This is a genomic window from Burkholderia sp. AW49-1, from assembly GCF_053427845.1.
Genome location: NZ_JBSAXF010000007.1, coordinates 1 through 56,285 on the forward strand (window position 1 = coordinate 1; position 56,285 = coordinate 56,285).

Below are 56,285 nucleotides of genomic sequence, written 5' to 3' on the forward strand. Positions count from 1 at the left end.
CTGAACTACTTCGTTGCGACGGCTAGGGCTCAACTTCGTGTGCGCCGGGGTTCTACAACCCATACTCGAGCGCACCGCTTCCCTTCCTCTCCCGCGCCGCGTTGCCGTTAGCGCGAAAGAGGCGTGATTCTAAGCAGCTCCCGGTGATCGCGCAAGCGGTTTCTCGAAAAAAATATAAGGCCCCGCACGCTACCGCGTGCGGGGCCTTATATAGAGGCAGCCGAAGCGTCAGACCATACGCGCCTGGCGCGCCACTATCTCCATATAGTGATCGAGACCAGGCGTCACCTTGCCCTCTTCCTTCGCGGTATCGTCCCAGCGGCGCAGGCGCAATGCGTCCTCCGCGAACGGGCGCCGCAGGAACGCCGCCGTTTCCTCTTCACTGAAGATGCCTCCCTGCAGCGCGAGGCTGCGCACCGAATCCGGCGACAGGCTCCCGAAGTAGCCGGCGTCCGTGCGGCACAGGCAACGCTTGGCGTCGACGTGCAACCGGATCGGCTCCAGCACCGCCTCGTTGAACAGCGGCCGCAGAAACGGCAGCACGTAATACTGATGCAGGTCGTCGATCCCCCGCGCGCTCGGCGTCTCGCCCTGCCGATTCAGCAGATGCCCCAGGTCGTGCAGGAACGCGGCCGCAACCAATGCGTCGTCGGCGCCCGCTTCCTCCGCCAGCAACCCGCTCTGCAACGCATGCTCCAGCTGCGTGACCGGTTCGCCGCTATACGCGACGTGGCCATGCTCGCGATACAGCCCGTGAATCTCTTCCACCGTCAGTGCCATCCGCTCACTCCCAAGGCAGCGAAAACGTCTTCAGGTTCGTGAAGCTCTTCATCGCTTCCTGAACGCCTTCCTTATAGCCGAGCCCCGAATCCTTGATCCCGCCGAACGGCGACAGCTCGATCCGGTATCCGGGCACTTCCCAGACATTCACCGTCCCGACGTTCAGCTCGTTCACGAACCGCACGACCGCGGCCGTACTGTCCGTACAGACACCCGACGACAGCCCGAATGCCGTGCCGTTGCTGATCCGGATCGCATCGTCGATCGTGTCGAACGCGATGACGGGCGAGACGGGGCCGAAGGTCTCCTCGCGCACGATCGTCATCGACGGATCGACATTGTCGAGCACGGTCGGCGAATAGAGCGCCCCGCGACGCACATTGCCGGTCAGCAGGCGCGCCCCCTGCGCGACCGCCTCACCGACCCGCGCTTCGAACAGCCGCGCCGCCGCGTCGTCGATCACCGTGCCCATTTCATTCGCGGCATCGAACGGATCGCCATATTTCCATGCACGTGTCTTCTCGACGAGCAACTCGGTGAACGCCGGCGCGATCGAGCGCTGTACCAGGATCCGCTTGACGGCCGTGCAGCGCTGCCCCGAATTCCGGTACGAGCCGAGCACGGCCAGCGATGCGGCACGTTCCAGATCGGCGTCGTCGAGCACGATCAGCGGATCGTTGCCGCCGAGTTCCAGCACGATGCGCCGGTAGCCGGCCCGCGCGGCGATCGCCTTGCCGATCGACACACCGCCCGTAAAGGTGATCAGCGATGTGTGCGGATGCTTGACGAGTTCGTCCGAGATTTCGCGCGGGTCGCCGGTCAGCACCTGCAGCATCGGCTCGGGCAAGCCGGCCTCGTAGAGCAGGTCCGCCAGATAGAACGCCGACAACGGCACCTTCTCCGACGGCTTTACGATCACGCGGTTATTGGTCGCGATCGCCGGCGCGATCTTGTGTGCGACCTGATTCATCGGATGATTGAACGGCGTGATCGCGACGATCACGCCGTCGAGCGGCTGCCGCTGCGAAAACACGCGGCGCGCCTTGCCATGGGGCGTCAGGTCGCAGGAGAAGCTCTGCGCGTCGTCGCGCAGCGCCTCGACCGCCGCGAACTTCAGCACGTCGGCAACGCGGCCGATCTCATAGCACGAATCCCGTTTCGACAATCCCGATTCGAGCGTGATCAGGTCGGATGCCTCCTCGGTACGCTCGCGCAGCAGCGCCGCCGCGCGTTCGAGAATCTGCGAACGCTCGTAACGCGTGAGCGCCGGCCGGTACGCCATCGCGTAGTCGAACGCGGCGCGCACGTCGTCGACGCTCGCCAGCGGCACCGTGCCGACACGCATGCCGGTATACGGATCGGTGACGTCGAGAACACGGTCGCGCGTCGCACGCGTGCCGCACCAGCGCAGCGCCTCGGCGCGAAAGGCGGGGTGATCCTGTCGGGGATGAGCCATCATGACGCGCCCCGGTTCAGCACGAAATCGAAGACGTCGAAATTGCGCGGACGACGTACAGGATCGTCCCGCTCGATCCGACGGTTGAACAGCAACGGCACCTCCTGCTCGGACACGCCGCCGTGCGAACGCAGCGGCACGGTCAGGCCGGACAGGTCGTGTTCGCGCTCGCGCGTGCCGAGCGTCATGTCGCGCCGTGCGATCACGACGAGGTCGCCGATCCGGTCGGCCGGCAGCTCGAAGCGCGCGGCCGCTTCCGCGTTGTCGAGCACGAGCTCGACGCCGTCGATCCCGCCGACGCGCCACATCGCTTCGGTCCGGTCGACGCCGGGTGCCAGGTAGACGGTCGCGAACGAGCCAAGCGCGCCGTGGTGCACGACGTACGGATCGGTAATCGGCAGAATCACACGCGCCATCTGCACGCCGAACCAGACGTCGAACGCGTCCTGCAGATAGATCACGTTCGGGCGGCCCGTTGCCGGATCGTGCTTCGCGTTCATCCCGTGGTCGGCCGTGAGCCCGATCGCCCAGCCGAGCGCGTCGAGCTGCGCGAGATAGCCGTCCATCATTGCGTAGAACGCGTTCGCGCCGGCACTGCCCGGCTCGCACTTGTGCTGCACGTAATCGGTGGTCGACAGGTACATCAGGTCGACCTGGCGCGTCTGCGCAAGCCGCACGCCGGCCGCGAACACGAATTCGGAAAGCGCCGCGCTGTACACGTCGGGCGACGGCAGGCCAACCCAGTCGAGCACGTCGACGATTCCGTTTTCGGCGAGATTCGCCTGCGCGGCCTTCTCGGCGGAAAAACAGATGCCCTTCATCTGCCAGCCGAGCAGCCGGCGCAGCTTGTCCTTCGCCGTGACGACGGCCACCCGCGCGCCGGCGTCGGACGCCGCCGCGAGCAGCGTGCCGGCGCGCAGGTAGGCCGGGTCGTTCATCATCACTTCGGCACCGCGTCCGCCGTCGGCGGCCGGATCCCAGAAGTAGTTGCCGCAGATCCCGTGGACCGCCGGCGGCACGCCGCAGACGATCGACAGATTGTTCGGGTTGGTGAAGGTCGGCACGACGCAGTCGGCGCGCCAGGCCGTGCCTTCCGCGATCATCCGGCCGATGAACGGCGCGACGCCCGCCGCCACCGCGCGCTCGAGATAATCGTACTCGCAGCCGTCGACGCAGACGACGACGGTCGGTTCGACCGGCAGCCGGTAGCGCCGGCCGTTGACGTCGACGGAACGTCCCGCGAGATGCGCCGATACCTTGCCGGCGGCCGGTTGCTCGCCGGGCTGCCGCAATGCGAACGCGGCGTTCATGATGCCGCCCGCTTGCCGCGCGGCACCCGCGCGGCGATCAGCAGCAGCGCCGCGAGCGACGCGCCGAGCATCAGCAGCGACAGCGCCGATGCCGGAAGGTAGTAGCCGCGCTCGACTTGACCGATCACGACGATCGGCACGGTCGCGAAACCCGGCGGGTAGACGGTCAGCGTCGCGCCGAGTTCGCCGAGCGACAGCGCAAAGCCAAGCGCGAGGCTCGCGCGCAGCGCCGGCACGAGCTGCGGCAGCAGCACGCGGCGCAGCACCATCGCGGGCGGCGCACCGAGGCTCGCCGCGGCTTCACGCAGCACGGTCAGCTCCGGGCGCAGCGCGGCGGCCGCGCAGCGATAGCAGAACGGCAGAATCAGCGCGAGTTGCACGAGCACGACGATCGCGGCGGAACTCGACAGGTCCAGCGGCTTCTGGTGATACGCGATCAGCACCGCAAGCCCGAGCACGACGCTCGGCACGCCGTTCGGCACCATCACGAGCGCATCGACCAGCGCGCCGAGGCCTCGCCGGTCGCGCCCTTCGAGCGCGAGTGCGAGCCACAGCCCGAGGATCGTGCCGATCGCCGACACGCCGAAGCCGATCTCGAGGCTCGTCAGCAGCGCGTCGTATTCCGGCGAACCCAGCCGCTCGAACCAGCGCAGGCTGTAGCCGGCCGGCAGGATCGTGCCCGACCACTGCGTCGACACGCTCGACAGTGCAACGACGATGACCGGCAGCACGAACAGCCAGAAGCTGGCGAATGCGGCCAGCGCGAGCGCCGCGCGCGACGCATGCTTGAGCAGCGTGTCGCCCCAGCCGATCCGATGGCGCGGTACGGCTTGCCCGATACGAAATTCAGCGGACATCGTTCCCTCCCGTCGCACGCCGGTTTACCCGGCGATAAACCGCATAAAGCGCCAGCGACAGCGTGAGCATCACGACCGCGCCGGCCGATGCGGTCGGCAGGTCGAGGTCGACGGTCGCGCTGCTGTGGATCGCGACCGGCAGCGTCACGAGCCGCGCGCTGCCGAGCACGAGCAGGATGCCGAACTCGTTCAGCGTCAGCAGGAAGCACAGCACGGTGCCGGCGGCGATGCCCGGCCACGCGATCGGCAGCACGACACGGCGCGCGAGCATCCAGCCGGACGCGCCGAGGCTGCGTGCCGCCTCGATCAGGCGCAGGTCGAGCGTCGCGAACGACGCGAGCGTCGGCCGCACGACGAACGGCGTATAGAACACGGTCTGAGCGAGAATCACGCCGCCGATGCCGAACAGGAAATCGAGCGGCGGGGTCTCGAGATGGAACAGGTGCTGCAGCGCGATGCTGATCGAGCCTTGGGAGCCGTACAGGAAGATTAGCGTGAACGCGACGAGGAACGACGGGAACGCGACGTACAGTTCCAGGAAGCGCGTGACGAGCGATGCGCCCCGAAACGGCTTGAAGAACAGCAGCGCGGCCAGCAGCACGCCGAGCACCGACGCGGTGCCGGCGCTCGCGAACAGCACGCCGACGGTCGTCAGCAGCACGTTGCGCGTATCGGGGTTGCCGAAGAACGTCCGGTACGCGGCAAAGCTCAGCCCGTGATCGCCGGACACGCTCAGCAGCACGAGCCGCACCAGCGGATAGACGACGAGCGGGCCGAGCACGACGATCGCGAGCGCGGCGAGGTGCAGATCGCCCATGCGCTTGCGGCGCCGCGCGGCGGCGGCATGCGCGGCGGCCGACGCGAGCACGTGCGGCGGCAGGCCGGCTTCAGGGCGCGATAAGGACGACATCGTCTGCCTCGCAATGCAGGGAAACGCGCGCCCCGCGCTCGGGAGCCGCGCCGCGGCCGCGTTGCATCGTGACGCGCACGGGTTCGTCGGGCGCCGCGTCGATCACGACCGCGATCGACAGGTCGGCGCCTTGCCATTCGACCGACGACACCGTGCCGTGCAGGCCGCCCGCCGCGAGCGGCATCACGGTCAGGCGCTCGGGCCGCACGCATGCGACCTTGCCGCGCACGTCGTGACGCGGGTCGCCGAGCGGGAAGATCACGTGCGGTGGCAGCAGGTTGGCCGGGCCGAGATAGCGCGCGACGTAGCCGTCCTGCGGCGCGTCGTACAACTGCTGCGGCGTGCCGAGCTGCGCGATGCGGCCGTCGCGCATCAGCAGCGCGCGGTCGGACAGCACGAGCGCGTCGTCGCGGTCGTGCGTCACGCAGACGACGGTCAGGTTCGGCAGGCGCTCGTGCAGCGCCTTCAGTTCGCTGCGCACCGACGCGCGCAGGTTGGCGTCGAGCGCCGACAGCGGCTCGTCGAGCAGCAGCACGTCCGGCTCGATCACGAGCGCGCGGGCCAGCGCGACGCGCTGCTGCATCCCGCCCGACAGTTGCGCGGGCAGGTGGTGGCCGGCCTCGCCGAGCTGCACGAGCTTCAGCGCGTCCGCAACGCGGCGCGTCACTTCCGACGAGGCCATCCCACGGGCGCGCAGCCCGAATGCGACGTTCTCGAACACCGACAGGTGCGGGAACAGCGCGTAATTCTGGAACAACAGACCGAGATTGCGCTTGTGCGGCGGCGCATGGGTCAGGTCGCGTCCGGCCACGGTCAGCGTGCCGGTCAGGCCGTCGGCCTTCACGAACCCGGCGATGAAGCGCAGCAGCGTGGTCTTGCCGCAGCCGCTCTTGCCGAGCACGGTCAGAAATTCACCAGCGCCGATCGACAGCGACAGATCTTCCAGCACCGTGCGTGCGCCGTAGCGCACGCTCAGGTGTTCGATCTGCACGCCGCCCGGCGCGCCGGACCGCAGCGTGGCGCACGGTTCGGCGGCGCCGAATGCGCCGGGATGGGTCAGGGTGGTTTCCACCGGGTTCATCCTCTTGCTCACTAATACAGGCGGCGTGTGCCGATCACTTCGGCTTGACGACGTCGAGCTGCTTGCCCGAGCTGCCGATCACGTCCTTCTTCCAGCGCTCGATCCACACCGGCTTCTTCGCCATCACCTGCGCCCAGTCGACCGGGATCAGCTTCACGCCCGCGATCGCCTTCTTGACCGCTTCGCCGTTCCTGCCGGCCAGCGGCACGTCCGTGCGGCCCGGGATGCCGTACATGTCCGGCACCTTCGACTGCACTTCCGTCGACATCAGGTAGTCGATCAGCTTCCTGCCGGCATCCTGGTTCGGGCCGCTCTTGATCAGGCCGATGCCGTACGGCAGCTGGAAGGTGGTCGGCTGGTCGCCGTCCTTCGCGGCCAGGAAGATCGGCTTGACGGCCAGCGCGCCGTGCTCGGCGTCGTCGAGATCCATCTGCAGGTCGCCGTTCGCGACGCTGATCTCGTTACGCGACAGCAGCACGTTCAGGTAGCCGGTGCCCTTCGTGTGGAATTTCACGCTCTGCGACAGCTTCGCGAGGTAGTCGAATGCCTTGTCCTCGCCCATCAGCGACGTCGTCAGGATCAGCACGGCCATCCCGTCGCCGGCCGTGGCCGGGTTCGAGTACGCGACCTTGCCCGCGTAGGCCGGCGACAGCAGGTCCGCGAACGTCTTCGGCTGGTTCTTCACGACGTCCGGGTTGATCGCGAACGAGAAGTAGTTGTTCACGAACGTCGCCCACGTGCCGTCTTCCGCCTTCGCGATCGCCGGCACGTTCTTGTAGTTGACGCTCTGGTACGGCTGCAGCAGGCCCATCTGGCCGGCTTGCTGGATGAACGGCGGCAGCGTGACGATCACGTCCGCCTTCGGCGAGTTCTTTTCGATGTTCGCGCGATTGACGACCTCGCCGCTGCCCGCCGTCACGATGTTCACCTTGACGCCTTCCTTCTTCTCGAACGCCGGCAGCACATCGCGATAGAGATTCTCGAGACCGTCCGCCGTATACAGCACGACCGCGTTCGCCGCATGCGCGGGCATCGCCGCGCCTTGCAACAGACCAGCGGCGCAGGCGGCCAGCGCGAGCTTGCGGAACGCGCCGGCAGCGGCGCGCGAGGAATTCTGCAGTGTCATCTCACTTCTCCGTAGGCGGAACACCAAACGGCCGGGCACGATCCGGCTCCTTTCAGTCGGACAGACCGACGACCGGCCTGCCTCGCTGCCGCGCTGCAGGTGGTCTCGCGCGGCAACCGAAGGATCACAGCGTTCGATGACAACGCCGTGACGCGCGCCACAATTTCCACAAAATGACACATTTTGCCAATATCATGCAAGTCGCCCAGAAATGCCAACCCGGCGTTTCGTCCGATCTTTGCTGGAGAAAAAGCCATGCCCGCCCCGATTCTGCTCACGCCCGGCCCGCTGACCACGTCCGCCACAACACGCCACGCAATGCAACATGACTGGGGTTCGTGGGACGTCGCTTTCAATCAATTGACGGCCAGCGTCTGCGCGGATCTCGTCACGATCGCGCGCGGCGGCAACGAATACACGTGCGTGCCGATGCAAGGCAGCGGCACGTTTTCGGTCGAGGCCGCGTTGGGCACGCTGGTGCCGCGCGACGGCGTCGTGCTGGTGCCGGACAACGGCGCGTATTGCGCGCGCATCCTGAAGATCCTCGGCCGGCTCGGCATCGAGGCGATCGCGCTGCCGTTCGGCGAGGACGCCGCGGTCGTCCCGGCGGCGATCGAAGCCGCGTTCGCGCGCGAACCGCGCATCACGCACGTCGCGCTGGTGCATCTGGAAACGAGCGCCGGCATCCTGAATCCGCTCGAGGCGATCGCGGCCGCGTGCCGGCGGCACGGCAAGCGGCTGATCGTCGACGCGATGAGTTCGTTCGGCGCATTGCCGATCGCGCTGGCGGACAGCGGGATCGACGCGCTGATCTCGGCGAGCGGCAAGTGCCTGGAAGGCGTGCCGGGGATGGGGTTCGCGATCGTACGGCGCGACGCGCTCGACGCGAGCGAAGGCAACTCGCCGTCGCTCGCGCTCGATCTCCATGATCAGTACGCGTACCTGCGCAAGACGGGCCAATGGCGCTTCACGCCGCCGACCCACGTGATCGCCGCGCTACGCGCCGCGCTCGACCAGTACCTGGCCGAAGGCGGCCAGCCCGCGCGCGGCGCGCGCTATGCGGAGAACTGCAGGACCTTGATCGAATCGATGCGCGCGCTCGGCTTCACGCCGTTCCTCGACGCCAGCGTGCAGGCGCCGGTGATCGTCACGTTCCATGCGCCCGACCATCCGGCCTACGATTTCCGCCGCTTCTACGACGCGGTGCGCGACGCGGGCTTCATCCTGTATCCGGGCAAACTGACGCAACGCGAGACGTTCCGCGTTGGCTGCATCGGCGCGATCGATGCCGGCGACATCCGGCGTGCGGTCGCGGCGATCGCGCTCGCGGTCGAATCGCTCGGGATTGCCGTGCAGGGCGCGTGAGCGTCAAGGCATGCAAGCGGGGAACGCAGAAACAAAAAGGCCCGGCGACCCACAGGTCGCCGGGCGAACGCACCGAGAGTGCGTGGAGCCGGTACTTACAGTTCGATCCGCTTGATGTCGCCGACGACGAAGATGTACGACAGCGCACCGATCAGCGCGATCACGCCGATGAACACGAGCGCGCCGACGAACGATCCGGTCGATGCGACGATGAAGCCGACGACGAGCGGCGTGATGATGCCCGCGAGGTTCGCCGCGAAATTGAAGATGCCGCCCGTCACGCCGAGCAGGCCGTCCGGCGCGATGTCGGACACGAGCGTCCAGCCGAGCGCGGCCATCCCCTGCGCGAAGAATGCGACCGACATGATCGCGATCACGGCTTCGTTGCTTTGCACGTAGTTCGCGAGAATGATCGTCGACGCGAGCAGCAGGCCGGCGATGATCGGCAGCTTGCGCGCGAGGTTCGCTGACTTGCCGCGGCGCAGCAGCCAGTCGGAGAAGATCCCGCCGAACATCACGCCGACCGACGCGGCGATGAACGGCATGATCGCGAAGAAGCCGATCTTCAGCCAGCCCATATGGCGCTCGGTCGCGAGATAGGTCGGGAACCAGGTGAGGAAGAACACGAGCGTCGAGTTGCCGGCGAACTGGCCGAGGCAGATACCCGCGAGCTGGCGCTTCTTCAGCAGCCGGCCGGCCATCGACCAGCTGAACTTGGCCTGTGCAGGCTTGCCGCTCTTGTCGCCGTCCTTGCGCGCGCCGTGCACGAGACCGCCGCCCGCTTCGATGTACGCGAGTTCCTCCGAATTAGCGGCCGGATGGTTGCGCGGCTCGTGATAGAACTTCCACCAGACCAGACCGAACACGATACCGACCGCGCCGACGACCCAGAACAGCGAGCGCCAGCCGAACGCACCCATCAGCGCGAACAGCACGGGGCTGAAGAACGCGAGGCCGATGTACTCGCCGACGGTGTAGGTGCCGGTCGCCATCGCGCGCTCGTTCTGCGGGAACCACGTCGCGACGACCCGGCTGTTGGTCGGAAAACACGGCGCTTCCGTCACGCCGAGGCCGAGCCGGCATGCGAGCAGCGTCCCGACACCGGGCACGAAGCCCTGCAGCAGCGTGCACAGCGACCACAGCGTCATCGACCAGTAATAAGTGATCTTGCTGCCGAAACGGTCGAGGAACAGGCCGCCGGGCACCTGCATCGCGACGTACGTCCACGAGAACGCGGAGAACATGATGCCCATCACCGCCGCGTTGATGCCGAGCTCCTTGGTGAGCTGCGGCGCAGCCACCCCCAGCACGGTACGGTCGAGATAGTTGATCATCGTGCCGATCGCGAGCAGCGCGAGGATCTTGTAGCGCGCCGAGGTCCGCCGGACCGTGCCGGCCGCCGCGGACGCGGCGTTCGTGTGGGTGGTGTGCTGCATGGTTGTCTCCTGGTCTATTTTTCAGCTAGTCGGTAGAAGGGTCAGCGTGCGACGAGCGACTGAAAGTGTTCGAACATCCGCTCGTCGTCCGGCGTTCGTCCGGTGAAGATCTCGAACGCATCGACGGCTTGGTACACGGCCATCCCGCCGCCCGGCAGCGTCGCGCAGCCGGCCGCGCGCGCGGCGCGGATCAGTTCGGTTTCGAGCGGGAAATACACGATGTCGGCGACCCACATTCCCGCATGGAGCAGCTCGGCCGGCAGCGGCAGGCCCGGATGCTTGGCCATGCCGGTCGGCGTGCAATGAATCAGGCCGGTCGCGGCCTGCATCGCGGCCGCGAGATCGCTGCCCGGCGTGACCCGGGCGGCCGGGAAGCGCTGCTGCAGCTCACCCGCGAGCGCGACGGCACGCGTGCCGTCGACGTCGAAGATCGTCAGCTCGGCGGCGCCCATCTGCAGCGCGGCATGCGCGACGGCCGCACCCGCGCCGCCCGCGCCCAGCTGCACGACACGCTCGAGCGACGCGTCGGGCAACCCGCGGCGGAACGACTTCGCGAAACCCGACCAGTCGGTGTTGTGGCCGATCCGCTTGCCATCCTTGAACAGCACGGTGTTCACCGCGCCGAGCGCGCGCGCGTCGTCCGACAGCGCGTCGAGGTGCTCGATCACGCGCTGCTTGCACGGATGCGTGATGTTGAGCCCGTTGTAGCCCATCCGCTGCGCGGCATCGAGCAGCTCCGGCAGCGCGTCGGCGGTCACGCCGAGCACATCGAGATCGATGCGCCGGTACACGTAGCCGAATCCCTGGCGGAAACCTTCTTCCTCATGCATCGCGGGCGACAGCGAACCGCCGATGCCCTGGCCGATCAGGCCGATCAGAAAAGACGGGCGGCTCATCGTGCGGCTCCCTGCGCAAAAAGGGTCGACAGGCGCTGCAGCGCGAATACGTAGCCTTCGGTGCCGCAGCCGCAGATCACGGCTTCGGCCACCGCCGACACATACGAGTGGTGACGGAATGCCTCGCGACGATGCACGTTCGAGATATGCACCTCGATCACGGGTTTCGCGATCGCGGACAGCGCGTCGGCCAGCGCGACCGACGTGTGCGTATACGCGGCCGGGTTGATCACGATGCCGTGCGTATCGTGACGCGCGGCGTGCAGCCAGTCGATCAGCTGGTGCTCGGCGTTCGACTGGCGAAAGTCGATCTCCAGTCCGAGCCCCTCGGCCGCCGTGCGGCAGCGCTGCTCGACGTCGGCAAGGGTTTCCGCGCCGTAGATGTGGGGCTCGCGGGTCCCCAACAGATTCAGGTTCGGGCCGTTCAGCACCAGCACCTTGTGCTTGCTCATGGTGTTTCTGCTCCTAAAACGGGGGCGCATCGCTAGCCGACTTCGCCCCTTGACGTCAAGATTTGGCGCTAGTGTGCGCTTGCGCAAGCGCAATGTCTTTTCGGGTTTTCGCTAATTTGTACCATCTAGTTAGTTTGTATAATTCGCCATACTCCCCCAGTAAATTCGGGATGTGGCGCCCGCAGGTCGTTCAACGACTGGTTCATTCCGGCCCGATCCGGCCGACGCCACGCCCCGCTCACCCGCAGGATTCGCCCATGCAGCGCTCGATCGCCACCGTGTCACTGTCCGGCACGCTCGCCGAGAAGCTCACCGCCATCCAGGCCGCCGGCTTCGACGGCGTCGAAATCTTCGAGAACGACCTCGTCTACTTCGATGGATCGCCCGCCGACGTGCGGCGCATGGCCGCCGATCTCGGCCTCGACATCGTGCTGTTCCAGCCGTTTCGCGACTTCGAGGGCGTGAGCCCGGCCCAGCTCGCCCGCAATCTCGACCGCATCCGCCGCAAGTTCGACGTGATGCACGCGCTCGGCACCGACCGCATCCTCGTATGCAGCAACGTGTCGCCCGACACGATCGCGGACGATGGGCTGCTGGTCGACCAGCTCGGCGCGCTCGCCGAAGCCGCGCGGCAGGCCGGCGTAGTCGCCGCGTACGAGGCGCTCGCGTGGGGCCGCGTCGTGAACCGGTACGGCCATGCATGGCAGCTCGTGAACGCGGTCAACAGCCCGCATCTCGGCCTCGCGCTCGACAGCTTCCATACGCTGTCGCTCGACGATTCGCCGGACGCGATCGCCGACATCCCCGGCGACCGGATCGCGTTCGTGCAGATCGCCGACGCGCCGAAGCTCGCGATGGACGTGATCGAATGGAGCCGACACTTCCGCTCGTTCCCCGGCCAGGGCGACTTCGACCTCGCCGGCTTCACGGCCCGCGTGATCGAGTCCGGTTACACGGGGCCGCTGTCGCTCGAGATCTTCAACGACGGCTTCCGCGCCGCGCCGACCGCGATCACCGCCGCGGACGGCCACCGCTCGCTGCTTTATCTGGAAGAACTGACGCGCGCGCGGCTCGCGCAGGACGGCCGCGCGCCCGCCGCCGGCCAGCCGCTGTTCGCGCCGCCGGCGCCGCCCGCGCACGTCGGGTTCCAGTTCATCGAATTCGCGGTCGACGCGCAGGCGGCAGCCACCGTCGGCGAATGGCTCGGCCGGATGCGATTCCGGCTCGCGGGCCGTCATCGATCGAAGGACGTGACGTTGTTCCAGCACGGCGCCGCATCGATCGTGCTGAACGCCGAGCGCGACTCGTTCGCCGACGCGTTCTTCCAGCAGCACGGGTTGTCACTGTGCGCGTCGGCGTTCCGCGTCGACGATGCGAAAGTGGCATTCGAACGCGCGGCCGGCTTCGGCTACGCGCCGTTTTCCGGGCGCGTCGGCCCGAACGAGCGCGTGCTGCCGGGCGTGCAGGCGCCGGACGGCAGCCTCGAATACTTCGTCGACGAGATGCCGAACGCGCCGACGCTGTACGAATCGGATTTCGTGCTGACCGACATCGATGGCCCGACCGAGGTCGGCCCACTGACGGGCATCGATCACGTCTGCCTCGCGCTGCCGGCCGACGCGCTCGATACATGGATCCTGTTCTTCAAGACCGCCTTCGGCTTCGAGGCCGAGCGCAGCTGGCTCGTGCCCGATCCGTACGGCCTGATGCGCAGCCGCGCGGTGCGCAGCGCCGACGGCTCGGTGCGGATCGCGCTGAATGCGTCGGTCGACCGCCATACGGCCGTCGCCGAATCGCTCGACCGCTATCACGGCACGGGGCTGAACCACGTCGCGTTCCGGACCGACGACATCGTGAAGACGGTCGCCGCGTTCGCGGCCGACGGCGTGCCGTTCCTGCGGATTCCGCCGAACTATTACGACGATCTCGCCGCGCGCTACGCGCTGCCGGACGAGTTGATCGACACGCTGAGCACCCACCATCTGCTGTACGACCGCGACGAAGACGGCGGCGAATTCCTGCATGCGTATACGGAACTGGTCGACAACCGCTTCTCGCTCGAAATCGTCGAGCGGCGCGGCGGCTACGACGGCTACGGCGCGGCCAACGCGGCCGTGCGGCTCGCCGCGCAGGCTCAGCGCAGGAAATAAGGGCGCAAGCGAATTGCGCGCAGGGCGAATCGAACGAGAAAACCACGACGACCCTGCGACGTGCGCCGCGCGGATACGCCGTCGTGGTGAATACCAAAGCGGCGGCGCCACGCCCGACAAGGCTGGCGGCTCGGGGCCGGAAACCGCCGCCGGGCGGAGGTTACATCCGGTAACGCACGCCGCACTGCAGCATCGGCCTGACCACCGCGATTTTAAGAATCGCTTAAGTCTTCGACGGCACCATCCGCAACCAGTACCCGATGGATATCCGGAAAAGGAGGACAGCGATGAGCGCCGTAGATGCACCCGCGGGCCGCCCGGCCGCCCCCCCTGTGAAAAAGACGATGCTGCGCCGTTTGCTCAGCCATCATGAAATCGCGACGCTGCTCGTGCTGCTGCACGCACCGATCGGCGCGAACGCCAAACCCGAATTGCCCGCGCTGCAGGAAGCCGGCCTCGTCGAGATGATCAAGCTCGACGCCGACACGGCACCGAGCTTCCGCCTGACCGAAGACGGCACGGCCGTCCTGAAAGGCCTCGGCTACCGCTGAGCCGCCGCTTTCCGGCTTCCTTTCCCCGCTTCTTGCTCTCGCACCACCCCGATCCTTCAGACCCGCCGGCCCGCCCGGCGCGTCACTTCACCCGGCCCGGTCCTGCAACATCAGCCGGTATTCCGTCGGCGTCACACCGACCGTCGCCTTGAACTGGCGCGTGAACGCGCTGTGATCCGTATAACCGCATAGCGCCGCGACGTCGGTCACCTTGTCGTGCGTGACGAGCAGCGCCGTGGCCGCGTCGAGCCGCGTTTTCAGCAGCACCTGGCGGGGCGTCAGGTGAAACACCTTGTGGAAGTAGCGTTCGAGCTGCGCGACCGACATCCCGGCCATCTGCGCAAGCTGCTTCAGGTTCAGCGGTTGCACGTAGTGATCCTGGATGTGCTGCACCACGTCGGCGAGCTTGCTGTAGGCCGGATGCGATCCCTCGTGCGCCTTCAGGTCGCGCGAGATGCCCGCGAGACCGACCACCTTGCCGGCCGCGTCGCGCAGCGGCTCCTTGCAGGTCAGGCACCAGCCCGGCTGGCGGCCCGGATACAGATGCAGCTCGAGCTGGTCCATCAGCTGCTGGCCGGCGGTGATCGTCGCCATGTCCTGTTCGAAGTAGGTCCGGCCGAAGCGGCGCGGAAACACCTCGTCGGTCGTCTTGCCGAGCAGGTCGCGCTTGTCCTTGTAGCCGCAGCGCATCGCCAGCGTGCGGTTGACGAGCGCGTAGCGACCGTTCGCGTCCTTCACGAAGAACGCGACGTCGGGCAGTGCGTCGAACACCGGCTCAAGCAGGCGGAAGTGCGCGAGCATCGCGCCAAGATCGGCGTTGTCGGGCTGGTAGCGCAGCGTATCGGACAGGCTCATGGGCGGTGCGGCAAGAAAGGTCGTCATCCCGGCATTGGCGAAGGGAGTGGCTGATGGCGTCGATTATAGGAGCGCGCTCAAGAACACGTCGTGGCGATCTCGGACAAGCGATCGGGCGGCGCGATGAACGGCGGTCCGCGCAACGCGCCGCCGATCGGCGACGATCAGCGACGATCGGGGGGGCCGCATACGTCGGCGCATCGTACGCCGTGCGGTTGTGCGCGCAACCACTGCGGCGCGCTTGTCGGGCGGCGCCGATTTCGCATCGGCCCGCTGCATGGCGCCGGGCATCCGTCGGCAACGTCGGCGATATCGACGCACCTCGCCGGTACCGAAACAACGCTCGCGAAGCCGCCATCCTAGAAATGCCGGCGTGTCGCGTCTTGGCGCGATTGCGCATTCCACATGACGATTTCGGCATATATCAGGGTTATCGACGATATGCCGAAATCGTCGCCGGCCACGCATCGAACGCGCAAGACGCGCGCATTTTCGCTACCTAGACTTCGATCAACGGTTACGAGACGACATCCCGCCGCCGCCGCACACGCCGATTCCGGCACAACCCGCGCGGCGCACGGCACACACCGCACGGCTGTCGCAAACGCCTGCAGACCGATACGTCTCGCCCGGTTTACCGCACCGGCCCGCTGGCCGGCGGCGGCCCAACCACGCCATCAAGGGGAAGTGAAAGTGAAGCTGAAGGTATCGCACGTCGCGCTGGCCGCTGCCTGCGCACTGTCGGGCGCGCACGCCAACGCCGCCGACGTCGTCAAGATCGGTTTCGCCGCACCGCTGACGGGGCCGCAGTCGAACTACGGCACGGACATGCAGAAGGGCGTGCAGCTCGCGATCGCCGATTTCAACGCGACGCATCCGACGATCGGCGGTCAGCCGGTCACGTTCCAGCTCGACTCGCAGGACGACCAGGCCGACCCGCGCACCGGCACGACGGTCGCGCAGCGGCTGATCGACGACAATGTCCGCGGCGTCATCGGCCACTTCAACTCGGGCACGAGCATTCCGGCGTCCGACCTGTACGATCGCGCGGGGCTGCCGCAAATCTCGATGGCGACGTCGCCGCAATACACGGCGCGCGGCTACAAGACGACCTACCGGCTGCTGACGAGCGACGCGCAAGCGGGCCGCATCGTCGGCACGTACGCGGTGAAGACGCTGCGCTTCAAGCGCATCGCGATCATCGACGACCGCACGGCCTACGGCCAGGGCATCGCCGACGAATTCGCGAAGGCCGTGCAGGCCGCCGGCGGCACCATCGTCAAGCGTGATTTCACGAACGACAAGGCGCTCGACTTCTCTGCAATCCTGACCAACCTGAAGGGCATCAACCCCGACGCGATCTTCTACGGCGGCGGCGACGCGCAGTCTTCGCCGATGATCCGCAAGATGCGCCAGCTCGGGATGAAGGCCGCCTTCGTGACCGGCGAGATGTCGCGCTCGCCGACGTTCCTGAAGGTCGGCGGCGAAGCGGCCGAAGGCGCGATCGTCTACATGGGCGGGCTGCCGAAGGAAAAGATGCCGGGCTTCGCCGGCTACGCATCGCGCTACAAGGCACGCTTCAATGAAGACGTGATCACCTATTCGCCCTACTCGTACGACGGCACGATCGCGCTGCTCACCGCGATGAAGGACGCAAACTCGACCGACCCGAAGGTTTACACGCCGTATCTCGGCAAGGTGTCGATCAAGGGCGTGTCGGCGCCGAGCATCGCGTACGACGCGAAGGGCGACCTGAAGGATGCGCCGGTGACGATCTACAAGGTCGAGCACGGCGCGTTCAAGCCGGTCGACACGATCGCCGGCAACTGATCGAGCAGACCCTGTCACGCGCGCGGCGCGGCAAGCGGTTCACCCGCCTGCCGCGCCGCGTGCGTTTCGTCCCGACGAAGTCCGAAGCATTCCTCGGCGCGGCCCCGCGCGCACGCATTTCGCGCTCCTGTAGAATCCCCCCACCCGCTTTGACGCTTCGTCTGCGTCGTGCCCCATCCCGGTGCGACGGTGCGTGTCGCGCGCCCATCCGGCGCTCGGCACACGCTCGACGACGCAAGCCGCGCCTTGCCAGTCCATGCCGATAGCGGGTTCTGGAGACGCAGCACCGACAACAACATTCGAAAACCGATCGTCCTGACCATGCAAGCTTCCGAATTGAGCGGCGTGCCTCGCGCCGCCGAACGCGCGCTCACGCGCAGCGACTATAAAACTCTTGGCCTTGCCGCACTCGGCGGCGCTCTCGAGTTCTACGACTTCATCATCTTCGTGTTCTTCGCACCCGCGATCGGACAGCTGTTCTTCCCGCACGACATTCCCGACTGGCTGCGCCAGTTGCAGACGTTCGGCATCTTCGCGGCCGGTTATCTCGCGCGCCCGCTCGGCGGCGTGATCATGGCGCACTTCGGCGACCTGTTCGGCCGCAAGCGGATGTTCACGCTGAGCGTGCTGATGATGTCGGTGCCGACGCTGCTGATGGGCCTGCTGCCGACCTACGACTCGATCGGCATCCTCGCGCCGGTGTTGCTGCTGCTGTTCCGCGTGCTGCAGGGCGCGGCGGTCGGCGGCGAAGTGCCGGGCGCATGGGTGTTCGTGTCGGAGCACGTGCCGTCGCGCCATATCGGCTATGCGTGCGGCACGCTGACCGCCGGCCTCACGGCCGGCATCCTGCTGGGCTCGCTGGTCGCCGCCGGCATCAACAGCCGTTACTCGGGCGCCGAAGTTACCGCGTTCGCCTGGCGCATTCCGTTCCTGCTCGGCGGCGTGTTCGGCCTGTTCTCCGTGTACCTGCGCCGCTGGCTGCACGAAACGCCGGTGTTCGCCGAGATGAAGGCGAAGAAGGCGCTCGCGGCCGAGATTCCGCTGAAGGCCGTGCTGCGCGACCACGGCCGCGCGGTGATCGTGTCGATGCTGCTCACGTGGATGCTGTCGGCGGCGATCGTCGTCGTGATCCTGATGACGCCCGCGCTGCTGCAGAAGCAGTTTCACCTGACGCCCGCGACCACGCTGTTCGCGAACAGCATCGCGACGCTGTGCCTGACGGCCGGCTGCATCACCGCCGGCTCGCTCGCGGGCTGGATCGGCGCGAAGCGCGTGCTCGGCATCGGCGGCCTCGTGCTGGCCGCGTGCTACTACCTGCTGTTCGCGCAGGTCGCGGCCGACGCGTCGACGCTGCCGCTGTACTACGGGATCGCCGGCTTCGCGGTCGGCACGATCGGCGCCGTGCCGTTCGTAATGGTGAAAAGCTTCCCCGCCGTCGTGCGCTTCTCGGGCATCTCGTTCTCGTACAACGTCGCGTATGCGATCTTCGGCGGCCTGACGCCGGTGATCGTGTCGCTGATGATGAAGTCGAACCCGCTCGCGCCGGTCGTGTATGTCGCGACGATCTGCGTGCTCGGCGCAATCGCGGTGCAGTTCTCGAAGGATGCGAAGGACCTGAAGGACGCGCGCTGAACACCGGCGCGCATGCGCCGGCTGGATGAACAAAGGGCCGAATCCCGCAGCGTGCGGGATTCGGCCCTTTTGATTTGGTTCAGCGCGGCGCGCGACGCGCGTGCGTCGCGCCGTTCAGCCCGGTTCGACTCAGCGCAGCGCGCCGTACGACGAACTCGGCCGGCGCAGCGCGTCGATGCTTGCGCCGCCCGCGCCGGTCACGAACAGCAGCAGGAAGCCGCCGGCGATCGCGATGTTCTTCCAGAAGTGGATCACCATGTCGTGCTGGACCGCAGCGTCGGTCGCGTCCCAGAAATTGTGTCCGACCATCGCGGTCGCGACCGTATAGAACGCCATCAGCAATGCGAGCGGCTTCACCTTGTAGCCGACGATCAGCAGCAGGCCGCCGAGCGCTTCGATCGTGACGACGACCGGGCCCGTCACCTGCGGATAGGGCACGTTCAGCCCATGCAGATAGCCGATGAAATCGCTGTAGCCGAGCAGCTTCATCACGCCGCCCCACAAGAACAACGCCGCCAGCGCCAGGCGTGCGAAAAAAATGACGCCGGAATCGACGGAACGCGTCATGCCAATCTCCTCGTATGCAAATCGGCCGTCCGCGCGAGGCGTGCCCGCGCGGTTCGGAACCGCGCGGCCTTGTCGGGCCCGCGGCAAATGGGCCAGCATAGAGGGTCTTTTCGCGGTGTCCAAGAAAAAGGTTGTAGCAAATCTTTACACCGTGGCGGCGACGCAGGCATGACGGCACCACGAAGAACGACACCCGGCCGCCGCCGCGAATAAAGGGAACGAGCCTTAACCGGCGTCGCTCAGCAGCACGCCCTTCTTGAACAGGAAGCAGCCGTAGCCGCGCAGCTCGCCGGTGACGATCACCGCATACGCCTGTTGCGCGCGCTCGTAGAACGCGAATCGATCGACGCCCACGAGCGGCACGGCGCGCCCTTCCGCGCGATCGATTTCGGCCTGCACTTCGCGCTGCACGGGCGGCACCGCGGCCGGATCGCCGACCACTTCCATCCGCCACGCGGGCGTCTCGACGAACGTGTCGAGCGGCAACACGGACAGCACCGCGCGTGCGACGCGCGCCGAGTCGGCGCCGTCGATGCGCAGCGCGCGGCCGACCACCGTGTGCTCGGCGACGGATTCCGCCGGAAAATTCGCATCGCAAATCACCACTTCATCTCCGTGGCCCATCGCGCGCAGCGTGTGCAGGATGTCGGCGTGCAGCAGCGGATCGAGATTCTTCAACATGTGGGCAAGTCTCCGGGATCGGGAACGAATGGCATAAGTTACCCGATCCCGGCGGCCGCGGGGCATGCATCGCTCACGTCACGATGCCGCGGCCGGCATTTCGTCGATGAAACCCGTGACCGACTTCAGGCGGCCCGACGCATCGACGGTGCCGAAATCCGAACCCCTCACGATCGCCGCGCCGTCGGGCGACACGAGCGCCCATGAGAAGCGCAGATGCTGGCCGAACCCGTCGACGTCGGTCGTGCGGCGAAATCGGAACGCGGGGAAGCGCGCCTGCACCGCGGCGATCATCGTGTCGATGCCCGCGTGGCCGTCGCCGGCCATCAGCGGATCGCGATAGGCCGCGTCGCTCGAGTAGGTCGCATCGATCAGCGCGCGCCGGCGTGCGACGTCGGGCTCGTTCCACGCGTCGAAATAGCGGTCGATCAGGTCGGCGTGTGCGGACTGGACGGTTTGAGCGGTGTTCATGCGAGGCTCCTGGTCTGGATGAAGGAAGGACAGCGCCGCGGACATTTCGCGTTCGCGTGCCGCCATCGTCGCCGGCCTCGCACGGGCAGTCGATTACGTTCGAGGTAAGGACATCGCGTCGCCACAAGCAAAAACGGGCGCCCGAAGGCGCCCGCATCGTCAGCCGTTTCGATCGCGCGCGTCAGGTCACCGGCGCCGGATTGAACAGCGTCAGCGCATTCGCGAGCTTCCATTGCTCTGCCCACGTGCGGCGCTTGCCGCTCGCGACGTCGAGCATCAGCCGGAACAGCTCCCAGCCCACGTCCTCGATCGAGGCCGCGCCGGTCGCGATCTGCCCCGCGTCGAGATCCATCAGGTCGTGCCAGCGCCGCGCGAGATCGCTGCGCGTCGCGACCTTGATCACCGGCACCTGCGCGAGGCCGTACGGCGTGCCGCGGCCGGTCGTGAAAACGTGCAGGTTCATCCCCGCCGCGAGCTGCAGCGTGCCGCAGATGAAATCGCTCGCGGGCGTCGCCGCGTACAGCAGCCCCTTCTGCCGCGCCCGATCGCCGGGACGCACGACGCCGGCGATCGGCGCGCTGCCCGACTTCACGATCGAACCCATCGCCTTCTCGACGATGTTCGACAGGCCGCCCTTCTTGTTGCCGGGCGTCGTGTTCGCGCTGCGATCGACGCGGCCGCGCTGCAGGTAGCGGTCGTACCAGTCCATCTCGCGGATGATCTCGCGGGCGACGTCCTCGTTCGCTGCGCGCGACGTGAGCTGCGCGACGCCGTCGCGCACTTCGGTCACTTCCGAGAACATGATCGTCGCGCCCGCGCGCACGAGCAGGTCGGCCGCGAAGCCGACCGCCGGGTTCGCGGTCAGCCCCGAGAACGCGTCGCTGCCGCCGCACTGCACGCCGACGACGAGATCGGACGCCGGACAGGTTTCGCGACGGCGGCGGTTCAGCCGCTCGAGATGCGATTCGGCCATCGTCATGATCGAGTCGATCATCGAGTTGAAGCCGACGTGCGCGGCGTCCTGCAGGCACACGACGCCACCGTTGTCCGTCGCGCCGTCGGCCGCCAGCGGAATCGCGCCGGGCGGCAGCAGGCGCTCGGGCTGCAGCTTCTCGCAGCCGAGGCTCACCGTCATCACCTCGCCGCCGAAGTTCGGGTTCAGGCTGATGTTGCGCAGCGTGCGGATCGGGATGTCGGCATCGGGCGCATCGATCGCGACGCCGCAGCCATACGTGTGCTCGAGCCCGACCACGTCGTCGACATTCGGGTAACGCGGCAGCAGTTCGTCCTTGATCCGCTTCACCGCATGCTCGACGACGCCCGACACGCACTGCACGGTCGTCGTGATCGCGAGGATGTTGCGCGTGCCGACCGACCCGTCGGGATTGCGAAAGCCCTCGAACGTATAGCCTTCGAGCGGCGCCAGCGGCGGCGCGGCACGCGTGGCGAGCGGCAGGTCGTCGAGGCCCGGCGGCTCCGGCATGCGCATCGTGCGCTCGTTGACCCAGCTGCCGCGGCGCAGCTCGGTGAGCGCGTAGCCGATCACGACGTTGTAGCGGACGATCGGGTCGCCGGCCGCGAGGTCGACCAGCGCGACCTTGTGCCCTTGCGGCACGCCTTCGCGCAACGTCAGGCCGTCGGCGAACGTCGCGCCCTCGGGCAAGCCGCCGTCGTTGACGACGATCGCGACGTTGTCGTCCGGGTGCACGCGGATATAAAGGGGGGAAGCAGTCATTGGAATTCCTGGAAGGCTACCAGCCAAATCGTTAGTCATCATACGACATTCGACGTCAACCCGCGATGCTGCGTAAACCCTTATCCGGAAAGACCCTACCCTTTACCCGCCGGCAAACCGCTTGCACTGCGCTGCCCCTCGTTGTACGATGACATACAACGACATCGCCAATATGGCTCGGATGGCGTACCCGACGAACCCAGCCCTCGCGCTAGACGGACGACCCAACCATGACCTCACCGCAAGAACTCAAACAGATCATCTCCCACGGCCTGCTGTCGTTTCCGCTGACGGACTTCGACGCGGACGGCAGCTTCCGCCCGACCACCTATGCCGAGCGTCTGGAATGGCTGGCGCCGTATGGCGCGACCGCGCTGTTCGCGGCCGGCGGCACCGGTGAATTCTTCTCGCTCACGCAGCGCGAGTATTCGGACGTGATCCGCGTTGCGACGGAAACCTGCAAGGGCAAGGTGCCGATCCTGGCCGGCGCCGGCGGCGGGACGCGCGTCGCGATCGAATATGCGCAGGAAGCCGAGCGCCTCGGCGCGAGCGGCGTGCTGCTGATGCCGCACTACCTGACCGAAGCCAGCCAGGAAGGCATCGCCGAACACGTCGAGCAGGTGTGCCGCGCGCTGAAGATCGGCGTCGTGGTGTACAACCGCGCGAATTCGAAGCTGAACGCCGACATGCTCGAGCGCCTCGCCGATCGCTGCCCGAACCTGATCGGCTTCAAGGACGGCGTCGGCGAAATCGAGAGCATGGTCACGATCCGCCGCCGCCTCGGCGACCGCTTCGCGTACCTCGGCGGCCTGCCGACGGCCGAAGTCTATGCAGCCGCGTACAAGGCGCTCGGCGTGCCGGTGTACTCGTCGGCCGTATTCAACTTCATCCCGAAGACGGCGATGGCGTTCTACGAAGCGATCGCGAAGGACGACCACGCAACGGTCGGCCGCCTGATCGACGAATTCTTCCTGCCGTACCTGAAGATCCGCAACCGTCGAGCGGGCTACGCGGTCAGCATCGTGAAGGCGGGCGCGAAGCTCGTCGGCCACGACGCGGGCCCGGTGCGCGCGCCGCTCGTCGACCTCACCGACGCCGAAATGGCCGAACTGGACGTGCTGATCAGGAAGATGGGCCCGCAGTAAGCGGATATTGCCGGCGCGGCGCCTGCAACGGCACCGCGGTCGGCTCGTTGCCTGTGTTGCATCGCGGCCGGCACCTGCCGGCCGCGGTCGTCTGTAGCGGCGGCCATGCCACGCATCCCGTCGCGATGCGTGCGGTCACATCTGCGCGATGACGCCGATGATCCGGTGACGCACGTTGCCGAGCTTGATCCGGGTCGCCTCGATCTGCCCTTGCGCGCCCGCACGCACGCGTGCGTTCGACCCGTCGCCGAGAATCTGCCCCAGCACGTCGCGATCGACGACCGCGTCGAAGAACCGGCCGACCGTGATCGTCGCCGACTGCTTCGCGGTCAGAAGCGCGCTGTTGGCCTGCATCAGCGCTTCGGTGCGCAAGCTCTGGTCGCGTTCGTCGATGCTGCGGCGATGCTCGAGCGCGAACACCAGCGCTTCCATGTCCTGCCGGAACCGGCGCACGGCGAGGCCGAACATGAGCGAATGCGCATCGGAGCCCGTGACGGGCCGCCCCTGGTTGATGGTCACGTCGAATTCGCTGCCGCCCAGGTCGCGCTGGAATTCCAGCAGCGCATTCGCGAGCACGCGCCCTTCGCTGTACTGGCCGATCCGGCTGCGCACCGAATGCGCGACGTCGCCGATCGCCTTCCACAATCCGGCGGCGAACAGGTGGTCGCCGCGCTTGCTGATGTTCATCGGATGGTTCCCTCTTGGAATTTTGTGGTCTCTCAGGCTCGCCTGCGGGCCGGGCGGCCCGAGGCCCCGCTACTGTAGGAGAAATTCCGGTGACGCGGAAGCCATCATGAAAAAAGCGGAGGCGGCCCGCCGGCCGCCCCCGCTTTCAGTCGTTCAGCAAGCGGCCCGGCTTCGCGCCGCGCCGCCGCACCGTCACTCCGCCTTCCCGTCCCGCAGCCGCGGAACGCCGAGCGGATTGCTTTCCTGCAGCCCTTCGGGCAGCAGATCGTCCGGGAAGTCCTGATAGCACACGGGCCGCAGGAAACGCTCGATCGCGGTCGCGCCGACCGACGTGACCGCCGGATTCGACGTCGCCGGGAACGGCCCGCCGTGCACCATCGCGTCGCACACTTCGACGCCGGTCGGGTAGCCGTTCACGAGCAGGCGCCCGGCCTTGCGTTCGAGGATCGGCAGCAGGCGGCGCGCGAGCGGCTTGTCGTCGGCGTCCATCTGGAGCGTGGCCGTCAGCTGGCCCTCGAGTGACTCGAGCACGCGTGCGACTTCGTCGAGATCACGGCAACGCACGATCAGCGATGCCGGCCCGAACACTTCGTGGCCGAACGCCGGCTCGGCCAGGAACGCCGGCGCGGCGACTTCGTACAGCGCGCCGCCTGCCTGGCATTCGGTCTGCGCCGCCTCACCCGCGCCGACTTCGCGCACGCCCGGCAGTTCGGCCAGCTTGCCGCGGCCATTGCGATACGCGTCGGCGATGCCGCTCGTCAGCATCACGCCGGCCGGTTTCTTCGCGAGCGCCTGTGCCGCAACGGACTCGAAGCGGTCGAGATCGGGGCCATCGACCGCCAGCACGAGGCCCGGATTCGTGCAGAACTGGCCGGTGCCGAGCGTCAGCGAATCGACGAAGCCGGTCGCGATCGCTTCGCCGCGCGCGGCCAGCGCGGCCGGGAACAGCACGACCGGGTTGATGCTGCTCATTTCCGCGTAGACGGGAATCGGCTGCGGGCGCGCGTTCGCGAGCTGCACGAGCGCCATGCCGCCCTGCCGCGACCCGGTGAAGCCGACGGCCTGCACCGCCGGATGGCTGACGAGCGCCGCGCCGGTCACGCGGCCGGGGCCGATCAGCAGCGAGAACACACCGGCCGGCATCCCGCATTTCGCCACCGCCGAGCGGATCGCACGGCCGACCAGCTCGGACGTGCCGAGGTGCGCCTCGTGGGCCTTCACGATCACCGGGCAGCCGGCCGCGAGTGCCGACGCCGTATCGCCGCCGGCCACCGAGAATGCGAGCGGGAAGTTGCTCGCGCCGAACACCGCGACGGGCCCGAGCCCGACCTTCTGCAGCCGCAGGTCCGAGCGCGGCAGCGGCGTGCGCGCGGGCTGCGCGGGATCGATCGACGCGGCGAGGAAGCGTCCGTCACGCACGACGCGCGCGAACAGCCGGAGCTGGCCGACGGTGCGGCCGCGTTCGCCCTGCAGCCGTGCGACGGGCAGGCCCGTTTCGGCGTGTGCGCGCTCGATCAGCGCGTCGCCGAGCGCGACGATCTCGTCGGCGATCGTTTCGAGAAACACCGCGCGGGCCGCCGGCGGCTGCGCGCGGTACGCATCGAACGCGTCGCGCGCGAGTTCGCACGCGCGCTCGACGTCGGCCTGCGTCGCGATGCCGAAGGCCGGCGCATCGATCGGCGCGCCCTTCGTCGGGTCGAACGCGTACAGGGTACCGGCCGAGCCGGCCACCGCATCGGCGCCGATCAGCATCTCTCCAGTCAGTTGCATGGGGTGTGCTCCGTGTTTCGGGAATGATTGGTTCATTGTAGCTCAACAGATACGATGTCTGCCGACACGATTTCAGGATTCGCGCCGATCGTCGATCCTGCCATACTCTGCGCGAAACCCTTATCCCTTCGGGCTTTGCCCAAATGTTGGCCATTCCACGCCGCTTCGCCAAGGGAAAACCCGAAGTTTCGGGTTCGGCCAGGCCTCATGAACTTTTGGCCATGTCATACGACGACGTATGTTTGGATGTCCAATCAAACATCTCCCTCGCGATCTTCCGATCGATCTCGCGCGCACCGCCCGCCGCACCGCCGTGCGCTATCGGATACTGGCGATGCTGTTCGCCGTCTCGGCGTTCAGCTGGGGCATACGTGCTCGCGCAATTGCCGAGCGGCTGGCAAAGACGACGGCGGCCGCGCATGAGCGGCCGCCGTTTTTACGTCGCTCAGGCCGCCGAATGCGCGACGCGCAGCATGTCGTGCACGCCGGACGTCATCAGCGCGAGAAACGCGAGCAGGCCGACGTAGAAAAGCGCGTAAGTCGTTTTCGTCTCGACCGACGTCGTGTAGTACGCGCGGTTCTCCGGCGCGTCGGGATCGTAGCGCCATGCGCGCTTCAACTGCGGCAACGCGAGGATCGCCATCACGATCAGGAGCGGGCTCGGCCGGTACGCGAACAGCGCGATCAGCACGGGCACGCCCGCGAACCAGATGCGCGGGGAGAGCACCGCCGTGATGCGCCCGCCGTCGAACGGCGACAGCGGAATCATGTTGAACAGGTTCAGGAAGAAGCCCGTATAGGCGAGCGCGAGCAGCAGATTGCTGTCGTAGTGCCGTGCGGCCGCGTAGCAGGCCAGCGCGCCGAGCGTGCCGACGAACGGACCGGCCAGTCCGACGTACGCTTCGGTTTCGGCATCGTGCGGCATCTCCTTCAGCTGGATCCACGCGCCGACGAACGGAATGAACGTCGGCAGCCCGACATCGAGCCCGCGCCGCTGCGCGGCCACGTAGTGGCCGGCTTCGTGGACCAGCAGCAGCGCGACGAAACCGGCCGCGAAGCGCCACCCGTAAAACAGCGCGTAGACCGCGATCGACGCCAGCATGGTGCCCGCCGACATGAGCACCTTGCCGAGCTTCAGGCCGCCGAAGATCAGCAGCAGCAGCTTCGTCATTCCTTGTGCTCCGTGCCGGACACGGTGGTTGCGCCGGTTGCATCGGCGACGACCGGCACGGCTGCCGGCTTCGGCTTGCGCCCGAAGAAACGCTTCAGCGCCGCGCCGCCCGCCAGCAGCGCAACCGCGCCGATCTTGAAAAACTTCACGGCGAACGCGCCGATCAGCGCGAGCAGCCCGAGCTTCTTCGCGCCGACGCCGACGCCGACGATCAACGCTGCGAGCCCGTACTCGGCGACATGATCGGTCGACTTGTTGAAATCGGCATAGCGCTTGCCGTCGTTGAAGCGGATGTTCGCGAGCAGATCGTCGGCCGACGCCTTGTACTTCGGCAAATCGGCGAGCGTCGACGCCATCGTCAGCGACAGGTAGCCGTCGCGGCCGAGCACGAGCGTCCGGTAGTTCACGCCGTCGCTCTCCGCGTTCGCGGCCGCGCCCTTGTCGCGAATGATCGCCGACCACACGAGCCGGTGCGTGGCGGCGTCGTACGCGGGCGCCTGCGCCCAGCCGACCACCTCGGTCTCGGGCAACCCGCGCTCCTTGCGCGCCGGGTTGTTTTCCTCGGTGCCGGCCTGCAGGCTCTTCAGCAATTCGTCGGGTTTCCAGTCCTTCGCGTCGTCGTCGCGGATGTAGCCGCTCGGCTCGAACGACACGACCGAGATCCAGTCGGCGTCCGGGTCCTCGGGCAGCACGAGGCCGACCAGCTTCGATTCGTCGATCGAGTTGCCCATCGAGCGCAGGTAGCGGCCGGCTTCGGCAGCCGGCACGAACGATTCGCCTTCCTTCAGCTTCAGCACGGCTTCGTGCTTGACGTCGATATCGGCCGGGCCGTTCACGACGACCTTGTTGGCGGCCGCGGCGGCGGCCCTCATTTCGACCTGCGCGGCTTCGGTCTGCGCATGGCCGCTGGTTGCGGCGAGCGCGAGCATCGCCACGCAGGCGACGCGGACGGCGAGTTTTTTCATTGTTGGATTCCCCTGGAATGCCTTGTTGTGAATGTGCGCGGCATCCGGCTCGGGCGTCGTGGCCGCGGGTCCGGTGTCGCCTCTCAGGTGGCACGGGGGCTATGGTAACGCAGCGTCGGCGCGCATCCGGGATCGAAATGCGGGGGCGGAAGGGCGCCTCGGGCGGAGTCGGCGATGCACACCCGATGCACATCGATCCGGAATGCTTACCTCGCAGGTAATGTCCGATGCGCGAGGGATTGCCTATCATCCTCGTCATGAACTCGACCGCCGCCCTTCAATCGCTCCCCCCGTCCGCCGGCCGCGCGTCCGGCATCGGCTCGCTGCTGCGCACCTGGCGTCAACGCCGGCGCCTGAGCCAGATGGCCCTCGCGCTGGAGGCCGAGGTGTCCGCGCGGCACCTGAGCTTCGTCGAATCGGGGCGCGCGCAGCCGAGCCGGGAGATGGTGCTGCATCTCGCGGAGCGCCTCGACGTGCCGCTGCGCGAGCGCAACGCGCTGCTCGTCGCGGCCGGCTATGCGCCGCTGTTTCGCGAACGGCCCTTCTCCGATCCGCAGCTCGATGCGGCGCGCCATGCGGTCGAAGCCGTGCTGCGCGGCCACGAGCCCTACCCGGCACTCGCGGTGGATCGCCACTGGACGCTGCTCGCCGCGAACCGGATGCTCGGCGCGCTAGTCGCGCAGGCCGAGCCGGCGCTCCTGCAGCCACCCGTCAACGTGCTGCGCCTGAGTTTGCATCCTGACGGCCTCGCGCCGCAGATCGTCAACTGGCACGAATGGCGCGCGCATATCCTGCACCGGCTGCAACGGCAGATCGACGCGAGCGGCGACCGCACGCTGCATGCGCTGCGCGACGAACTCGCAGCCTATCCGGCTCCGGCCGGCCAGCCCGACGACACGCATGCACGCGCCGGCTACGCGGACATCGCGGTGCCGCTGCGGCTGCGCACGGCCGCCGGCGAACTGACGTTCTTCAGCACGACGACGGTGTTCGGCACGCCGGTCGACGTCACGCTGTCGGAACTCGCGATCGAGGCGTTTTTCCCGGCGAATCCGGAAACGGTGGACGCGATGCGCGCGCTGGCGGACGCGCTGCCGGCTCAATGAGCATCGTCAACGACGCTCGAACGCCAGCTTCACGCCCAGCCCGAGAAGGACCGCGCCGCTCACCCGGTGCATGCGGGTCAGGATGCGCGGATTGCGCCGGATCGACGTCGACAGCAGGCCGGCGAACAGCGCGACCGGCCCCTTGACGAGAAATGTCAGGCCGGCAAACGTCGTGCCGAGCACGAACAGCGACAGCATCGGATGCGCGGCGCCCGCGGGCACGAACTGCGGCAGAAACGCGAGATAGAACAGCGCGACCTTCGGATTCGACACGTTGGACAGCGCGCCTTGCGCGAACGTGCGCAGCCCGGACGCCGGCGCGTCGCGACCGCTCGCGAGCGTCAGCCCGCCGGATGAACGCAGCAGCGTGATGCCGAGATACAGCAGGTAAAGCGCGCCGATCATCTTCAAGGCAGTGAACAGCCATTCGGATGCCTGAAGAAGCGCGCCCAGCCCGAGCGTCGCGAGCATCGTATGCACGAGCAACCCGACGCTGACGCCCGCAGCGGTCACGAGGCCCGCCCGCGTGCCGCCGGATAGCGTGCGCGACATCACGAGCACCATGTCCTGGCCCGGCGTCAGAATGATCAGAAGGGAGGTGGCCATGAATGGCAGCCAGGCTACGTGCGGCATCGGAATTCTCCTGAAAGCGGCACCGGGAGCGACGGGCGGGAATCGCATATGCCTCCGGGGCCGGGCAGTCACCGGATTATCGGCAAGTTGCCGTGGAGAATGGCTGCGAAGTTGGCTACTTTCGATTTGCAAATTGGAGTTATTCTCCAATATCGTCACCACCGGTAGTCAAAAATGCCAACCAAGCTGGATGCCATCGATCGGCGCATTTTGCGTGCGCTGCAACGAAACTCGAATCAGACGAATGCCGAGCTCGCGCAGCAGGCCGGCCTCTCCCCCACGCCCTGCCTGCGCCGCGTTCATCTGCTCGAGGAACAAGGCGTCATCGACGCGTACGTCGCCTTGCTGAACCCGGCTGCCGTCGAACTGCGATTCACGGCATTCGTGCGCGTCACGCTGGAACGCCAGGACAAGACGACCGTCGAACGCTTCGCGCGCGAGATGGAGCAAGCGCCCGAGGTACTCGAATGCCATCTGATGGCCGGCAGCTACGACTATCTGCTGCGCGTCATCGCGAAGGATCTGGATGACTATCAGCGCTTTCAGATGGAGACGCTCACCCAGATCGAAGGCGTACGCAACGTCGAAACCGAGATTCCGCTGAAACGCATCAAGCAGACGGTGCGTCTGCCGATCTAGGCATGTGGAAAGGCGACGACGTGCGTGCTGCCGTCATCGGATCGATGCGGCAGAACACTGCAATGACGTCCGTTCGTACAAGATCCTGAAATGCCGTTCGCCACCCGGGGCCACACCGGTGGCTGCACCCGATTTTCTCCGGCACCTTCTTCATCGTTCTCGGCATTTCGTTCCTGGCGGCCGTCTCAGTCCTGCTCGGGATCGTTGCACTGGCGTTGCTTCCGCCTGTACGACGATCGTTTCGTGTGCATCGGCGACGCTCCACCGTCGTCCTCGCCGCGCTGTGCGTGATGAGCAGCTTCGTCGTCTTGATGGCGGCGATCGGGCGGCGGGCCGAGGCGAACATCAGAAAGGAAGAAGCCGCAAAACATCCGGCGCTCGAGAAGAGCGCGCGTCTGCTGCGCATCGATATGCCACCCGGTACGCGGCTGTCGCTCTCGCGCGCCGGCGACACGAAATCGATCGAGAAAGCCGAGTTCCCGCACGCGGTCGATGTCTACGGCATTCCCGCCGTCGCAATGACGGTCGGGACGGAATTCGACGATGAAGTGCCGCACGACGAGACGCCTACCCGCACGAGCGCGCCACACCACCTGCCCACCACCGCCCCCCTCACCGACCGAATTTCTCCCGAAACATAGCGTTCAGACGCCGCGGCAAACATAGGCTCGGCCGAGGCCCATCAAAATGCGTCGTCGCGGCTCGAGCTTCGAGCCCCCGAAGCCCGGAAGTGGCCGCGGCCGAAGCACGTAGCTGCGATCCGTGCGCGGTTCTTGTCTCTTCAATACCGGCGAATGTCGAATTTGATTAGTAGAACTTTTGTTTGCCGGATGGACGGGCAGCACCTGTCATGAAAGAGACGCGAACGATTCGATGCGAACGTGAAATCGTGCGCAGACCGTGCAAAACACAACACGACTTTTACATTGAGCCTGGGAACACGAAATGAACAAGCATCAACGAGGGTTGGAATTTTCCGCACGACGCGCACCGAAGAAGTCGAAGGCCACGCTTGCCGTCGCGGTCGGTGCCGCCATGGTCGCATTCGCCGCTTCCGCGCCCGCGCGGGCCGACTACGTGCAGAACGGCACGTCGACAGAAACGTCGGGCGGCTGCGTCGGCAACATCGCGATCTCGGGAAGCGGAACGTATCCGGCGACCGCAACGGGTTGCGACAACGTGGCAATCGGCACCGCGGCGGTGGCGAACTCCGGTTCGTCGACCGGCGCCTATAGCGAAACCGTCGCGATCGGCCGCATGGCCGGCGCGACCGGCACGCAGGCAACTGCGGTCGGCGGCAATTCCACCGCCACCGGAGACCACGCAACGGCGCTCGGCGCGCTTACCCGCGCAACCGGTATCCAGGCGACGGCGGTCGGCGACGGCGCGATCGCCAACGGCGCCACCGCGTCGGCATTCGGTCAGGGTGCCTCGGCCGTCGACCAGGCAACGGCGGTCGGACAAGGCGCGAGCGCGACCGCGACGTTCTCGACGGCGGTCGGCAAAGGCAGCGTGGCGGCCGGCGGGACGGCCCTCGGCTTCCAGGCGAACGCCGGCGCCAACGATGCGGTCGCGCTCGGCATCGACAGCTCGGCGTCCGCAACCGGCAGCGTGGCCATCGCCCGCGCGACGGCATCCGCCGTGAACGCGGTCGCCATCGGCGAAGGCGCGAACGCCGCCGACGCGAACTCCGTCGCATTGGGCTCGAACGCAGCGACGCGCGCGTTCACGACCGTGAGTAGCGTAACGCTCGACGGCGTCAGCTACAGCGGCTTCGCGGGCACGCCGGTCGGTGTGGTCAGCGTCGGCAGCGCCGGCGCCGAGCGGCAGATCGTGAACGTCGCGGCCGGTGCAATCAGCGCAACCAGCACGGACGCCGTCAACGGTTCGCAGCTGTTCTCGATCGCAAGCCAGGTTTCGACGTTGACGACGGATCTCGCGGCGCTGACGACCACCGTCGGCAAGATCTCGTCGAGCGTCCCGAGCGGCACGGTGACGGACCCGACGGACACCGCGATTGGCACGAATACGTCGGTCACGGCGACGAACGGAACGGCGGTCGGCAACGGCTCGAACGTCTCGGGCGACAACGGTACGGCGGTCGGCGTGAATTCGACCGTCACCGCGACGAACGGCACGGCCATCGGCACGAATTCGAAGGTCACCGCCACGAACGGCACGGCCGTCGGCACCGGCTCGAATGTTTCCGGCACGGACTCCACCGCGATCGGCACGAACAGCCGCGCGAGCGCCAACAATGCCGTGGCGTTGGGCGCGAACTCGGTCGCGGATCGCGACAACACGGTCTCGATCGGCGCGCCGGGTGCAGAACGCCAGTTGACCAACGTGGCCGACGGCACTGCACCGACGGACGGTGTCAACGTGCGCCAGTTGAACGGCGCGATCAATTCGGTTCGCGAAGAAATGTCGAAGTACCGCAAGGACGCGAACGCTGGCACAGCGAGCGCGATCGCGATGGCCAACCTGCCGCAGGCCGTGCTGCCCGGCGAGAAGGTCGTTGCGCTCGGCGGCGGCACGTACGGCGGTCAAAGCGCGATGGCGGTCGGCCTGTCGGTCGCGACGACGAAATGGCTCGTCAAAGGCTCGATCACGACGGCGGTGTCGGGCCACGGCTCGTTCGGCGCGGGCGCGGGCGTCGGCTATCGCTGGTAGGCGACACCGAGCTGCGTAGCGTCGACGGACGGTTCGCCGACGCTACGTATACAGCGACGCCTGCGGCAATTCCCCCGTCAACGCGAACCGGCCGACGTCGCGCAGCCGGTAATCGAGCGGATCGTGCAGCGTATGCGTGCGCGCATTGCGCCAGAAGCGGTCGAGGCCGAGCGATGCGGCCGTCGCGCGCGCGCCGCACGCATCGAACAGCGCCTCGCCGTTGTCGAGCGCCGCGCGCTGCGCGACGATCTTCGCGTCCGACACCGCGAGCGCCACTTCGGCACGTTCGCCGGCCGTCAGCGCGTCGCGCCGCGTCCATGCCCGCTGCAACGCGACAGCCGCGCGATCGGCCAGCGACGCCGCCGCAACCGCCTGCACGCGCATGTCGCCGAAGCGCTGCAGCGTATAGGGATCGTCGCTCGCCCGCGTGACGCCCGAGTTTATCCACGGCCGGCCGTGCGCCAGCACGTATTCGCGCGCCTCGGCCAGCGCGCCTTCCGCAAGCCCGACGAACAGATTCGTCAACACGAGCTGCGACACCAGCGTGCGCAGCGTCGCGCGCGGCGTCGGCGGCATCTCGGACCGGTGCAGCACGTCGTCCGGCGCGAGCGACACGCCGTCGAAACGCACGCTGCCGCTGTCGGTCTGGCGCTGGCCGACCGGATCCCAGTCTTCGTTGACCGTGATCCCGTCGCGATCGGTCGGCACGACGCCGAACACGGCGCGGCCCGTTTCCGGATCGTGCGCGGCCACCGTCATCCGCTGCGAGCCGCGCGTGCCCGAGCAAAATCCCTTCACGCCGTCGAGCCGGTAGCCGCCGTCCGGCGTCGCGGTCGCCACCAGCCGCGTGTCGAGCGGGTTCACCGCATTGCCCCACCACCAGCGATGCTCGACCGTACCGCGCAGATAGCGTTCGCGCTGCGCCGCACTGCCCCACACGTCGACGCTCACCACCTGCAGGACCTGGAACCCGACCAGATGCGCGAGCGCGCTGTCGACGCGCGCGATCAGCCGGATCGTGTCGTAGATCGCGGGCCACTCGGCCTCCTGTCCGCCGAATTCGCGCGGCACCGCGAGCGTCAGCAGGCCCGCGTCGGCGAGTCGCTGCTTCTCGTCGGCCGCATGGCCGCCCGCGCGGTCGCGCGCGGCGGCCGTCGCACGCAGCGCGTCGATCGCACGCGCCAGCGCGTCGGTGTCGATCGCGCTGGCGTCGGAGTCCGGCGCCAGCGTCGCCGGGCCGCGAGGATCATTCATGCGACGGCTTCCTGTGCAAGGGTTGCGTGCGCAACGGCATCGCTCGACAGCGGCACCAGCGCGCCGAGTCGGCATCCGGTCAGTTGCGACAGGATCTCGCGCCGCCAGTCGTCGTAGATCGCGCGGTATTCGGCGATGTCCGCACCGAACACGTGCGCGGTATACGCGTATTCATCGTGCAGATAGCCGTCGAGCCGTTCCTGCATTTCCTCGTCGGCCGCGATCACGCGATCGATCAGCGCGTCGCGCTCGGCGGCCGGCAGCGCCTTCAACGTGTCGAACCACCACTGGACGATCTGCACGCGATGCCACTCCTCGTCCGGTCGAATCCGGTTCTCGCCGTGCTCGCGCATCGCGCCGTCGGCGATGCGGCCGGTCTTGCGCTGGATCCACAGCTTCGCGAGGATGTGCAGTTCGTAATGCCATTCGAACGCGAGAAAGCCCGCGACGTCGCGCACTGCGATGTCTCCAATGCGTTCCCAGTGCGCGGCGACGAGCCGCTCGACTTCCGGCAGCGGATCGCGGCCCGTCAGTTCGGTCACGCGTTCGCGACCGATCACGGCGTGCGCGCCGTCGTCGCCGAGCTGACGCGACAGGATCAGCTGGAAATGCGGGTCGTCGCGGAACAGCGTGTCGATCGCCTTCGCGACGACCTGCACGATGAACAGGTCGTGCGACGCCATCTTCGTGTAGTAGTCGGCGACGGCGGCCCGTTCGTCTACATCGCGAGGTTCCCGCGGCGGTGTCGCCAGCTTGTCCGGGAAGTCGGGGCGATGGCGTCGCGCGACGTCCAGAAACAGCGCTTCCTCGAATTGTCCGTTCCAGTCGCGCGGAGCGCCGATGGGTAAGGTCATGGGTATCGTTCTCTCAGGGTCTTCAATGAAAGGAGCCGGCGCTCGTGGCGCCGCTCAGGTACGCCGGGTCACGCGTCGGACCAGGCGGTCGCCCGTGATTTGCACGGCCGAAACGAGTGCGATCAGGATCACGATCACGGTCACCATGACAGTGGTGTCGAAGCGCTGGTAGCCGTAGCGGATCGCGAGATCGCCGAGCCCGCCCGCGCCGACGGCGCCCGCCATCGCGGTCGAGCCGATCAGCGCGACGACGGTGATCGTGAAGCCGCCGAGCATGCCGGGCAGCGCTTCCGGCAGCAGCACGTGCCACACGATGTGGTGACGTTTCGCGCCCATCGCGAGCGCGGCCTCGATCAGCCCGCGATCGACTTCGCGCAGGCTCACTTCCGCAATCCGCGCGAAGAACGGAATCGCGGCGATCGACAGCGGCACGACGGCCGCCCACACGCCGATGGTCGTGCCGATCAGCACGCGCGTGAACGGCAGCAGCGCGACAAGCAGGATGATGAACGGCGTCGAGCGGAACACGTTGACGAGCGCGCCGAGCACCGCGTTCACGCCGCGCCGCGCGTAGATGCCGCCCGGCGCGGTCGTCACGAGGATCACCGCGAGCGGGATGCCGACCAGCGCGGCGATCGCGGCCGACGCGGCGACCATCGACAGCGTGTCGCGGATCGCGTCGAGCAGTTCGGGCCACCAGAGTTCAAACATAGCCGAGCACCTCCGCGTGGTTCGCATGGCGGCGTGCGCGTTCGAGCAGTGCCGCGACCGCGCCGCCGCGGGCCGACAGCTGCCCGGCTTCATCCGCGCGCGGCGATGCCGCGATCACGAGACGCCCCTGCGCATGGCCCTGGATCCGCTCGATCCCGCCGTGCAGAAAGCGCACCGAACCGCCGAGCGCCGCCGCGAGCGCGCCGACGTCCGGCTCGCCGCCGCTCTCGCCCGTATAGCGAACGTCGAGCACCACCTGCGCGCCGTCGGGCAGCGCGGCCTGCTCGGGCAACGGCCGCACGCGCGCGGCCAGTTCGGCCGGCAGGTCGTGCACGAGCGTGCTGAGCAGCGCCCGCGTCGCGCCGTGGCGCGGATCGCCGAACACGCGCCACACCGGGCCCGTTTCGACCACCTCGCCCTGCTCGATCACCGCGACCGTGTCGCAGACCGCGCGGATCACTTCCATCTCGTGCGTGATCAGCACGATCGTCAACCCGAGGCGGCGGTTGATGTCGGCGAGCAACGCGAGGATCGATTGCGTCGTCTCGGGATCGAGCGCCGAGGTCGCCTCGTCGCACAGCAGCACCTCGGGGTCGTGCACCAGGGCCCGCGCGATGCCGACGCGCTGCTTCTGGCCGCCCGACAGGCTCGCCGGATACGCGTCGCGCTTCGCGGCGAGCCCGACGAGGTCGAGCAGCGCCTCGGCCTTGCGCGTGCGCTCGGCCTTCGGCACGCCGGCGATCTTCAGCGGCAGCGCGACGTTCTCGAACACCGTCTTCGCCGAAAGCAGGTTGAAATGCTGGAACACCATGCCGGTGCGACGCCGCAGCGCGACGAGCCCGTCCTCGTCGAGCGCGCCGACGTCGACGCCCTGCACGCGCACGGTGCCCGAACTCGGCCGTTCGAGGCCGTTCACGAGCCGCAGCAGCGTCGACTTGCCGGCACCGCTGCGGCCGATGATCCCGAACACCTCGCCGCGCCGCACGTCGAGCGTCACGTCGCGCAGCGCGGCGGCCTGGCCGCGCGGCGTCGAGAACACCTTGCCGACGTGCGCGAGCGACACGGCGGCGCCGTCGGCGCGTGCGGCCACTTCGTCAAGCGCCCCTTGTGCGTGCGCGCCTGCGCCGGCCCGCGCCGCCGAAGCCTCGATGAAACCCAGCGTATCGAACAATTGCGTCATCGCTTCGCTCCGTCACGTTCATGCATGCGCGGGATGCGCAGGTTCCGTCGCCGGCGCGGCGGTGGCCCGGTGCCGCGCGCCTGTGTGCCAGGCCGGCAGCCGTGCGCCGGCGCCGAACAGCTTCTCGCGCAGCGTCGGGGCGGGATCGTAGTCCTCCTTGTAGACGCCGCGGTTCTGCAGTTCCGGCACGACCCAGTCGACGAAATCCTCGAACGACTCGGGCATCACGGTGCGCGTCAGGTTGAAACCGTCGATGCCCGTCTCGTCGATCCACGACTGCAGTTCGTCCGCGACCTGCGACGGCGAACCGACGATCGGCGCATAGCGGCCGCCCAGCGACATCTGTTCGAGCATCCGGCGCACGGTCCACGTGCCGGTCGTGCTTTTGCGCGAAATCGCGTCGACGGCCGACTGGATCGAGTCGGTCTTCACGTACGAGATCGGCTCGTCGAGGCCGTACTTCGCGAAGTCGATGCCGGTCGAGCTCGCGAAATGCGCGAGGCCGGCTTCCGGGCTCGCGTAGCGCCGGTATTCGTCGAACTTCTCGCGCGCGAGACGTTCGGTCTCGGCGGTCACGACGCTCACGCCGGCGAAAATCCGGATCGATGCCGGGTCGCGCCCCTGCCGTGCGGCGGCCGCGCGAATGTCGAGCGCGGCTGCGCGCGCGGCGGCCTTGCTCTGCCCGTTCACGAACACGCATTCCGCATGCCGCCCCGCGAATTCGACACCGCGCGCGGACGAACCGGCCTGGTACAGCACCGGCGTGCGCTGCAGCGACGGCTCGCTCAGGTGGATCGCGTCGACCGAATAGAACGGCCCGTCGTGCTTCACGCGCCGCACCTTGCCCGGCTGCGCGAACACGCGCGCGTGCGCATCGCGGATCACCGCGTCGTCGTCCCAGCTCTGTTCCCACAGCTTGTAGACGACTTCCATGTAATCGTCCGCGCGTTCGTAGCGGTCGTCGTGACCGATCTGCTGCGCGAGGCCCATCCCGCGCGCGGCGCTGTCGAGATAGCCGGTCACGATGTTCCAGCCGACGCGCCCCTTCGTCAGATGGTCGAGCGTCGACATGCGGCGCGCGAACAGGTAAGGCGGCTCGTAGGTCAGGTTCGCGGTCACGCCGAAGCCGAGATGTTGCGTGACCTGCGCCATCGCGGGTACGAGCAGCAGCGGATCGTTGACGGGCACCTGCACCGATTCGCGCAGCGCGGCGTCCGGGCCGCCGCCGAACACGTCGTACACGCCGACAATGTCCGCGAGAAAGATCCCGTCGAACTTGCCGCGTTCGAGCGTCCGCGCGAGATCGGCCCAGTAGTCGAGGTCGGTGTAGTGCGCGGAGCGGTCGCGCGGATGCGCCCACAGCCCATGGTTGATGTGCCCGACGCAGTTCATGTTGAACGCGTTGAGCAGGATCTTCTTGTGGTTCGCCGTCGTCATGTCGCCTCCGTCACCACGCGATCGCATACAGCGAACCGAACGCGTTGTCGAGCGCCCGGCGCACCGCCGGCGAGTGCTGGTAGATCGCGATGAACTTGCGGATGCGCGCATCGTTCACGCTCTCCGGCCGCACGACCCACTGGATCGCGAAGTTCTTGTTCTCGGTGCCGTCGAACAGCAGCGCGCTGTTCGGGTCGGTCGTGCCGGCGAGCTTGATGAAGCTCGGGTAGCCCTGCGCGAGGTCGACGTCGTCGAGCGAGCGCGCGAGCTGCGACGCTTCGAGCGGGATGATCTTCAGGTGTTTCGGATTCGACACGATGTCGTGCGTCGTCGCGCGGTAGTCGGCGCCCGGCTTCAGCGTGATGAGGCCCGCGCGCTGCAGCAGCAACAGCCCGCGCCCGCCGTTCACCGGATCGTTCGCGATCGCGACGCGCGCGCCGTCCTTCAGCTCGTCGAAGCGCTTCACCTTCTTCGAGTAGAGGCCGATCTTCATGATCGTGCCGGGCGCGATCGATACGAAGTTGTAGCCGCCCTGCTTCTTCGCGTTCTCGAGAAACGGGATGTGCTGGAAGTAATTGACGTCGATGTCCTTGTTCGCGAGCGCCGCGTTCGGCGTATTCCAGTCGGTGAACTCGACGATCCGCACGTCGAGGCCCTGCTCCTTCGCCTCCTTCGCGGCGATCTTCAGCGCATCGATCTGCGGGCTCGTCGAGATGCCGACCTTCAACGGCGCGGTATCGGCGCGCGCGCCGTTCAGCATCACGACGCCGAGCAGCGCGGCGGCCAGCAGGCGGGCCACGCGGCCAGGGGAAAAGCGGGTGGAAAAGACGGCATGCAGCATGGGAACCACTCTCCTGTCCAAGGACGGTATCGACGGATGAGCGACGCCGCGGCGAACGCGCGGGCGTTCTCCGGACGGTCGTCGTCTCATCGGAAAAGGATCAGCCGATGATAGAGAGCGGCGCGAAGGCGGTCTACGAAGCGATTGTGCGAAGAAAATCGCGCGCGGCGATATGGCGCGCGATCCGACGCGCGGGTGGGTGTCCGGCCGGTCGCCCGGCCGGGTTGGCCGAAATCTCGGCCTGGCCGGCGGCCGAATTCCGAAATCTCGGCCAGCCTGCTGCGAAACCCCTTTCCGCAGACGAGACAAATCCCTTATGAATCAAAGCATTGAAAATATTCCGGCAGACCGCAATCCTGGCACGGGGGTTGCGTAATAGACGGCACACGATGCCGCGAAGCCATGCAGGCATTCCAACATCAGGAGACACGTCTTGCAGACCTCAATCCCTACCCAAACCCGTGCCGAGCCGATCGCCGAAGCCGATCCCGCCACGCGCGAGCGCTTCTGGCCGGAAGGCTGGTGGAAGCTGATGGAAATCCGAATCGGCATCATCCCGCTGCCGGTCTACGTGATCCTGTTCGGGCTGATCGTCGGTTTCGCGGTGACGGGCAAGGTGCCCGGCGAGATCTCGATGGCGATCGCCGTGCTTGCGTTCTTCGGCTTCACCTGCGCGGAACTCGGCAAGCGCCTGCCGCTCTTGCGCAACATCGGCGCGGCCGCGATCTTCGCGACCTTCGTGCCGTCGGCGCTCACCTACTACCACGTGCTGCCGAAGCCCGTGCTGAACCTCACCGTCGAGTTCACGAAGTCGACGAACTTCCTGTACCTGTTCATCGCGTCGATCATCGTCGGCAGCATCCTGAGCATGGACCGGCGCGTGCTGATCCAGGGCTTCGTGAAGATCTTCATTCCGCTCGCCGCCGGTTCGGTCGCGGCCGCGATCGTCGGCACGGCGGTCGGCACCGCGCTCGGCCTCGGCGCGCGCCACACGCTGCTGTACATCGTCGTGCCGATCATGGCGGGCGGCGTCGGCGAAGGTGCGATTCCGCTGTCGATCGGCTATTCGGAACTGATGCACCTGCCGCAGGGCGAGATGTTCGCGATGGTGCTGCCGCCGGTGATGCTCGGCAGCCTGACCGCGATCATCCTGTCGGGCGCGCTCGACATGCTCGGCAAGCGCCTGCCGCACCTGACCGGCAACGGCCGCCTCCAGGTCGGCGAAAACGGCGACATGACGCCGGAAAGCGAGGAAATCCGCGGCCACGTCGACGTCACGCACATCGCGGGCGCCGGCATCACGGCGATCACGCTGTACCTCGTCGGCCTGATGGCGCACAAGCTGTTCGGCCTGCCCGCGCCGGTCGCGATGCTGTTCCTCGCGGTGCTGGTGAAACTCGCACGCGCGGTGTCGCCGCCGCTGCAGGAAGGCGCGTTCGTCGTCTACAAGTTCTTCTCGACCGCCGTCACGTATCCGCTGCTGTTCGCGATCGGCGTCGCGATGACGCCGTGGGACAAGCTGACCGCCGCCTTCACGGTCGTCAACGTCGTCACGATCGTGTCGACCGTCGCGACGCTGATGGGCACGGGTTTCGTGGTCGGCCGCCTGCTGAAGATGTACCCTATCGACACCGCAATCGTGAACGCCTGCCACAGCGGGCAAGGCGGCACCGGCGACGTCGCGATCCTGACCGCCGCGAACCGGATGCAGTTGATGCCGTTCGCGCAGATCGCGACGCGCATCGGCGGCGCGATCGTCGTCACGGTGACGCTGATCCTGGTCGCGCACTTCGGATGACGCGCCGCTGCGCGCACCGTCGCGCAGGCTGCTTCGCACGCGCCGCCGCCGGCCCTGCCGGCGCGCGGCGCGCGTCGTTCGGGGCGTCGCTCCGGAGGGCCGGTGGCGGACGACCGGTGGCGAACGACCGGTTGCGGGCTTCGATGAGGGCGAACGTGCAGAAGAGCTTCAAGGGAATCCCGTGGTGGGGGTGGGCGTCGGCCGCCGTGCTGTATGTCGGCGTGGCGGGCGCGGCCGTCGATTTCGCGTGGGAACGCGCGATCGACGCGCTCGAGGAAACCGGCGCGCATCGGCTCGACCTGTACGCGTCGAGCCTGAAGAGCGAACTCGGCCGCTTCGAGATCCTGCCCGGCCTGGTCGCCCGCCAGGACGGCGTGCGCACGCTGCTGCGCGCCGCGCCGCAAGACCGGCCCGCCCTCACGCACACCGTGAACACGTATCTCGAAGCCGTGAACCGCGATGCGGGCAGCGGTGCCGTCGACGTGATCGACCTGCAGGGCGAAGTGATCGCCGCCAGCAACTGGAACGATACGATCAGCTTCGTCGGCACCAACGTGTCGTACCGGCCGTATTTCAAGGATGCCCTGGCACACGGCAGCGGCCGCTTCTTCGGGATCGGCACCAACACCGGCGTGCCGGGCGTCTACTTCGCGAGCGCGGTGCGCGACGACGGCGTGCCGATCGGCGCGACCGCCGTGAAGATCAGCGTCGACCCGCTCGAATCCGCATGGCGCGCGCCGGGCGTCGCCGCGATGGTGGTCGACGGCAACGGCGTGGTCGTGATCTCGACCGAGCCGGCGTGGAAATTCACCGCGCTGCGCCCGATCACCGCGCAGCAGCAGCGTGACATCCAGGCGTCGCGGCAATACGCGGGCCGCACGGTCGACGTGCTGCCGTACCGCCACATCGGCGACCGCAGCGCCGCCGCGTGGTTCGGCACGTTCCCGGATCCGCGTCACGCCGGCCGCAGCACACGCTATCTCGTGATGTCGCGGCCCGCGCCGCAGGCCGGCGATTCGCTGATGGTGCTGCTCGACATCGCCGGCGCGCGGCGCCAGCAGCAAACCGCGTTCGCGTTCGTCACCGGCGCGTTCCTGATCGCCGCGCTGCTGGTCGGCTACGCGATCCAGCGCCGCCGGGCGATCGTCGCGCGGCTGAACGCGCAGGACGCGCTGCGCCGCGCGAACGACCGGCTCGAGTTGACCGTCGCGCAGCGCACGGCCGCGCTGACGGCCGCGAACGAGCGGATGCAGCGCGAGATCGTCGAACGAGAACGCACCGAGCAGCGGCTGCGTGATTCGCAGCAGGAAGTCGTGCACGCGGGCAAGCTGGCGGTGCTCGGGCAGATGGCCGCGGGACTCACGCACGAGCTGAACCAGCCGCTCGTCGCGATCCGCACGCTGTGCGACAACGCACGCACGTTCTTCGAGCGCGGCCAGCCGGCGCCGGCATACGCCAATCTCGAACGGATCGGCAAGTTGGTCGACGGCATGGCCGTGCTCACCGGCGAGCTGAAGACCTTCGCGCGCAAGCCCGATGTCGAGCGCGTCGCCGTGTCGCTGAACGAGGCCGTCGCGCACGCGCGACTCATCTACGATGCGCGGATCCGCGACGAAGGCGTGCAGCTCGACGTGAACATCGCGCCCGGCACGACGGTATCCGCGGAATCGAGCCAGTTGCAGCAGGTGATCGTGAACCTGCTCGGCAACGCGCTCGACGCGGTGCATGACGCGCCCGTGCGGCGCATCGTCATCGAAGCCGGCGATGCGGACGCAGCCGGCCGCGTGCGCCTCACCGTCACCGACAGCGGCGCCGGCATCGCGCCGGAGGTGCTGCCGCACCTGTTCGAGCCGTTCGTCACCACCAAGCCGCGCGGCCAGGGCCTCGGGCTCGGCCTCGCGATCACGTCGCGCATCGTCGAGGCGTTCGGCGCGAAGATCGCCGCGACGAACCGCGACGCCGGCGGCGCGCAGTTCACCATCGAATTCGCGGCGGTCACGCCGCAACAAAGGACAGAGCATGGAAGATGAGATTCGCGTGCTGGTCGTCGAGGACGATGAAAACGTCCGGATCGGCGTCGAGCAGGCCGTCGCGCTCGCGGGGTTCCCGGTCGACGCCTTCGCGTCGGCCGCCGACGCGCTCGCGCACGTCGCGCCCGGCGCACCCGTCGTGATCGTGTCGGACGTGCGGATGCCGGGCATCGACGGGCTGCAGCTGCTCGAACGCGTGATGGCCGTCGATACGCAGATTCCGGTCGTGCTGATCAGCGGCCACGCCGACATATCGACGGCCGTCGGCGCGATGCAGGACGGCGCATACGACTTCATCGAGAAGCCGTTCTCGTCGGACGTGATCGCCGGCCGCGTCGCGCGCGCGGTCGAGAAGCGCAAGCTCACGCTCGAGGTGCAGGGGCTGCGCGCGGCGCTCAACAACTGGCAGGGCATCGAGGCGTTCGTGCTCGGCAAGTCGCCCGCGATGGCCGACGTGCGCAAGAAGATCCTGCGCCTCGCCGATACGTCGGTGTCGGTGCTCATCACCGGCGAGACCGGCACCGGCAAGGAACTGATCGCGCGCAGCCTGCACGACTTCGGCGGCCGGCGCGATGCGCATTTCGTCGCGCTGAATTGCGGCGGCCTGCCCGAGCAGGTGTTCGAGAGCGAGTTGTTCGGCCACGAGGCCGGCGCGTTCACCGGCGCGATAAAGAAGCGCATCGGCAAGATCGAATGGGCGCACGGCGGCACGCTGTTCCTCGACGAGATCGAGACGATGCCGATTCCGCTGCAGATCAAGATGCTGCGCGTGCTGCAGGAACGCGTGGTGGAGCGGCTCGGCGCGAACGAGCTGATTCCGGTCGATTGCCGCGTCGTCGCCGCGTCGAAGGCCGATCTCGCCGAACTCGCGGCCGACGGGCGCTTCCGCGCGGACTTGCTGTATCGGCTCAACGTCGCACAGATCGAGCTGCCGCCGCTGCGCGAGCGGCGCGAGGACGTGCCGCTGCTGTTCGAGCATTTCGTGCTCGCGGCCGCGCGGCGCTTCGGGCAGTCGGCGCCGATCGTCACCGCTGCGCAGGTGTCCGAACTGATGACGCATGCATGGCCCGGCAACGTGCGCGAGCTGCAGAACGTGGCCGATCGCTTCGTGCTCGGGCTGACCGGCGACAGCCTGCTGTCGTCCGGCGGCGAACCGGCGGCAGGCGGCACGCTTGCCGAGCAGATGGCGTATTTCGAGCGGATGCTGATCGAGGACATGCTGCGGCGTCACAACGGCAACGTGGCGGATGCGAGCGTTGCGCTCGGCATGCCGAAGAAGACGCTTTATCACAAGCTGCGCAACCTGCGGATTCCCGCGCGCGGCGACGCGGCGGCCGACGGCGGCGAATGACCCGAAAGGATACGCACGGCATGGATCGCATCGATATCACCGAACGCGGCCGCATCGACGGCCACCTGATCCGCGGCATCACCCGCGCACACAAGACGTTCCGCCCGAGCGACTGGCCCGAACGGCTCGCGGGCGTCATCACGCTGTTCGTCGGCGAGCGGCGGCCCGGCTATCCGTGCGCGCTGTCGCGGCTCGCGATGCCGGTCGTCGACGGCGGCGTCAAATGCCTGTTCGTGTCGGACGAATTGCGCGACGTATGCGCCGACGCGTTCGGCTTCGCGATGCAGTTCGCCGCCGACAACGATCTTCCCGTCGAGCTTCAGACCGCGCCCGCGCTGGTGGTGCGGTAATGCGCGGGCCGCATTCGACGGCCTTCGCCGCGCTTTCATCCGCGCAATCAATCATCAGATGATTGAAAGCTTCGCCACATCCCCACGCTGCGACAAGGGTTTTCAGCCGAACCATCAATAAAATTGATCGTGACGATGAAAATTATGCGTTTTCCTTGCAGCTTGCCGTGAGGCATAGTTGCGACGTGATGACGCACCCATTGAGTTTTCAGTCATGAACATGCGAATCGAGCCGTCGGTGCTCGCGAACCCCGATCTGCAATTTGCGACGCTTTCGTCGGGCATCAGCCTGCCGTATGTCGAGCGGGGGAGCGGCGCGCCGATGGTGTTCGTGCACGGATCGTTGTGCGACTACCGTTACTGGGAGCCGCAACTCGCGTCGCTGTCGGCGCACTACCGCTGCATCGCGCCGAGCCTGAGCCACTACTGGCCGGCCGTCGAAGCGGGCATCCAGGACGAGTTCAGCTGGCAGAACCACGTCGACGAGCTCGCCGAATTCATCGACGCACTCGATCTCGGCCCCGTGCATCTCGTCGGCCACTCGCGAGGCGGCAGCGTCGCGTTCAACGTCGCCCGCCAGCATCCGCACCTCGTCGACACGCTGACGCTCGCCGATCCGGGCGGCCCGCTGCAACAGCCGGGCGTGCGCGAAGCCGCGCTGCCGGCCGCCGCGATCGCACTGCGCACGAAGGCCGTGAACCTGATCGGGGAAGGCGAAGTGGAAGCCGGCCTAGAGATGTTCGTCGATTCGGTGAGCCTGCCCGGCGCATGGAAGAAGAGCACGTCGCGCTTTCGCACGATGGCGATCGACAACGCGAGCACGCTGCCGAAGCAGCTTCAGGATCCGCTGCCCGCGTATTCGCAGCACACGGCGTCGGACATCGCGTGCCGCACGCTGCTGATCGACGGCCAGCGCAGCCCGAAGATGTTCCGCAACAACGTCGACACGCTGTCGCAGTGGATCGGCGATGCGCAACGGCAGACCGTCGCCGGTGCGTCACACGGGATGAACGCGGCGAGCCCCGCGGTGTTCAACCGTTACGTGCACGAGTTCGTCGCCGCGTAACGCTCGCGGGCGGCATTCGCGCCGCGCGTTACCTACTCCAATTTCTCATTCGAAGCGATGCGATGCGGGCTGCCTGCGTCACATCGCTTCGTCCGCGTTCGCCTCCGCGTCACCTGATCGGTTCGGCCTTGCGCGTCACCGCATCCGGCAACCCGAACACGCTGTCGAACGACCAGTTGTACGCGAAGGTGAAGATCGGGAAGAACACGATCAGCACTGCGTCGTACAGGAACGCCTGCACCAGCGACACGTCGAGCCACCACGCAATCAGCGGGATCAGGAACGTCACGAGCGCGACCTGAAAACCGATCGCATGCACGACGCGCCGCGCGACGGTGCGCGTCGTTTCCGCGCGCCGCCGCTCCCACGCCTCGAACCCGAGGTTGTACAGAAAATTGACGATGACGCCCGTCGTCGAGATCATCACGCCGAGCAGGCCGCTCGTCGTCGCGCTCGCGCCGCTCAGCATGCCGAGCACCGACGCTGCGACGAGGATGCCGAGCACCTCGAACATCACGACGTAGACTATGCGTCTCTTCCATCCTTGCATGACCCACCACCTTCATATCGAACGAGGTGGCGAGACTACAGCGGGCACTTCGCCCGCAAAAGTCAGGTCCTTTCAATTTTGCTGACAGGAGGCCGCCGATGCTGACCAGCGACCACATCGACATGCTGCTGACCGTCATCGACAAAGGCTCGTTCTCGGCGGCCGCGCGCGCGCTCGGCCGCACGCCGTCGGCGGTCAGCATGGCGATCGCGAACCTCGAAGCCGAGCTGGACCTCGTGCTGTTCGATCGCGGCACGCGCGAGCCCACGCCGACCGCCGCGATGGCCGCGCTGCTGCCCGATGCGCGGTCGATCGCCGAACGGTTGCAGGCGTTGCGCGCGCATGCGCAGCACTTGTCGGAAGGCGTCGAGGACACGCTGCGGCTCGGCCTCGCGGCGGAGCTCGACGGTGCGCCCGTTGCGCGCGCACTGACCGCCGTCGCCGCGAAATATCCGGCGCTCGCGATCAGCATCGTCACCGCGCCGCAGGACGCGATCGTCGATGCATTGCATCGCGGCGCGATCGATCTCTGCGTCGCCTACGGCGGGCTCGATCTTCATCCGCAGGAGCAGATCCACGCGCTGTGGACCGAGACGCTGATCGCCGTCGCCGCACCCGGTCATCCGTCGATCGCCGAAGCCGCGCATCCCGAGGCGATCGAACGGCTGTCGGGGTTTCGGCAGATCGTGATCGCGGACCCGGAACGGCCGCTCACCGACGTGCGTCCCGTGATCGGCAACCGCACGTGGAAGGTGACCGACATGGCCACCGCGATCGCGCTCGTGAAGGCCGGACACGGCTGGGCGAACCTGCCCGAATCGCTGATCGGCCGGTATGTCGAGGACGGCGAACTGGAGCCGCTCGCGTTCGCGAACATCCGCAACGGGCTGCCGCTGCCCGTGTACCTGCGCCGGCCGAAGCACACAGGGCTCGGCAAGGCGGCCAACGAACTGGTGCGGGCGCTGCGTGCTGCAGGCGACAACGGATAAGCGGTGCGGTGGCGCACGCCGCCGCACCGTCGGTCGACACCCGCCGGCTTGACCGTTAGTTGCAGTCACTGCGCGGCGGCCGCGACGCGGCGGCTCGAATCGACGAGCGATGCGTTGTCGTCGCGTCGTCCGGCAGTCCCCCATCCGCCATGAGAATCGCAACCGGCGCGGCGCACATGGCAGCCCCGCGATAAACGGCCAATAAAAACCCCGATCCGCGTCACCACGGATCGGGGTTGTTCGATCGACCACCTGTTACGGCAGCCCGTCACGGGCCGGCATATCAACGCACGGCGACTTCCTGCTTGCCCTTCCCCGCATCGCCGACCGCCGTCGGCGCCGCGCCCCACCCGCCGCCCAGCGCACGGATCAGGTTGACGGTCGACACGGCCTGCGCACCGGTCAGCTGGTTCGCCTGCAATTGCGACTGCAGCACCGACCGCTCGCTGTCGATCACGTCGAGATAGGCCACCTCACCTTCCTGATACTGCGTACGCGACAGCGTCGCCGCACGGCGCGACGCATTGACGGCCGCATCCTGCGCGCGAATCTGGTCGTCGAGCAGACGCAGATCGGCGAGATTGTCTTCGACCTCGCGGAACGCGACGAGCACCTGCTGCCGGTAGTTCGCAACCTGCTCGTCGTACTGCGCGCGCGCCTGCTGCACGCCCGCCGCACGGCGGCCGCCGTCGAACAGCGGCAGCGTCAGCGCGGTGCCGGCGAACGGCCCGAGCAGGAACGTGCGGCTCGACCACAGGAACAGGTTGCCGAGCGTCGACGCCTCATAGCCGAACGCACCCGTGATATCGAGCTTCGGGAAGTACGCCGACTTCGCGAGGCCGATCCGCGCGTTCGCGGCCGCCATCGCGCGCTCGGCCGCCGACACGTCCGGGCGGCGTTCGAGCAGCGCGGACGGCAGGCCGGCGGGCACCTTCACCGCGACCGGCACGATCGGCGTCTCCTTGAACGCGAAGTCCGCGGGCGCCTTGCCGAGCAGGATCGCGAGCGCATGCTCGGACGCCGCGCGCCGACGCGCGACGCCGACCGCATCGGCCTGCGCGGTCGCCAGTTCGTTCTTCGCGCGCGACACGTCGAGCTCGCTGATGTCGCCTTCGTTGAAGCGACGCTGCACGAGCTTGAGCGCCTGGTCGCGCAGTTCGACCGTGCGACGGTACAGGTCCTGATCCGAGTCGAGCTGGCGCAGTTCGAAGTAGTTCTGCGCGACGTCCGCCTGCAGCGCGAGCTGCACCGAACGGAACAGCGCTTCGCTCTGCGCCTGGTCGGCGCGCGACGCCTCGACGTTGCGGCTCACGCGGCCGAACAGGTCGGCCTCGTACGACACCGTGCCCTGCGCGCGCCACAGCGTCGCGGTGGTCGGTCCCGTGCCCTGCGGCTGGAACTGCGACGCCGACGACAGCCCTTCGCGCGTCGGCCCGAACCCGGCGCCGATCTGCGGGAACCACTGCGAGCGCGCGGTGCGGGTCGCCGCACGCGCTTCCTCGACGCGCGCCGCCGCGGCCTTCAGGTTCTGGTTCGCGGCGAGCGCCTGCGATTCGAGCGAGTCGAGCACCGGATCGCCGAACACCTTCCACCATTCGCCGCGATGCTCGCCGTCCGCCGGTTCGGCGGTCTTCCACGTGCCGGCCTGTTCGCCGGCCGCGAGCGTCGGCGCTTCCTTGAACGCCGCGGGCGTCGACACGTCCGGGCGCTTGTAGTCGGGCCCCACCGCGCACGCGGCGAGCAGCGTCGCGAGCAGGGTGCTCGCGGCCGCCACCTTCGCGAAGCGCATCAGGCCATTCGAGTTGTGCATGTTGTCCATCTTTTTGTCCTCAAGCATCCGAAGCCGGTACGCCCTGGCCCGGCACGCCATAGCCGGCGGAGTCCTTGCCGGCGACGTGGATCTTGCCGCCCGCCAGCGTGCGCAGCACGACGTAGAACACCGGCGTCAGCATCAGCCCGAAAAGCGTCACGCCGAGCATCCCGAAGAACACCGCGATACCCATCGCATGTCGCATCTCGGAGCCCGCGCCCGTCGACATGACGAGCGGCACGACGCCCATGATGAACGCGATCGACGTCATCAGGATCGGGCGCAGCCGCAGCCGGCTCGCCTCGATCGCGGCCTCGAGCGGCGTCCTGCCGTCATGCTCCAGTTCGCGTGCGAATTCGACGATCAGGATCGCGTTCTTCGCCGACAACCCCACCAGCACCATCAAGCCGATCTGCGTGAAGATGTTGTTGTCGCCCTGCGTGAGCCACACGCCCGTCAGCGCCGACAGAATGCTCATCGGCACGATCAGGATCACCGCGAGCGGCAGCGTCAGGCTTTCATACAGCGCGGCGAGCACGAGGAACACGAGCAGCACGCTGATCGGGAACACCCACATCGCCGAATCGCCCGCGAGGATCTGCTGGTACGTGAGGTCGGTCCATTCGAACCGCACGCCGCGCGGCAGCGTTTCATGCGCGATACGCTCGATCGCGGCCTGCGCCTGGCCCGACGAGAAGCCCGGCGCCGGGCCGCCGTTGATGTCGGCCGCCGTATAGCCGTTGTAGCGGACGACCATTTCCGGGCCGAACGTCGGCGTCACCGTGACGAGCGACGACAGCGGCACCATCTCGCCACGGTCGTTACGCGTCTTCAGCTGCAGGATGTCGTCCGCGCGCTGACGGAACGGCGCATCGGCCTGCACGCGCACCTGGTACACGCGCCCGAAGCGGTTGAAGTCGTTCACGTACAGCGAGCCGAGATACACCTGCATCGTGTTGAACACGTCGGTGACCGGCACGCCGAGCTGCTTCGCCTTCACACGATCGAGATCGACGTTGAGCTGCGGCACGTTGATCTGGTAGCTCGTGAACAACGGGCCGAGTTCCGGCGCCTGCTGCGCGCGCTTGATGAAGTCGTTGGTCGCATCCGACAGCTTCGCATAGCCGACCGCGCCGCGATCCTCGATCTGCATCTTGAACCCGCCGAGCGTGCCGAGGCCGAGCACCGGCGGCGGCGGAAACACCGCGACGAACGAGTCCTTGATCGCGCCGTACTGCTGGTTCAGCGCACCGGCGATCGCGCCGGCGGACAACGCCTTGCCGTGCCGCTCCGAGAACGGCTTCAGCGTGACGAACACGATGCCCGCGCTCGAGCTGTTGGTGAAGCCGTTCACCGACAGGCCCGGGAACGCGACCGCGCTTTCGACGCCCGGCTGCTTCAGCGCGATCGAGCCCATGTCGCGGATCACCTTCTCGGTGCGATCGAGCGACGCGCCGTTCGGCAGCTGCGCGAACGCGATCAGGTATTCCTTGTCCTGCGCGGGCACGAAGCCGCCCGGCACGATCTTCGACACGAGCACGGTCGCGCCCACCAGCACGAGGTATACGCCGAGCATCAGCGTCTTGCGCGACAGCACGCCGCGCACGCCGCGGCCGTAGTTCTCCGCGCCTCGATGGAACACCTTGTTGAAGCGCCTGAAGAAGCCGCCGAGCACGCGGTTCATCACGCGCGTGAGCCAGTCCTCCTTGTCGCCATGGCCCTTCAGCAGGATCGCGGACAGCGCCGGCGACAGCGTCAGCGAGTTGAACGCCGAGATCACCGTCGAGATCGCGATCGTCATCGCGAACTGCTTGTAGAACTGGCCGGTCAGACCCGACATGAACGCGAGCGGCACGAACACGGCGACGAGCGTCAGCGCGATCGCGATGATCGGCCCGCTCACTTCCTGCATCGCCTTGTAGGTCGCCTGCCGCGCGTTCATCCCGCTTTCGATGTTGCGCTCGACGTTCTCGACGACCACGATCGCATCGTCGACCACGATACCGATCGCGAGCACCATCCCGAACAGCGACAGCGCGTTGATCGAATAACCGAAGCCGAGCAGCAGCGAGAACGTGCCGATGATCGACACCGGCACCGCGATCAGCGGAATCAGCGATGCGCGCCAGGTCTGCAGGAACACGATCACGACGATCACGACCAGCGCGATCGCTTCGAGCAGCGTGTGCACCACAGCCTTGATCGACGAGCGCACGAACTGCGTCGGGTCATAGACGATCTTGTAGTCGACGCCGGCCGGCATGTCCTGCTTCAGCTCGGCCATCGTCTTGCGCACTTCGTCGGAGATCTGCAGCGAGTTCGCGCCCGGCGACTGGTTGATCGCCATCGCGACGGCCGGCTTGTTGTCGAGCAGCGAGCGCAGCCCGTATTCGGACGCATCCAGTTCGATGCGTGCGATGTCGCGCAGGTGCGTGACGCCGCCGTCCGGCGTCGTCTTCACGACGATGTCGCCGAACTCGTCTTCCGTCTGCAGACGGCCGCGCGCGTTCACCGACAGCTGCAGCGGCGTGCCGGGCAGCGACGGCGACGCGCCGATCACGCCGGCCGCGACCTGCACGTTCTGCTCGCGGATCGCCTGCACGACGTCCTCGGCGGACAGCCCGCGCTGCGCGACCTTCTGCGGATCGAGCCACACGCGCATCGCATAGTCGCCCGAGCCCCACAGCTGCACCTGACCGACGCCCTGGATCCGCGACAGGCGATCCTTCACGTTGATCAGCGCGTAGTTGCGCAGGTAGGTCATGTCGTAGCGGTTGTCCGGCGAGATCAGGTGGACCACCATCGTCAGCGTCGGCGAGCTCTTCACCGTGGTGATGCCGAGCCGCTGCACGTCTTCCGGCAAACGCGGCAACGCCTGGTTCACGCGGTTCTGCACGAGCTGCGTGGCCTTGTCCGGATCGGTGCCCAGCTTGAACGTGACGGTGATCGTCATGTTGCCGTCGCTGTTCGCCTGCGACTGCATGTAGAGCATGTCCTCGACGCCGTTGATCTGCTCCTCGAGCGGCGACGCGACCGTCTCGGCGATCACTTTCGGGTTGGCGCCGGGGTACTGCGCCTTCACGATCACCGAAGGCGGCACGACTTCCGGATACTCCGAAATCGGCAGCAGGAACATCGCGATCACCCCGCCGAGCAGGATGATCACCGATAGGACTCCTGCAAAGATCGGCCGGTCGATAAAGAATTTTGAAATGTTCATGTCTGGCTCTGTCTGGTTGAACGCGTAAACCGTAGCGGCGGGCCGCTTACGATTCCGCCTTCGCCGGTGCGGCCGGCTTCGCGTTATCCGCGAGCGGCGCGGACGGCGCATCGCCGCCCGTCATCGGGACCATGTGCGGCTTCACCTGTTCGCCCGGCCGCACGCGCTGCGTGCCGTTCACGATCACGCGATCGCCGGCGGACAGGCCGCTCACGATCACGCGCCGGTTGCCGTGCTGCAGGCCCTGCTGCACTTCGCGATACGACACGCGGCCCTGCTGGTCGACGACGAACACGAACTTCTTGTCCTGGTCGGTGTTGATCGCCGCGTCGTCGACGAGCAGCGCCTGGTGCGGCGCGCTGCCGCCCACCTTCACGCGTGCGTAGAGACCCGGGACGAGCGCGCCGTCCGCGTTGTCGAAACGCGCGCGCACGCGGATCGTGCCGGACGACGTGTCGAGCCGGTTGTCGACCGAGTCGATCTCGCCGCTGCGCGAGTAGCCCGTTTCATTCGCGAGGCCGAGCTCGACCGGCACCTTGCGGCCGTTGCGCGCGCCGTTGATGTATTGCAGGTAGGTCTGCTCGTCCGCGTCGAACGATGCGTAGATCGGCGACACCGATACCAGCGTCGTCAGCGGCGCGGCGGACGCGCCGGCCGACACGACGTTGCCGAGCGTGATTTCCGCGCGCGACACACGGCCCGACACGGGGGCGGTGATGCGCGTGTAGCCGAGATTGATGCGCGCCGTTTCCAGCGCGGCTTCGGCGGCCTTCAGGTTCGCGCTCGCCTCGCGCGCGGCGTTCTGCTTCTCGTCGTAGTCGCGCTTCGCGATCGCGTTGTCGCCGATCAGCCGCTGCGCGCGTTGCCAGTCGCTCTGCGCGTAGCCGTTGCGGGCCTGCGCGGCGGCGAGCTGCGCGGCCGCGCGGTCGGTTTCGGCCTGATACGGGCGCGGGTCGATCACGAACAGCACGTCGCCCTTCTTCACGAGCGCGCCGTCCTTGAAGTTCACCGCGACGATCGTGCCCGACACCTGGGGGCGCACGTCGACTTTCTCGACCGCCTCGAGGCGGCCCGAATAGCTTTGCCAATCGGTGACGGTCTGCGGCACGACGGTCGCGACGTCGACTTCCGGCAGCGGCGCCGCCGCTTTCTCGGGTGCGTTCGCGTTCACGCGCATCGCGCCGAACGTGCCGAGGCCGACGACGGCGAGCGTCACGATCGCCGCGGTCGCGATTCGGGAGCGGGAGGTGCGTAGGATGGCCATGTGGATCTCCAATAAGCGTGGATTGGTCTGGTTATTCGGAACGGTTCGGCTGGCGCGCCTGGAAGCGGCACTGGAAGAAGCGCACGGCTTCCTCGAGCGCGGCTTCGTGCGTCGCGAGCGACGCGTGCGTGACGTCCGGGTAGCGGATCACCTGCGTGAGCACGCCCGATGAAATCAGGCAGCCCGCATATTTCTCCGCTTCGACGTGCAGCACGTCGTTCTGCGCGGTGACGACGAGCGTCGGCGGCAGGCCCGCGAGGCGCACCGATTCGAGCGGCGCCGCATACGGGTGCATGCGCTGCGCCGCCTGCGGCAGATAGGCGCGATAACAGGCCGCGCATTCGCGCGCGGTGATGTCGGATGAAAGGCGTTCTGCGTCGCCGATGCGCGTCATGCTCGGGTCGAGCATCGGCCCGAACAGCGCCTGTGCGGCGATCGACACTTCACCGCGATCGCGCGCGATGAACGCGAGACAGTTCGCGAGCTGACCGCCCGCGTCGTGCCCCGCGACGCCGATCTTCTTCGGATTGCCGCCGAACGCGCGGGCGCGCGTCGCGGCCCATACGGCGGCGCGATACGCATCCTCCGGCGCGGCCGGAAAAGGAAAGGCCGGCGCGAGCGAATAATCGACCGACACTACGAGAGCTGGTAAGCGTTCTGCTAAAAAGCGCGCCGCGAAGTCGGCGTCGTCGAGCGTGCCGCGCACGAAACCGCCGCCGTGGAAGTAAAGCACTACCGGCAGTCCGGTCTTGTCCGCACGCCGATAGAGGCGCAGCACGATGTCCTGCGCGTAGCCGGGAATTTCCACTTCCGCGACCGTCAATGCCGCGCCGGCTCTGGCTTCGGCGGGCAATGCGGCTTTCAGGAATTTGCTGAATTCAGAAGCGTCCATGACGATGCAGCATCCATTTCGAGATGGAACGAATTCTGGGTCCGGCAGACATTGGGATAAATGCCTATAATCCGGCAACACAATTCAACACCCCCGAACAATCCCAGGCTGTGCCGCCTACAAAGCGGCGCAGCCTTCTTGTTCCGGCGGCAAATTAGATTGCGGAGGTTGTGATGGACCGGCTTCAGGCCATGCAGGTGTTTACTCGCGTCGTCGATACAAGCAGCTTCACCAAGGCAGCAGAAACGCTCAGCCTGCCGCGGGCGTCCGTCACGACGATCATCCAGAATCTCGAAGCATTTCTCGGCGTGCGCCTGATGCACCGGACCACGCGCCGCTTGTCGCTGACACCTGACGGCGCCGCGTACTACGAGCGCTGCGTGCGGATCCTCGCCGATGTCGAGGAAACCGAAGCAAGCTTCCAGAACAACAACCGGAAGCCGCACGGAAAGTTGCGTATCGACATGCCGGGCTCGATCGGGCGGCTGCTCGTGATCCCGTCGCTGTGCGAATTCCACACGCGCTATCCAGACATCGACCTGCAGCTCGGCCTGTCCGACCGACCGGTCGACCTGCTGCAGGAAGGCGTCGACTGCGTGATCCGCGTCGGTGCGCTGCAGGACTCGTCGCTCGTCGCGCGCCGCGTCGGCCTGTTCGAATGCGTGTCGGTGGCGTCGCCCGCGTATCTCGAGAAGCACGGCGAGCCGCACGCGATCGAGGACCTGGGCGACCATCGGGCCGTCAACTACTTCTCGAGCCGCACGGGCCGCACGATCGACTGGACCTTCCTCACGGACGGCAAGGAAGTCGAGGTCAAGATGAACGCGATCGTGTCGGTCAACGACGCCGATGCGTACGTGACCTGCGGGCTCGAAGGCTTCGGCCTGATCCAGCCGCCGTTGTTCATGGTGTTGCCGCACCTGCGCGACGGCCGGCTCAAGGAAGTGCTGCCCGGCCTGAAACCGCTGCCGATGCCGATCTCGGTCGTGTATCCACACAGCCGGCACCTGTCGCCGAAGGTGCGCGTGTTCGTCGACTGGATCGCCGAAGTGTTCGACCGCTGCCCGCTGCTGAGCGGCAAGGGCAGCCTCGACGCGACGTGCAGCAAGCGCACGTTCGAGGAAGCCGAGCGCGCGCCGGCGCTCGACACGCCCGTCATCAACGAGTGGGTCGCGTAATCGTCTGAACCGCGGCGCGCGGGCTGTCCGGCCCGCGCGCCGTCCCGCCTTCGTGCCGCTTCGGTGTCGCCTTCGTGCCACCTTACTCGCCGCGCACCTCGCCTTTTCCGAATCCGCATCACACCTTTGCGCCGCGTGCGGCAATCGTCCGCGCACGTCATCGGGCAAGCGGCGGCATACCGCCGCGAGGCCCGCTCCAGGCGGCTGCGGGCGATTTCGACATCCCCTTGGCGACGTTGCGAATCGCGATTGTTCCTCGATCACGACAAATCAATTCGCGTCTGCCGCATTTATCGCGTCCGGACAGATACCTAGAGTAAACCCTGTCGCGCACCTCGTTGCGCATCGAACAGCCCCGTTTGACGGGACCGGAGCGAGCGCTCAGGCGCCAACTCCGACCAACACAGGAGTTACGTCATGAACCGCCGCCATCTTCTCTCCGCCGTCGCCCTCGCACTCGCCGTGTCCGCACCGGCCTTCGCCGATACGACCACCGCGCACGCCGGCGACTACGGCAACACGTCGTGGTACACGCAGCACAACAACGGCCCGCGCACGCGCGCCGAAGTCAGCGCCGAAG

General features: G+C 67.4%; 49 protein-coding genes and 1 pseudogene (1 of these 50 running past the window's edge). 19 read left to right on the forward strand and 31 right to left on the reverse strand.

The window, feature by feature from the left end; all coding sequences use genetic code 11:
- Positions 1-228: 228 nt before the first annotated feature.
- The 7 genes from ACV22W_RS13265 to phnS are packed head-to-tail and all read right to left on the reverse strand — an operon-like array spanning position 229 to position 7,520.
- Complete coding sequence (locus ACV22W_RS13265; protein WP_448019728.1) at positions 229-780, reverse strand: phosphonate degradation HD-domain oxygenase; 552 nt, start codon at positions 778-780, stop codon at positions 229-231.
- A gap of 4 nt (positions 781-784) precedes the next feature.
- Positions 785-2,239: a phosphonoacetaldehyde dehydrogenase gene (gene phnY / locus ACV22W_RS13270; protein WP_448019729.1), complete on the reverse strand. Its 1,455-nt coding sequence runs from the start codon at positions 2,237-2,239 to the stop codon at positions 785-787.
- Entirely contained in the window at positions 2,236-3,546 is a 1,311-nt protein-coding gene (gene phnA, locus ACV22W_RS13275) for a phosphonoacetate hydrolase (protein ID WP_448019731.1), read from the reverse strand. The genes phnY and phnA overlap by 4 nt, the downstream gene beginning before the upstream one ends.
- Entirely contained in the window at positions 3,543-4,403 is an 861-nt protein-coding gene (gene phnV, locus ACV22W_RS13280) for a 2-aminoethylphosphonate ABC transport system, membrane component PhnV (RefSeq protein ID WP_448019733.1), read from the reverse strand. The genes phnA and phnV overlap by 4 nt, the downstream gene beginning before the upstream one ends.
- Positions 4,393-5,313 (reverse strand): 2-aminoethylphosphonate ABC transporter permease subunit, encoded by a 921-nt coding sequence (locus ACV22W_RS13285; protein ID WP_448019734.1) that lies wholly within the window; start codon positions 5,311-5,313, stop codon positions 4,393-4,395. The genes phnV and ACV22W_RS13285 overlap by 11 nt, the downstream gene beginning before the upstream one ends.
- Complete coding sequence (gene phnT, locus ACV22W_RS13290) at positions 5,291-6,394, reverse strand: 2-aminoethylphosphonate ABC transport system ATP-binding subunit PhnT (RefSeq protein WP_448019736.1); 1,104 nt, start codon at positions 6,392-6,394, stop codon at positions 5,291-5,293. Before phnT ends, ACV22W_RS13285 begins: the two co-directional genes overlap by 23 nt.
- A 34-nt stretch (positions 6,395-6,428) precedes the next feature.
- Complete coding sequence (gene phnS, locus ACV22W_RS13295; protein WP_448019737.1) at positions 6,429-7,520, reverse strand: 2-aminoethylphosphonate ABC transporter substrate-binding protein; 1,092 nt, start codon at positions 7,518-7,520, stop codon at positions 6,429-6,431.
- A gap of 255 nt (positions 7,521-7,775) precedes the next feature.
- Between phnS and ACV22W_RS13300 the strand changes: the two genes are divergently transcribed.
- Complete coding sequence (locus ACV22W_RS13300) at positions 7,776-8,885, forward strand: 2-aminoethylphosphonate--pyruvate transaminase (RefSeq protein ID WP_448019739.1); 1,110 nt, start codon at positions 7,776-7,778, stop codon at positions 8,883-8,885.
- A gap of 95 nt (positions 8,886-8,980) precedes the next feature.
- On the opposite strand, the gene ACV22W_RS13305 is transcribed toward ACV22W_RS13300, so the two are convergent.
- The 3 genes from ACV22W_RS13305 to aroQ are packed head-to-tail and all read right to left on the reverse strand — an operon-like array spanning position 8,981 to position 11,669.
- Positions 8,981-10,321: an MFS transporter gene (locus ACV22W_RS13305; RefSeq protein ID WP_448019741.1), complete on the reverse strand. Its 1,341-nt coding sequence runs from the start codon at positions 10,319-10,321 to the stop codon at positions 8,981-8,983.
- Between the two features lie 41 nt (positions 10,322-10,362).
- Positions 10,363-11,217: a shikimate dehydrogenase gene (locus ACV22W_RS13310; protein WP_059697935.1), complete on the reverse strand. Its 855-nt coding sequence runs from the start codon at positions 11,215-11,217 to the stop codon at positions 10,363-10,365.
- The gene (gene aroQ, locus ACV22W_RS13315) at positions 11,214-11,669 is read right to left on the reverse strand and encodes a type II 3-dehydroquinate dehydratase (protein WP_059528374.1); all 456 of its coding nucleotides are present in this window, start codon (positions 11,667-11,669) and stop codon (positions 11,214-11,216) included. Before aroQ ends, ACV22W_RS13310 begins: the two co-directional genes overlap by 4 nt.
- 257 nt (positions 11,670-11,926) lie before the next feature.
- Here aroQ and ACV22W_RS13320 point away from each other — a divergent pair, with 257 nt between their 5' ends.
- Entirely contained in the window at positions 11,927-13,819 is a 1,893-nt protein-coding gene (locus tag ACV22W_RS13320; RefSeq protein WP_448019743.1) for a bifunctional sugar phosphate isomerase/epimerase/4-hydroxyphenylpyruvate dioxygenase family protein, read from the forward strand.
- Positions 13,820-14,106: 287 nt separating this feature from the next.
- A complete protein-coding gene (locus ACV22W_RS13325) occupies positions 14,107-14,370 on the forward strand; it encodes a hypothetical protein (protein WP_059528378.1) in 264 nt (87 codons plus the stop codon).
- Positions 14,371-14,457: 87 nt separating this feature from the next.
- On the opposite strand, the gene ACV22W_RS13330 is transcribed toward ACV22W_RS13325, so the two are convergent.
- A complete protein-coding gene (locus ACV22W_RS13330; protein ID WP_124611535.1) occupies positions 14,458-15,252 on the reverse strand; it encodes an AraC family transcriptional regulator in 795 nt (264 codons plus the stop codon).
- A gap of 666 nt (positions 15,253-15,918) precedes the next feature.
- On the opposite strand from ACV22W_RS13330, the gene ACV22W_RS13335 reads away from it, so the two are divergent.
- Complete coding sequence (locus ACV22W_RS13335; RefSeq protein ID WP_448019745.1) at positions 15,919-17,055, forward strand: branched-chain amino acid ABC transporter substrate-binding protein; 1,137 nt, start codon at positions 15,919-15,921, stop codon at positions 17,053-17,055.
- A 321-nt stretch (positions 17,056-17,376) separates the two neighbouring features.
- The gene (locus tag ACV22W_RS13340) at positions 17,377-18,687 is read left to right on the forward strand and encodes an MFS transporter (RefSeq protein WP_059528387.1); all 1,311 of its coding nucleotides are present in this window, start codon (positions 17,377-17,379) and stop codon (positions 18,685-18,687) included.
- A 129-nt stretch (positions 18,688-18,816) separates the two neighbouring features.
- On the opposite strand, the gene ACV22W_RS13345 is transcribed toward ACV22W_RS13340, so the two are convergent.
- From ACV22W_RS13345 to garD, 4 genes are all read right to left on the reverse strand, one after another.
- Positions 18,817-19,254, reverse strand: a complete 438-nt coding sequence (locus ACV22W_RS13345) for a DoxX family protein (RefSeq protein WP_059528390.1) — start codon at positions 19,252-19,254, stop codon at positions 18,817-18,819.
- A gap of 225 nt (positions 19,255-19,479) precedes the next feature.
- Positions 19,480-19,935 carry an RbsD/FucU family protein gene (locus ACV22W_RS13350; RefSeq protein WP_448019747.1) on the reverse strand — a complete coding sequence of 152 codons (456 nt, stop codon included), beginning with the start codon at positions 19,933-19,935 and terminating at the stop codon, positions 19,480-19,482.
- Between the two features lie 78 nt (positions 19,936-20,013).
- Positions 20,014-20,406 (reverse strand): nuclear transport factor 2 family protein, encoded by a 393-nt coding sequence (locus ACV22W_RS13355; protein ID WP_448019749.1) that lies wholly within the window; start codon positions 20,404-20,406, stop codon positions 20,014-20,016.
- 181 nt (positions 20,407-20,587) lie between these two features.
- The gene (gene garD, locus ACV22W_RS13360; RefSeq protein ID WP_059692295.1) at positions 20,588-22,141 is read right to left on the reverse strand and encodes a galactarate dehydratase; all 1,554 of its coding nucleotides are present in this window, start codon (positions 22,139-22,141) and stop codon (positions 20,588-20,590) included.
- 230 nt (positions 22,142-22,371) lie between these two features.
- On the opposite strand from garD, the gene kdgD reads away from it, so the two are divergent.
- Positions 22,372-23,286 (forward strand): 5-dehydro-4-deoxyglucarate dehydratase, encoded by a 915-nt coding sequence (kdgD, locus tag ACV22W_RS13365; RefSeq protein ID WP_059528402.1) that lies wholly within the window; start codon positions 22,372-22,374, stop codon positions 23,284-23,286.
- 135 nt (positions 23,287-23,421) lie between these two features.
- Here kdgD and ACV22W_RS13370 read toward each other — a convergent pair whose 3' ends face one another.
- Both ACV22W_RS13370 and ACV22W_RS13375 read right to left on the reverse strand, forming a co-directional pair.
- Entirely contained in the window at positions 23,422-23,973 is a 552-nt protein-coding gene (locus tag ACV22W_RS13370; RefSeq protein WP_448019751.1) for a hypothetical protein, read from the reverse strand.
- 192 nt (positions 23,974-24,165) lie between these two features.
- Entirely contained in the window at positions 24,166-25,743 is a 1,578-nt protein-coding gene (locus tag ACV22W_RS13375; RefSeq protein ID WP_448019753.1) for an aldehyde dehydrogenase (NADP(+)), read from the reverse strand.
- Positions 25,744-25,989: 246 nt separating this feature from the next.
- Between ACV22W_RS13375 and ACV22W_RS13380 the strand changes: the two are divergent.
- A pseudogene (locus tag ACV22W_RS13380) lies at positions 25,990-26,189 on the forward strand (MFS transporter); the annotation flags it as partial.
- Here ACV22W_RS13380 and ACV22W_RS13385 read toward each other — a convergent pair.
- Both ACV22W_RS13385 and ACV22W_RS13390 read right to left on the reverse strand, forming a co-directional pair.
- Positions 26,189-26,914 carry a site-2 protease family protein gene (locus ACV22W_RS13385; RefSeq protein ID WP_059508586.1) on the reverse strand — a complete coding sequence of 242 codons (726 nt, stop codon included), beginning with the start codon at positions 26,912-26,914 and terminating at the stop codon, positions 26,189-26,191. The pseudogene ACV22W_RS13380 and the gene ACV22W_RS13385 sit on opposite strands and share 1 nt — an antisense overlap.
- A complete protein-coding gene (locus ACV22W_RS13390; RefSeq protein WP_448019755.1) occupies positions 26,911-27,879 on the reverse strand; it encodes a DUF2167 domain-containing protein in 969 nt (322 codons plus the stop codon). Before ACV22W_RS13390 ends, ACV22W_RS13385 begins: the two co-directional genes overlap by 4 nt.
- Positions 27,880-28,136: 257 nt before the next feature.
- On the opposite strand from ACV22W_RS13390, the gene ACV22W_RS13395 reads away from it, so the two are divergent.
- Entirely contained in the window at positions 28,137-28,985 is an 849-nt protein-coding gene (locus ACV22W_RS13395; RefSeq protein ID WP_448019757.1) for a helix-turn-helix domain-containing protein, read from the forward strand.
- A 6-nt stretch (positions 28,986-28,991) separates the two neighbouring features.
- Here ACV22W_RS13395 and ACV22W_RS13400 read toward each other — a convergent pair whose 3' ends face one another.
- Complete coding sequence (locus ACV22W_RS13400) at positions 28,992-29,618, reverse strand: LysE family translocator (RefSeq protein ID WP_448019759.1); 627 nt, start codon at positions 29,616-29,618, stop codon at positions 28,992-28,994.
- A 174-nt stretch (positions 29,619-29,792) separates the two neighbouring features.
- Between ACV22W_RS13400 and ACV22W_RS13405 the strand changes: the two genes are divergently transcribed.
- From ACV22W_RS13405 to ACV22W_RS13415, 3 genes are all read left to right on the forward strand, one after another.
- Positions 29,793-30,257, forward strand: a complete 465-nt coding sequence (locus ACV22W_RS13405) for an Lrp/AsnC family transcriptional regulator (protein ID WP_448019761.1) — start codon at positions 29,793-29,795, stop codon at positions 30,255-30,257.
- 290 nt (positions 30,258-30,547) lie between these two features.
- Positions 30,548-30,898, forward strand: coding sequence for a hypothetical protein (locus ACV22W_RS13410; RefSeq protein WP_448019763.1), 351 nt, complete (start codon positions 30,548-30,550; stop codon positions 30,896-30,898).
- A gap of 304 nt (positions 30,899-31,202) precedes the next feature.
- Positions 31,203-32,930 carry a YadA family autotransporter adhesin gene (locus ACV22W_RS13415; protein WP_448019765.1) on the forward strand — a complete coding sequence of 576 codons (1,728 nt, stop codon included), beginning with the start codon at positions 31,203-31,205 and terminating at the stop codon, positions 32,928-32,930.
- A gap of 42 nt (positions 32,931-32,972) precedes the next feature.
- Here ACV22W_RS13415 and ACV22W_RS13420 read toward each other — a convergent pair whose 3' ends face one another.
- The 6 genes from ACV22W_RS13420 to ACV22W_RS13445 are packed head-to-tail and all read right to left on the reverse strand — an operon-like array spanning position 32,973 to position 39,207.
- Complete coding sequence (locus ACV22W_RS13420) at positions 32,973-34,184, reverse strand: acyl-CoA dehydrogenase family protein (protein ID WP_448019767.1); 1,212 nt, start codon at positions 34,182-34,184, stop codon at positions 32,973-32,975.
- The gene (locus ACV22W_RS13425; protein WP_448019769.1) at positions 34,181-35,038 is read right to left on the reverse strand and encodes a hypothetical protein; all 858 of its coding nucleotides are present in this window, start codon (positions 35,036-35,038) and stop codon (positions 34,181-34,183) included. Before ACV22W_RS13425 ends, ACV22W_RS13420 begins: the two co-directional genes overlap by 4 nt.
- 54 nt (positions 35,039-35,092) lie before the next feature.
- A complete protein-coding gene (locus ACV22W_RS13430) occupies positions 35,093-35,749 on the reverse strand; it encodes a methionine ABC transporter permease (protein ID WP_448019771.1) in 657 nt (218 codons plus the stop codon).
- Positions 35,742-36,929 carry a methionine ABC transporter ATP-binding protein gene (locus ACV22W_RS13435; protein WP_448019773.1) on the reverse strand — a complete coding sequence of 396 codons (1,188 nt, stop codon included), beginning with the start codon at positions 36,927-36,929 and terminating at the stop codon, positions 35,742-35,744. Before ACV22W_RS13435 ends, ACV22W_RS13430 begins: the two co-directional genes overlap by 8 nt.
- An 18-nt stretch (positions 36,930-36,947) precedes the next feature.
- Positions 36,948-38,366, reverse strand: coding sequence for an LLM class flavin-dependent oxidoreductase (locus tag ACV22W_RS13440; protein WP_448019775.1), 1,419 nt, complete (start codon positions 38,364-38,366; stop codon positions 36,948-36,950).
- Positions 38,367-38,376: 10 nt separating this feature from the next.
- Complete coding sequence (locus tag ACV22W_RS13445; RefSeq protein ID WP_448019777.1) at positions 38,377-39,207, reverse strand: MetQ/NlpA family ABC transporter substrate-binding protein; 831 nt, start codon at positions 39,205-39,207, stop codon at positions 38,377-38,379.
- Between the two features lie 433 nt (positions 39,208-39,640).
- Here ACV22W_RS13445 and ACV22W_RS13450 point away from each other — a divergent pair, with 433 nt between their 5' ends.
- From ACV22W_RS13450 to ACV22W_RS13470, 5 genes are all read left to right on the forward strand, one after another.
- Positions 39,641-41,005 carry a 2-hydroxycarboxylate transporter family protein gene (locus tag ACV22W_RS13450; RefSeq protein WP_448019779.1) on the forward strand — a complete coding sequence of 455 codons (1,365 nt, stop codon included), beginning with the start codon at positions 39,641-39,643 and terminating at the stop codon, positions 41,003-41,005.
- 143 nt (positions 41,006-41,148) lie between these two features.
- The gene (locus ACV22W_RS13455) at positions 41,149-43,035 is read left to right on the forward strand and encodes a sensor histidine kinase (RefSeq protein ID WP_448019781.1); all 1,887 of its coding nucleotides are present in this window, start codon (positions 41,149-41,151) and stop codon (positions 43,033-43,035) included.
- The gene (locus ACV22W_RS13460; RefSeq protein WP_448019783.1) at positions 43,025-44,386 is read left to right on the forward strand and encodes a sigma-54-dependent transcriptional regulator; all 1,362 of its coding nucleotides are present in this window, start codon (positions 43,025-43,027) and stop codon (positions 44,384-44,386) included. Before ACV22W_RS13455 ends, ACV22W_RS13460 begins: the two co-directional genes overlap by 11 nt.
- Positions 44,387-44,406: 20 nt before the next feature.
- Positions 44,407-44,736 carry a DUF3579 domain-containing protein gene (locus ACV22W_RS13465; RefSeq protein WP_448019784.1) on the forward strand — a complete coding sequence of 110 codons (330 nt, stop codon included), beginning with the start codon at positions 44,407-44,409 and terminating at the stop codon, positions 44,734-44,736.
- A gap of 214 nt (positions 44,737-44,950) precedes the next feature.
- Positions 44,951-45,802, forward strand: a complete 852-nt coding sequence (locus ACV22W_RS13470) for an alpha/beta fold hydrolase (protein WP_448019786.1) — start codon at positions 44,951-44,953, stop codon at positions 45,800-45,802.
- Positions 45,803-45,911: 109 nt separating this feature from the next.
- Here ACV22W_RS13470 and ACV22W_RS13475 read toward each other — a convergent pair whose 3' ends face one another.
- The gene (locus ACV22W_RS13475) at positions 45,912-46,352 is read right to left on the reverse strand and encodes a PACE efflux transporter (protein ID WP_448019787.1); all 441 of its coding nucleotides are present in this window, start codon (positions 46,350-46,352) and stop codon (positions 45,912-45,914) included.
- Positions 46,353-46,450: 98 nt separating this feature from the next.
- On the opposite strand from ACV22W_RS13475, the gene ACV22W_RS13480 reads away from it, so the two are divergent.
- On the forward strand, positions 46,451-47,341 hold the full coding sequence (locus tag ACV22W_RS13480) for a LysR family transcriptional regulator (RefSeq protein ID WP_448019788.1): 891 nt from the start codon (positions 46,451-46,453) through the stop codon (positions 47,339-47,341).
- 283 nt (positions 47,342-47,624) lie between these two features.
- Here the strand turns inward: ACV22W_RS13480 and opcM are convergent, their stop codons facing one another.
- From opcM to ACV22W_RS13500, 4 genes are read right to left on the reverse strand one after another with little or no spacing between them, the layout of a single operon-like run.
- Entirely contained in the window at positions 47,625-49,160 is a 1,536-nt protein-coding gene (opcM, locus tag ACV22W_RS13485) for a multidrug efflux transporter outer membrane subunit OpcM (RefSeq protein ID WP_448019790.1), read from the reverse strand.
- 10 nt (positions 49,161-49,170) lie between these two features.
- Positions 49,171-52,371 (reverse strand): multidrug efflux RND transporter permease subunit CeoB, encoded by a 3,201-nt coding sequence (ceoB, locus tag ACV22W_RS13490; protein WP_448019792.1) that lies wholly within the window; start codon positions 52,369-52,371, stop codon positions 49,171-49,173.
- A gap of 46 nt (positions 52,372-52,417) precedes the next feature.
- Positions 52,418-53,635, reverse strand: a complete 1,218-nt coding sequence (gene ceoA, locus ACV22W_RS13495) for a multidrug efflux RND transporter periplasmic adaptor subunit CeoA (protein WP_059528484.1) — start codon at positions 53,633-53,635, stop codon at positions 52,418-52,420.
- A gap of 31 nt (positions 53,636-53,666) precedes the next feature.
- Positions 53,667-54,527: an alpha/beta hydrolase gene (locus tag ACV22W_RS13500; protein WP_059814924.1), complete on the reverse strand. Its 861-nt coding sequence runs from the start codon at positions 54,525-54,527 to the stop codon at positions 53,667-53,669.
- Positions 54,528-54,700: 173 nt separating this feature from the next.
- On the opposite strand from ACV22W_RS13500, the gene ceoR reads away from it, so the two are divergent.
- Together ceoR and ACV22W_RS13510 are read left to right on the forward strand one after the other, a co-directional pair.
- On the forward strand, positions 54,701-55,705 hold the full coding sequence (gene ceoR, locus ACV22W_RS13505; RefSeq protein ID WP_059692278.1) for a putative multidrug efflux transcriptional regulator CeoR: 1,005 nt from the start codon (positions 54,701-54,703) through the stop codon (positions 55,703-55,705).
- A 417-nt stretch (positions 55,706-56,122) separates the two neighbouring features.
- Positions 56,123-56,285: the 5' portion of a DUF4148 domain-containing protein gene (locus ACV22W_RS13510; RefSeq protein WP_448019794.1), read on the forward strand. The gene runs 134 nt beyond the window's last position; the window shows 163 of its 297 coding nt (coding positions 1-163); it begins with the start codon at positions 56,123-56,125; its stop codon lies beyond the right edge, outside the window.

What these genes read in the sequence shown, in the direction of transcription:
- ACV22W_RS13265 (WP_448019728.1), bottom strand. Translation starts at nt 780, where the DNA reads ATGGCACTGACGGTGGAAGAGATTCACGGGCTGTATCGCGAGCATGGC.
- phnY (WP_448019729.1), bottom strand. Translation starts at nt 2,239, where the DNA reads ATGATGGCTCATCCCCGACAGGATCACCCCGCCTTTCGCGCCGAGGCG.
- phnA (WP_448019731.1), bottom strand. Translation starts at nt 3,546, where the DNA reads ATGAACGCCGCGTTCGCATTGCGGCAGCCCGGCGAGCAACCGGCCGCC.
- phnV (WP_448019733.1), bottom strand. Translation starts at nt 4,403, where the DNA reads ATGTCCGCTGAATTTCGTATCGGGCAAGCCGTACCGCGCCATCGGATC.
- ACV22W_RS13285 (WP_448019734.1), bottom strand. Translation starts at nt 5,313, where the DNA reads ATGTCGTCCTTATCGCGCCCTGAAGCCGGCCTGCCGCCGCACGTGCTC.
- phnT (WP_448019736.1), bottom strand. Translation starts at nt 6,394, where the DNA reads ATGAACCCGGTGGAAACCACCCTGACCCATCCCGGCGCATTCGGCGCC.
- phnS (WP_448019737.1), bottom strand. Translation starts at nt 7,520, where the DNA reads ATGACACTGCAGAATTCCTCGCGCGCCGCTGCCGGCGCGTTCCGCAAG.
- ACV22W_RS13300 (WP_448019739.1), top strand. Translation starts at nt 7,776, where the DNA reads ATGCCCGCCCCGATTCTGCTCACGCCCGGCCCGCTGACCACGTCCGCC.
- ACV22W_RS13305 (WP_448019741.1), bottom strand. Translation starts at nt 10,321, where the DNA reads ATGCAGCACACCACCCACACGAACGCCGCGTCCGCGGCGGCCGGCACG.
- ACV22W_RS13310 (WP_059697935.1), bottom strand. Translation starts at nt 11,217, where the DNA reads ATGAGCCGCCCGTCTTTTCTGATCGGCCTGATCGGCCAGGGCATCGGC.
- aroQ (WP_059528374.1), bottom strand. Translation starts at nt 11,669, where the DNA reads ATGAGCAAGCACAAGGTGCTGGTGCTGAACGGCCCGAACCTGAATCTG.
- ACV22W_RS13320 (WP_448019743.1), top strand. Translation starts at nt 11,927, where the DNA reads ATGCAGCGCTCGATCGCCACCGTGTCACTGTCCGGCACGCTCGCCGAG.
- ACV22W_RS13325 (WP_059528378.1), top strand. Translation starts at nt 14,107, where the DNA reads ATGAGCGCCGTAGATGCACCCGCGGGCCGCCCGGCCGCCCCCCCTGTG.
- ACV22W_RS13330 (WP_124611535.1), bottom strand. Translation starts at nt 15,252, where the DNA reads ATGACGACCTTTCTTGCCGCACCGCCCATGAGCCTGTCCGATACGCTG.
- ACV22W_RS13340 (WP_059528387.1), top strand. Translation starts at nt 17,377, where the DNA reads ATGCAAGCTTCCGAATTGAGCGGCGTGCCTCGCGCCGCCGAACGCGCG.
- ACV22W_RS13345 (WP_059528390.1), bottom strand. Translation starts at nt 19,254, where the DNA reads ATGACGCGTTCCGTCGATTCCGGCGTCATTTTTTTCGCACGCCTGGCG.
- ACV22W_RS13350 (WP_448019747.1), bottom strand. Translation starts at nt 19,935, where the DNA reads ATGTTGAAGAATCTCGATCCGCTGCTGCACGCCGACATCCTGCACACG.
- ACV22W_RS13355 (WP_448019749.1), bottom strand. Translation starts at nt 20,406, where the DNA reads ATGAACACCGCTCAAACCGTCCAGTCCGCACACGCCGACCTGATCGAC.
- garD (WP_059692295.1), bottom strand. Translation starts at nt 22,141, where the DNA reads ATGACTGCTTCCCCCCTTTATATCCGCGTGCACCCGGACGACAACGTC.
- kdgD (WP_059528402.1), top strand. Translation starts at nt 22,372, where the DNA reads ATGACCTCACCGCAAGAACTCAAACAGATCATCTCCCACGGCCTGCTG.
- ACV22W_RS13370 (WP_448019751.1), bottom strand. Translation starts at nt 23,973, where the DNA reads ATGAACATCAGCAAGCGCGGCGACCACCTGTTCGCCGCCGGATTGTGG.
- ACV22W_RS13375 (WP_448019753.1), bottom strand. Translation starts at nt 25,743, where the DNA reads ATGCAACTGACTGGAGAGATGCTGATCGGCGCCGATGCGGTGGCCGGC.
- ACV22W_RS13385 (WP_059508586.1), bottom strand. Translation starts at nt 26,914, where the DNA reads ATGACGAAGCTGCTGCTGCTGATCTTCGGCGGCCTGAAGCTCGGCAAG.
- ACV22W_RS13390 (WP_448019755.1), bottom strand. Translation starts at nt 27,879, where the DNA reads ATGAAAAAACTCGCCGTCCGCGTCGCCTGCGTGGCGATGCTCGCGCTC.
- ACV22W_RS13395 (WP_448019757.1), top strand. Translation starts at nt 28,137, where the DNA reads ATGAACTCGACCGCCGCCCTTCAATCGCTCCCCCCGTCCGCCGGCCGC.
- ACV22W_RS13400 (WP_448019759.1), bottom strand. Translation starts at nt 29,618, where the DNA reads ATGCCGCACGTAGCCTGGCTGCCATTCATGGCCACCTCCCTTCTGATC.
- ACV22W_RS13405 (WP_448019761.1), top strand. Translation starts at nt 29,793, where the DNA reads ATGCCAACCAAGCTGGATGCCATCGATCGGCGCATTTTGCGTGCGCTG.
- ACV22W_RS13410 (WP_448019763.1), top strand. Translation starts at nt 30,548, where the DNA reads ATGAGCAGCTTCGTCGTCTTGATGGCGGCGATCGGGCGGCGGGCCGAG.
- ACV22W_RS13415 (WP_448019765.1), top strand. Translation starts at nt 31,203, where the DNA reads ATGAACAAGCATCAACGAGGGTTGGAATTTTCCGCACGACGCGCACCG.
- ACV22W_RS13420 (WP_448019767.1), bottom strand. Translation starts at nt 34,184, where the DNA reads ATGAATGATCCTCGCGGCCCGGCGACGCTGGCGCCGGACTCCGACGCC.
- ACV22W_RS13425 (WP_448019769.1), bottom strand. Translation starts at nt 35,038, where the DNA reads ATGACCTTACCCATCGGCGCTCCGCGCGACTGGAACGGACAATTCGAG.
- ACV22W_RS13430 (WP_448019771.1), bottom strand. Translation starts at nt 35,749, where the DNA reads ATGTTTGAACTCTGGTGGCCCGAACTGCTCGACGCGATCCGCGACACG.
- ACV22W_RS13435 (WP_448019773.1), bottom strand. Translation starts at nt 36,929, where the DNA reads ATGACGCAATTGTTCGATACGCTGGGTTTCATCGAGGCTTCGGCGGCG.
- ACV22W_RS13440 (WP_448019775.1), bottom strand. Translation starts at nt 38,366, where the DNA reads ATGACGACGGCGAACCACAAGAAGATCCTGCTCAACGCGTTCAACATG.
- ACV22W_RS13445 (WP_448019777.1), bottom strand. Translation starts at nt 39,207, where the DNA reads ATGCTGCATGCCGTCTTTTCCACCCGCTTTTCCCCTGGCCGCGTGGCC.
- ACV22W_RS13455 (WP_448019781.1), top strand. Translation starts at nt 41,149, where the DNA reads ATGAGGGCGAACGTGCAGAAGAGCTTCAAGGGAATCCCGTGGTGGGGG.
- ACV22W_RS13460 (WP_448019783.1), top strand. Translation starts at nt 43,025, where the DNA reads ATGGAAGATGAGATTCGCGTGCTGGTCGTCGAGGACGATGAAAACGTC.
- ACV22W_RS13465 (WP_448019784.1), top strand. Translation starts at nt 44,407, where the DNA reads ATGGATCGCATCGATATCACCGAACGCGGCCGCATCGACGGCCACCTG.
- ACV22W_RS13470 (WP_448019786.1), top strand. Translation starts at nt 44,951, where the DNA reads ATGAACATGCGAATCGAGCCGTCGGTGCTCGCGAACCCCGATCTGCAA.
- ACV22W_RS13475 (WP_448019787.1), bottom strand. Translation starts at nt 46,352, where the DNA reads ATGCAAGGATGGAAGAGACGCATAGTCTACGTCGTGATGTTCGAGGTG.
- ACV22W_RS13480 (WP_448019788.1), top strand. Translation starts at nt 46,451, where the DNA reads ATGCTGACCAGCGACCACATCGACATGCTGCTGACCGTCATCGACAAA.
- opcM (WP_448019790.1), bottom strand. Translation starts at nt 49,160, where the DNA reads ATGGACAACATGCACAACTCGAATGGCCTGATGCGCTTCGCGAAGGTG.
- ceoB (WP_448019792.1), bottom strand. Translation starts at nt 52,371, where the DNA reads ATGAACATTTCAAAATTCTTTATCGACCGGCCGATCTTTGCAGGAGTC.
- ceoA (WP_059528484.1), bottom strand. Translation starts at nt 53,635, where the DNA reads ATGGCCATCCTACGCACCTCCCGCTCCCGAATCGCGACCGCGGCGATC.
- ACV22W_RS13500 (WP_059814924.1), bottom strand. Translation starts at nt 54,527, where the DNA reads ATGGACGCTTCTGAATTCAGCAAATTCCTGAAAGCCGCATTGCCCGCC.
- ceoR (WP_059692278.1), top strand. Translation starts at nt 54,701, where the DNA reads ATGGACCGGCTTCAGGCCATGCAGGTGTTTACTCGCGTCGTCGATACA.